Raw genomic sequence first — 41,758 nt, forward strand, 5'->3', positions numbered from 1 at the left:
TTACATTCCGAACCCGGAAGCTAAGCCCTCCAGCGCCGATGGTACTGCACTCGGGAGGGTGTGGGAGAGTAGGACACCGCCGGACAAACATTCCATTCAGGGCCACCCCCAACACGGGGGTGGCCCTGAATGCATTCCCGGCGCAGACCCGCTGGGCGTCCGCCCGGCGCAGCCGGTCGACTGTGACGGCAACTCCAGGCGCCCGTCCGGCAAGGCAGCAACCGCCCCGAAGTTGCTGCCACATCCGCAAGGGGCGGCATCGCCGCGACGGCGTACGTGGGGAAAGCCCGGCGTCAGCGGGTCTGCATGCCCTCGCGCATCTGGCGGAACAGCGGCCCGGCGGCGTCCACGCCGCGGTCCGGAAACATGGCCATCACGGCGCTGCCGTGGTCGGCCCAGCCGCAGACCGCGAAGTCGCCGCCGTCGCCGCTGGTGGTGCCGCACTTCATCACCCCGCCGAGCCGTCCGGCGTCGACCTTGCGCAACCCGGTCACCCGGCCGGGCTCGTCCGCCATCAGGCGGAAGAGGCTGTCCAGGTCACGCTCCGGCTGCCAGAGCAGGGTGGTGCCGCCGAAGACGAGCACCGAGCGCCGCTGGTCGGCCGGGTCGCGGTAGACCGAGCCGAAGCTGCGGTCCAGCTCGATGTCGGCGGCGAACCCGCTGCGCAGGTAGTCGGCGGTGCTGCGGGCCGGCTCGCTGTCGTCCCGCTGGAGCCCGGCCAGCTGCGCCGGCGTCTCCACCCGGGTGTCCTTCTGCTGGAAGACCCGCCAGCCGGCGACGCCCGACGCCACCACCCCGGCGACGACGACGGCCGCGGCGACGCCCAGGGCCACCCGGCGACCCCGCGAGCGGGGGCGATCGGTCGCCTCGTCCGGGTCGTGGTTGCTCAGCCGGATCGGCTCGTCGGTCAGGTCGACCGGCTCGGGACCCCCGTCGACCGGACGCTCGGTGAGATGCGCGTCGGACATGTTCGCCACCGTACGCGAACAACCGATGGCGCACGTCGGGTCCGCCGAAGCGCTCCGTAGACTTTGAGCGTGACCGAGAGACTGGATGCCCGACGCCCCGACGCCCCGACCCTCGCCGGCCAGTACCAGCCCGGCGAGGTAGAGCAGCGACGGTACGAGCAGTGGGTAGCCGCCGGCCACTTCCGGGCGTCGGCGCAGAGCGACAAGCCCCCCTTCACCATCGTCATCCCGCCGCCGAACGTCACCGGCTCCCTGCACATGGGGCACGCGTTCGAGCACACCCTGATGGACGCACTGACCCGGCGTAAGAAGATGCAGGGCTTCGAGGCGCTCTGGCTGCCCGGCATGGACCACGCCGGCATCGCCACCCAGAACCTGGTCGAGCGGCAGCTCGCCGGCGAGGGGCTGTCCCGGCACGACCTGGGCCGGGAGAAGTTCGTCGAGCGGGTCTGGCAGTGGAAGGCCGAGTCCGGCGGGGCGATCCTCGGCCAGATGCGCCGCCTCGGGGACGCGGTCGACTGGGATCGCGAGCGTTTCACCATGGACGAGGGCCTGTCCCGGGCCGTGCAGACGATGTTCAAGAAGCTCTTCGACGACGGGCTGATCTACCGGGCGAACCGCATCATCAACTGGTGCCCGCGCTGCCTGACCGCGCTGTCGGACATCGAGGTGGAGCACACCGAGGACGACGGCGAGCTGGTCTCCATCCGGTACAGCGACGACGTGGTGGTGGCCACCACCCGGGCCGAGACCATGCTCGGCGACACCGCCGTGGCCGTGCACCCGGACGACGAGCGGTACCGGCACCTGATCGGCACGGAGGTGGCGGTGCCGCTCACCGACCGGCGGATCCCGATCGTCGGGGACGCGCACGTCGACCCGAGCTTCGGCACCGGCATGGTCAAGGTGACCCCGGCGCACGATGCGAACGACTTCGAGATCGGGCAGCGGCACGACCTGCCGTCGCTCACGATCATGGACGAGCGCGGCGTGATCACCGCGCCGGGCCCGTTCGAGGGCCTGGACCGGTACGAGGCCCGCCCGGCGATCGTGGCCGCGCTGCGCGAGCAGGGCCGGATCGTGGCCGAGAAGCGGCCGTACAAGCACTCGGTCGGGCACTGCTCGCGGTGCAAGACCACGGTCGAGCCCCGGCTGTCGTTGCAGTGGTTCGTCAACACCGGCCCGCTGGCCAAGGCTGCCGGTGACGCGGTGCGCGACGGCCGGGTGAAGATCGAGCCGGCGGAGCTGGCCAAGCGGTACTTCGCCTGGGTCGACAACATGCACGACTGGTGCATCTCCCGGCAGCTCTGGTGGGGCCACCGCATCCCCGTCTGGTACGGCCCGGACGGCGAGATCGTCTGCGTCGGACCTGATGAGGAACCGCCGAGCAGCTCCGGTGACGGCCAGGGCTGGCGGCAGGACGAGGACGTGCTGGACACCTGGTTCTCCAGCGGTCTCTGGCCGTTCTCCACCCTGGGCTGGCCGGAGCGGACCCCCGACCTGGCGAAGTTCTACCCGACCAGCGTCCTGGTGACCGGCTACGACATCCTGTTCTTCTGGGTCGCCCGGATGATGATGTTCGGCCTGTACGCGATGGACGGCGTGCAGCCGTTCGACGTGGTCGCCCTGCACGGCATGGTCCGCGACGAGCACGGCAAGAAAATGTCGAAGTCGTTCGGCAACGTGGTCGACCCGCTGGACTGGATCGACCGGTTCGGCGCCGACGCCACCCGGTTCACGCTGGCCCGCGGCGCCAACCCCGGTCAGGACGTGCCGGTCAGCGAGGAGTGGTGCCAGGGCTCCCGCAACTTCTGCAACAAGCTCTGGAACGCGACCCGGTTCGCGCTGCTCAACGGCGCGCACACCGACGGCCCGCTGCCGGAGGCGGCCGAGCTGTCGACCGTCGACCGGTGGATCCTGTCCCGGCTGGCACACGTCACCGCCGAGGTGGACGAGCAGTTCGAGGCGTACGAGTTCGCGAAGGTCTGCGACCTGCTGTACCACTTCGCCTGGGACGACGTCTGCGACTGGTACGTGGAGCTGAGCAAGCCGGTGCTGGCCGAGGGCGGCCCGGCCGCCGACGCCACCCGGCGGGTGCTCGGTCACGTGCTGGACCAGCTGCTGCGGCTGCTGCACCCGGTGATCCCGTTCGTCACCGACGAGCTGTGGACGGCGTTGACCGGGGGCGAGACGGCCATGACAGCGGCCTGGCCGGTCGCCGACCGTACCCTCGTCGACGACGCCGCGGAGGGCGAGGTCGGCACCCTCGCGCGGGTGGTCACCGAGATCCGGCGGTTCCGGTCCGACCAGGGGCTGCGGCCCACCCAGCGGGTGGCCGCCCGGCTGGACGGCCTGGCCGTGGCCGGCATCGCCGCACACGAGCCGCTGATCCGTTCGCTGGCCCGCCTCGACGCCGCTGGCGACGACTTCCAGGCCGGCGCCACCCTCGCCATGCCGGGCGAGGTCAGCGTCGCGCTGGACACCCGGGGCACCATCGACGTGGCCGCCGAACGGGCCCGGCTCACCAAGGACCGGGCGGCCGCCGAGAAGGAGGCCGCGCAGGCGCGGGCGAAGCTGGACAACCCGGCGTTCGTCGGCAAGGCCCCGGAGCACGTGGTTGCCAAGATCCGCGAACGGCTGGCGGTGGCCGAGGCGGACCTGGTCCGGATCGACGCCGCCCTGGGGGCGCTCGCATCGTGACCGACCGTACCGAATTCACCGAGGTGGAGGCCGCGCTCAACGCGCGCGGCTTCACCCGGATGCGCTTCGAGCTGGAGAAGATCGAGTCCCTGCTCGACCTGCTCGGCAGCCCGCAACGGGCGTACCCGTCGATCCACCTGACCGGGACCAACGGCAAGACCTCCACGGCCCGGATGATCGACTCGCTGTTGCGGGCGTTCGGGCTGCACACCGGCCGCTACACCAGCCCGCACCTGGAGACCGTCCGGGAGCGGATCAGCCTGGACGGCGACCCGGTGAGCGAGGAGCGGTTCGTGGCCACGTACCGGGAGATCGCGCCGCTGGCCGAGCTGGTCGACCAGCGCTCCGCCGAGCCGCTGACCTACTTCGACCTGACCACCGCGCTGGCGTTCGCCACGTTCGCCGACGCGCCGGTGGACGTGGCCGTGGTCGAGGTCGGTCTCGGTGGGGCGGAGGACGCCACCAACGTGATCCAGGCCGGGGTGGCGGTGCTCACCCCGATCGGGCTCGACCACACCGAGTGGCTCGGCGACACGCTCGAGGACATCGCGCTGCACAAGGCGGGCATCATCCACAAGGGGGCCACCGTGATCGCGGCGGCCCAGGAGGAGGAGGCCGCCCGGCCGATCGTGGAACGCTGCGCCGAGGTGGGCGCCACCATCGCCCGGGAGGGCGCCGAGTTCGGCGTGCTGCGCCGGGCGGTGGCCGTCGGCGGCCAGGTGCTCACCATCCAGGGCCTCGGCGGGGTGTACGAGGAGATCTTCGTACCGCTGCACGGCGCCCACCAGGCGCAGAACGCGGCCGTGGCGCTCGCCGCGGTGGAGGCGTTCCTCGGCGCGGGCGCGAAGCGTCAGCTCGACATCGAAGCCGTCCGGGAGGGCTTCTCGGCGACCAGTTCGCCGGGCCGGCTGGAGAAGGTACGGAGCGCGCCGACCGTCCTGCTCGACGGCGCGCACAACCCGCACGGGATGGCCGCCACGGTGACCGCCCTGCAGGAGGAGTTCGCGTTCAGCAAGCTGGTCGGCGTGCTCGCCGTGCTCGGCGACAAGGACGCCGCCAGCCTGCTGGAGTTGCTGGAACCGGTGCTGGACTCGCTGGTGGTCACCCGCAACACCTCGCCCCGGGCGATGCCCGTCGACGAGTTGGCCGCGCTGGCCCGGGAGGTCTTCGGGGCGGAGCGGGTGCAGATCGCCGAGGAGATGCCGGACGCCATCGAGGCCGCCGTCTCGGAGGCCGAGTCGGAGGTGCCGGGCGAGCTGGCCGGGGTCGGCGTACTGATCACCGGATCGGTGGTGACCGTGGCCGACGCCCGCCGGCTGCTCAAGCGATGACCGACCCGGGAGCCGGACGTCCCGGCGCCGGGAACCGCCCGGCCGACGGCCCGGCCGGCGGTTCGGCGCCGGGGACCGGCGATCCGGGCGGGGCGCGGCGGTCGGGGCTGCGCGACCCGGACCGGGCCGTACGCGGCCTCGGTGCGGGCACGCTCGCGCTGGAGGCGCTGGTGCTGCTGCTCGCCATCCAGCCGATCCGGGTGGTCGGCGGGGACCTGGGCGGCCCGGCCATCGCGGCGATCGTGGCGCTGGCCGTGGTGTGCGTGCTGCTGGCCGGCCAGATGAAGCGGCGGTGGGCGTGGCCGGCCGGCACCGCCGTGCAGGGCGTGCTGATGCTCTGCGGGCTGCTGCACTGGTCGCTGCTCGTGCTCGGGGTCATCTTCGCGCTGGTGTGGGGGTACGCCCTGCACGTGCGCCGGGTGATCCTCGGCTGAGCGTCTCGGTAACAGGTCAGGCGTCGGCGGTGAGGGCGCGCCACTCGGTCAGGGCGACGCCGTGGCCGTCCGGGTCGCGGAACGCCGCCGCCCATGCCTCCATCTTCGCGCCCCGGTTGACCACCCGCGGCGCGTACGTGAAGCGCACGCCGGCGTCGCGCAGCCGCTCGTACGCGCCCTGGATGTCGGCGACGTCCAGGTTGACGTGGACCAGCCGGCGGCTGATCGGCGCCGCGCCGCTGACCTGGCGCAGCACCAGCCGGGTGGGGCCGGAGACCAGCACGGCGTTGCCGGCCCCCCGGTCGAACTCCGCGAAGCCCAGCACGTCCCGATAGAACTCCACGGACCGGTCCAGCTCGGCCACGAGCAGGGTGATGCCGACCCCGTTGATCGGGGCAGCCGCCTCCACCGGCTCGCCGGCCGGGTCGTACCCGCCGAAGACCGCCTCGTCGAACTCCTCCGGGTCGGGCGTCGGCGGCCCGGCCGCCGGCTCGTCCAGCGGGACGTCGATCGGGTCGACCGGCACCGTGTCGAACCCCTCCTCGGCGGGCGGGCGCGGCGACGGGGCCCGTTTGGGCAGCGGGCCGGCGGGCGGCGGCTCGACGAGGAAGCCCTCCAGCACCACGGGTCCGCCCGGACGCTGGTGCACCACCACCGGCTCGCGCTCCTCGGGCCGCAGGGTGACCTCCTCCACCAGCGGGTCCGGGGCCGGCGGGTAGTCGTCGCGGAAGTCGTCCTCCGGCCCACGGCCGGCCCACGGCGGGGCCTCCTGCGTGATCAGCACCTCGTCCACCGGCTCGGTGGCCACGAAGTCGGCGGGAAGGTCTGCCGCGGCGGTGCTCTCGGCGTGGGTGGGCACCTCGTCCCAGAGGACCCGGACGTGGCGCGGGTCGTCCAGGGCCACCCGGATCGGCAGCGCCTGGCCGAGCGAGGGCCACTTCGCCACCGGCACCCGCGGCTCGATGATCTTCTTGGACCGGGGTGGCAGGCCGGGGGCGTCGATCACCAGTTGGAGCTCGCACCGGCCGAAGGCGTACTGGGTGGGCGGCTCGGAGGCACTGTGCACATGCCCGACGCCGACCACCCACGTCCGCCCGCCGCCCCGCACCGTGGCCAGCGCGATGGCCAGCACCAGCAGGGCCGCCCCGAGCGCGACGATCGCCCAGCTGGTCATCCCCAGCCCGAACAGCACCACGAAGGTCGCCACGGTGCCCAGCACCGCGCCGATCAGCTTGCGTACCGGCGCGATGGACCGGCTCCCGCCATTCGCCACAGTGGACCTCCCTGGGGTCAAGGCCAGGCTAGGCCGGAGCGGCAACGCTAGGGAAGGCGCAGCCGCCGCGCCGACGCCGGGGCCGGGTCGCTACGCTGACGGTACCCAGCCAGACCGGCTTCCGCGCACAGGAGGAACCCAGCGTGTCCAGCAGCAGCCCGGATGAGCGAACCCTCGTACTGATCAAGCCGGACGCGGTCCGCCGCGGCCTGGTGGGGGAGATCCTCGCCCGGTTCGAGCGCAAGGGCCTGCGGATCGACGCCTTGGAGGTCCGGACGCTGACCGGCGAGTTCGCCGACGAGCACTACGCGGAGCACGTCGAGAAGCCGTTCTATCCGCCGCTGAAGGCGTTCATGACGGGCGGCCCGCTGGTGGCCCTGGTGCTCGCCGGTGACGAGGTCATTGAGGTCGTCCGCGGCATGATCGGCAGCACCGACGGGCGCAAGGCCGCCGCCGGCACCATCCGGGGCGACCTGTCCCTGTCGAACCGGGAAAACCTGGTGCACGCCTCCGACTCGCTGGACAGCGCCAAGCGGGAGATCGCCCTCTGGTTCCCCGAGCTGGGCTGACTTCTTCCCCGACGGCCCCGGTTTCCCCGCGTGGGACCGGGGCCGTCGGTGTGCTCAGCCGCCGACCCGGGTCAGCTTGTCGGGGTTGCCGACCAGGTAGAGGTCGGTGATCCGGCCACCGGTGGCGGCGACACCGAGGGTGTAGCGGGCACCGGTCGGCCAGCTCAGCAGCAGTGCGGGCGCGCCGTTGAGTTCAACGGGCGTGGCCCGTACCCCGGGGCGGCGGCGGCCGTAGATCCCGGCGAAGAAGCGGGCGATCCGGTCCGCGCCGTGCACCGGCTTGCGGGCCGCGCGGATCCGTCCGCCGCCGTCGGACCAGGCGGTGGCGTCGGCCGCGACCAGGTCGGTCAGCCGGGCCAGGTCACCGTCGCGCGCGGCGGCGAGAAAGGCGTCGAGCAGCCGTCGCTGCTCGGCCGGACCCGCGGTGAAGCGCCGCCGCTCCGCGCCGAGCCGGGCCGCCGCGCGGTGGTGCAGCTGGCGGCAGTCCGCCGCCGACCGGTCCAGGATGTCGCCGATCTCCGCGTACGGCAGGGCGAAGGCGGTGTGCAGCACGTACACCGCCCGTTCCGGCGGGGTGAGCCGTTCCAGCAGGTGCAGCAGGGCGGTGGAGACCGTCTCCCGCAGCTCGGCGGTCTCCAGCGGCCCGAACGGCGACGGGTCGGTGGGCACCGGCTCGGGCAGCCACGGGCCGACGTACGTCTCCCGGGTGGCCTGCCGGGCGCGCAGCCGGTCCAGCGCCAGCCGGGTCACCACCCGGGACAGGTAGCGACGCGGCTCGGCGACCGCCCCCCGGTCGACGTCGAGCCACCGCAGGTACGCCTCCTGGAGCACGTCCTCGGCGTCGTGCAGGCTGCCCAGCAGCCGGTACGCCAACCCGAGCAGCATCGGCCGGTGCGCGGTGAGCGCACCGGCCGCCTCCGCCGCCTCGGCGGTGGTCACACCTCGAGGGGTGGCTCGGTCCGGCTGCTGATCACGATCCGGTTCCACACGTTGATTGTGGCGATCGCGACCACGAGGTCGGCGAGCTCCTTCTCCGACCAGACCTTCGCCGCGGCGTCCCACACCTCGTCGGACACGCCGTGCTCGCCCAGCCGGGTGACCGCGTCGGTCAGGGCCAGCGCGGTCCGCTCCCGCTCGTCGAAGAACGGGGCCTCCCGCCAGGCCGCCACGGCGAAGAGCCGCCGGCTGTCCTCCCCGGCGCCCAGCGCCTCCCGGCTGTGCATGTCCACGCAGAACGCGCAGCCGTTGAGCATCGACGCCCGCAGCTTCACCAGTTCCAGCACGGTGTGGTCCAGGTTGCCCCGGATGTAGGTCTCCAGCCCGCGCACCGCGGCGTACGCCTCCGGCGCCACCGCTGCCAGGTTGATCCGGCTCATCGCCGCCTCCTCGTGTCGTGGGTACGCCCGAACGACGGATCCCGGCCGGGCCGGTGTGACGGCGCGGGCTGTGACGGTGGTCATGCCCCGACCCGCCGATCGGCTGTCAGGAGGGGTCCCGGAGGGCTCCCTTCCTTTCCCGAATGCGATAAGAAGGGCCCCCGCCTTACCTCCCCGGATACTCGGAGGCGGGCGGGGTGGGGGTCGAGTACGCTGGACGGCACACAGGCGACGACCCGGCCATCACCGGCGAGCCTCCGGAAGAACGGCCGGGTGACCGGCTCAGTAGAACCGGACGGGACTGGCCCGTCACAGCCGGCCAACGAGCGGGCGGTCGCACCTTGACCGCCAAGCGGGGTGGTACCGCGGGCCTGCCCGGGGCGCCGGTCACGGCGTACCGGTCACGGCTCGTCCTCGCAGACCACAGGACAGTGAGCTGCTGAGGAGAGCGACCCGCGATGGCCTATCCGTTGCACGACCCGACCGCCGCCGGCGTCCCGGCGAGCCCGGACCTGCCCGCGGTCGAGCGGCGGGTGCTGGAGCACTGGACGGCCGACAAGACCTTCGAGGCCAGCGTCGAGGCCAGGCCGACCTCCGGTCGGCAACCGGAGAGCACGGACTCCGCCGATGGCGACGCCGGCAACGAGTACGTCTTCTACGACGGCCCGCCGTTCGCCAACGGCCTGCCGCACTACGGCCACCTGTTCACCGGGTACGTCAAGGATGTGGTGCCGCGCTACCAGACCATGCGCGGCAGGCACGTCGAGCGGCGGTTCGGCTGGGACTGTCACGGGCTGCCGGCCGAGGTGGTGGCCGAGAAGCAGCTCGGCATCACCAGCAAGGCGGAGATCCTCGACCTGGGCGTGGCCCGGTTCAACGAGGCCTGCCGCAGCAGTGTGCTGGAGTTCACCCAGGACTGGGAGCGGTACGTCACCCGGCAGGCCCGCTGGGTCGACTTCGCCAACGACTACAAGACGCTCGACCTGGACTACATGGAAAGCGTCATGTGGGCCTTCAAGACCCTGCACGACAAGGGCCTGGTCTACGAGGGCTTCCGGGTGCTGGCGTACTGCTGGCGGTGCGAGACCCCGCTGTCGAACACCGAGACCCGGATGGACGACGTCTACCGGGACCGGCACGACCCGACGCTGACGGTGTGGTTCGAGCTGACCGGCGACGAGTCCGCGCCGGAACTGGTCCGCGGGCCGGTCAAGCTGGGCGTCTGGACCACCACGCCGTGGACGCTGCCGTCGAACCTGGCGCTCGCCGTCGGCCCGGACATCGAGTACGCGGTGCTGGAGCGCGACGGCCGACGCCACGTGGTCGGCGCGGCCCGGCTCGGGGCGTACGCCAAGGAGCTGGAGGGGTACGAGCAGGTCGGCACGGTGTACGGCCGGGACCTGGTCGGGCGCCGGTACACGCCGCTGTTCGACTTCCTGGTCGAGCAGGCCGGGGAGAACGCCTACCAGGTGCTCGGCGCGGAGTTCGTCACCACCGAGGACGGCACCGGGATCGTCCACCTGGCCCCGGCGTTCGGTGAGGACGACCAGAACGTCTGCAACGCGGCCGGCATCCCGACCATCGTCACCGTGGACGACCACACCCGGTTCACCGCGCTGGTCCCGCCGTACGCCGGTGAGCAGGTCTTCGACGTCAACAAGCCGGTGATCCGGGAGCTGAAGGAGCGGGGGGTGGTGCTCAAGCAGGACACCTACACCCACTCGTACCCGCACTGCTGGCGCTGCGACACCCCGCTGGTCTACAAGGCGGTGTCGTCGTGGTTCGTCGCGGTGACGCAGTTCAAGGACCGGATGGTCGAGCTGAACCAGCAGATCAACTGGACCCCGGGGCACATCAAGGACGGCTCGTTCGGCAAGTGGCTGGCCAACGCCCGGGACTGGTCGATCAGCCGGAACCGGTTCTGGGGCTCGCCGATCCCGGTGTGGCGCTCCGACGACCCGACCTACCCCCGGGTCGACGTGTACGGCTCGCTGGAGCAGATCGAGCGGGACTTCGGCGTACGCCTGACCGACCTGCACCGGCCGGCGGTGGACGACCTGGTCCGTCCCAACCCGGACGACCCGACGGGGCGCTCGATGATGCGCCGGGTGCCGGAGGTGCTGGACTGCTGGTTCGAGTCCGGCTCGATGCCGTTCGCCCAGGTGCACTACCCGTTCGAGAACCGCGACTGGTTCGAGCACCACTACCCGGGTGACTTCATCGTCGAGTACATCGGGCAGACGCGCGGCTGGTTCTACACCATGCACGTGCTGGCCACCGCGCTGTTCGACCGGCCGGCGTTCCGCAACTGCCTCAGCCACGGCATCCTGCTCGGCTCGGACGGGCGCAAGATGTCCAAGAGCCTGCGCAACTACCCGGACGTGTACCACGTCTTCGACTCGTACGGCTCGGACGCGATGCGCTGGATGCTGATGTCCTCGCCGGTGCTGCGCGGCGGGGACATGGCGGTCAGCGAGGCGGGCATCCGGGACGCGGTGCGGCAGGTGCTGCTGCCGCTGTGGAACGTCTGGTACTTCTTCTCGCTCTACGCCAACGCCGACGGGTACACCGCCCGGCGGCGGGTCGACAGCACCCACCTGCTCGACCGGTACGTGCTGGCGAAGACGAACGAGCTGGTGGCGACGGTCGGCGCGCAGATGGACGCGTACGACATCTCCGGTGCGTGCGGGTCCGTCCGGTCCTACCTGGACGCGCTGACCAACTGGTACGTGCGTCGCTCGCGGGACCGGTTCTGGGCCGGCGACGCGGAGGCGTTCGACACGCTGTGGACGGTGCTGGAGACGCTCTGCCGGGTGGTGGCGCCGCTGGCGCCGCTGACCGCGGAGGAGATCTGGCGCGGCCTCACCGGCGAGCGGTCGGTGCACCTGACCGACTGGCCGTCGGCGGACGAGTTCCCGGCCGACCACGACCTGGTCGCCGCGATGGACAACGTGCGGGCGGTCGCCTCGGCGACGCTGTCGCTGCGCAAGGCGAAGGGGCTGCGGGTCCGGCTGCCGCTGGCCGGGCTGACCGTGGCCTCGCCGGCCGCCGCCCAGCTGCGTCCCTTCGCCGACCTGGTCGCCGACGAGGTCAACGTGAAGGCGGTGGAGTTCACCGACGAGGTGGCGAACTACTGCCAGCAGGTGCTGACCGTGGTGCCCCGGGCGCTCGGCCCGCGGGTCGGCAAGGCGGTGCAGCAGGTGATCAAGGCGGTCAAGGCGGGGGAGTGGGAGCTGCGCGACGGCGCCCCGGTCGCCGCCGGGGTCACCCTCGCCGAGGGCGAGTACGAGCTGCGCCTGGTCGCCGCCGACGCCGAGCACTCCGCGCCGCTGCCCGGCGGCGAGGGCGTGGTCGTGCTGGACACCCGGGTCACCCCGGAGTTGGCCGCCGAGGGGCTGGCCCGGGACGTGGTCCGGGTGGTGCAGCAGGCCCGCCGCGACGCCGACCTGGACGTCTCGGACCGGATCGCGGTCACCGTGGCCGCCCCGACCGAGGTGCGGGACGCGGTCAGCGGCTTCTCGTCCTTCGTGGCCCGGGAGGTGCTCGCCGACTCGGTCGAGTTCGCCGACGAGGTGGCGGGCTTCACCGGCGAGGTGGGCGAGGGCGAGCGGGTGACGGTCGCCGTCCGCCGGGTATGAGATGTGAGGAGGGGCCCCCTGTTAACGCATTCGATACAGGAGGGGGGCTCCTCCCAACCGCCACGCACCGGGCCGGCGGGCCACCGCGTCCGTGCGGTGTGAGGGCGTCCGCTACCGTGACACCGCCTGTTTCGCGTACGACCGCCGGAGGACAAGTGCCCCTGCTCTACACCATCGGCAAGCTCACCGTGGCGCCCGCGCTCCGGCTGGCCTTCCGTCCGCACGTGGAGGGGTTGGAGCACATCCCGGCGACCGGCGGCGCCATCTTCGCCAGCAACCACCTCTCGGTCGCCGACGAGCTGCTGCTCGGCACCGTGGTCCCCCGGCACCTGGCCTTCTGGGCGAAGTCGGAGTACTTCTCGGGCACCGGGCTCAAGGGCGGCTTCTCGAAGTTCGTGCTCACCGGGTTGGGGGCGATCCCGGTCGAACGCGGGGGAGGCCGGGCGGCGCTGTCCGCGTTCGACGCGGCCATCCCGGTGCTCAAGGCCGGCGACCTGGTGGCCGTCTACCCGGAGGGCACCCGCTCCCCGGACGGGCGCCTCTACCGGGGACGGACCGGGGCGGCCCGGCTGGCGGTGGCCGCCGGTGTGCCGATCATCCCGGTCGGGGTGACCGGCACCGACAAGGCTCAGCCGATCGGCACGCGGGTGCCCCGGCCGGGCAAGGCCAAGATCAGCATCAGGTTCGGCAAGCCGCTGGACTTCACCGGCCGGCCCGACGACCGCACGTCGCTGCGGGAGATGACCGACGAGATGATGGCCGAGATCCAGAAGATCACCGGGCAGGAGTACGTGCCCCGCTACGCCCCGAAGCGCGGCGAGGAGCCGGCGGCCTGAGCCGTCACGGCGGGTCGTTGCCTGCCGGTGGAAGACACGCCGGCGGAAGACCGCCTTCGACTCGATCAGCAGGACCGGCTGCTTCCGGTCGTCGAGGAAGTGCGGCCCCAACTGATCGGCGAAGAGCCACCGCCGGGCCATGCCCCGATTGTCGCCCTTGCACCCGTTCTGGGCCGGCGAAGGGCGAACATCGGCGGGCTCGGGCCGGGCGTCAGGAGCCGTCGGGCGTCACGATCTGCCCGCGCATCCGGTCCAGCAGGGCCGCGCTGTCGTTTAGCGACAGCCGGGTGAACACGCCGGTGGCCAGGCTGCCGTGGTCCACCGAGGTGCAGACCACCACCGCCGCGCCGTCGTCCCGGCCCACCGCGCAGCGCTCGTGCCGGCCGCGCACGCCGGTGTCCACCGGCACCGCGGCGGCGAGCGCGTACCGCTCGGTGAGGCGGGTCATTTCGTCGTCCGCGTCCGACTCCGGGCTGAGCCGGATGCCGGTGCCACCGAACACCGTCACCCGCTTGCCCTCCGGCGTGCTGTAGACGCCGGCGAAGGTGTCCTCGGTCAGCAGGCTGGACCGGCGTACCTCGGCCTCCAGCTCGCGGACCGCGGCCCGGCTGGCCGGATCGTCCCGCAACCGCAGGCCGGCCACCTGGTCGGGCAGGGCCGCGCTGGCCGGGTACTGGGTGGAGAGCGGCTGCGCCCACCACAGCGGCAGCCCGCAGCAGCAGGCCACGCTGAGCAGCAGAATCCAGGGCCAGCGCCGCCGGCGGCGGACCGGCACCGGGACGTACCCCTTGGGGGCCTGCCAGCCCGGTGGCGGGGTGACCGGCTGCGGGGCGGCCCGGCGGCGCTGCTTGGGCGGCCGGGGCGACGCGGGCGGTGGCGGCGCCGGCCGGGGCGGCGACACCGGGGCCGCCGGCGGAAAGCCGCCGGACGGCGGCGCGGGCGCCAGGTGGGCGTGCGCGGGCGCCACGTGCGGTGGCGCGGGCGCCGGGTGCGCGGGCGCCGGGGCGACCGGGTGCGCGGGGTACGGGGGAGTGTGCGGCTGGGGGTGGGCGAGCGTCGGCGGCAGCGCTGGGAAGTCGGTCGACGGCAGCTCCCAGCCGCCGGTGTCGGCACCGGCCCACGGGTCCACCGGTACCTGGGTCTCGGGGGAGGCCGCCGGCGGGGCCGGGGTCGGTTCGGCCGACTCACCCCAGCCGCGCTTGCGCGGCGGCGGCGGTGGCACGACCGCGGAACCGCTCCACCGGGGCGGCTGCGGATGCGTCTCCACCCGGGTGGGCTCCGGCCCGCCGGGCGCGGCGGCCGTCGCGTCGGCCCGGTCGGCCCGGGTGGGCTCCGGCCCGCCGGGCGCGGCGGCCGTCGCGTCGGCCCGGTCGGCCCGGGTCGGCTCCGGCTCGCCGGCCGGCGTTCCCGGGCCGGCCGGGGACCCGGGGGCGGGGTCCGGGGACCCGGGGGCGGGCTCCGGGGACACGGGGGCGTCGGCCGGGGGTACGGGGGTGGTGGGCGGCTCGTCGGTGACCGCCGGATCCGGGTTCCCGCCCGTGGCCGGGGCACCCTGGTCGGCCGGCCGGTCTGCTCCCGGCTGCGGCTCCGGCATCGCGGCAATCTCCTCTCGCGCCAGCCTGCGAGGTTAGTACCGGCCCGCCACTGCCGCCGAATCCGCTGGTCCGCGCGGGCAGTCCCGGTGAGCCGGTGAACGGTCGGCCGGCGGGTGCGGCAATGCGGTGCGCCGTGATGGGCGGCGGAACAGCGCGTACCCTTGGCCACCATGAGTGCCCCGTCCACGACGCCACGCCCCGCCGCGGCCAACTCCGTGTGGCCCCGGCTGGAGCCGCTGCTGCCCCAGGTGACCAAGCCCATCCAGTACGTCGGCGGTGAGCTGGGCGCGGTGGTCAAGGACTGGGACGCGGCGACCGTCCGGTGGGCGCTGATGTATCCCGACGCGTACGAGGTGGGCCTGCCCAACCAGGGCGTGCAGATCCTCTACGAGGTCCTCAACGAGCTGCCGGACGTGCTGGCCGAGCGGACGTACGCGGTCTGGCCGGACCTGGAGAAGCTGATGCGCGCGCACGGCGTGCCACAGTTCACCGTCGACGCGCACCGCTCGGTGCGTGACTTCGACGTGTTTGGCGTCTCCTTCTCCACCGAGCTGGGCTACACCAACCTGCTCACCGCGATCGACCTGGCCGGCATCCCGCTGCTGGCGGCCGACCGCACCGACGCCGACCCGGTGATCGTGGCCGGCGGGCACGCCGCGTTCAACCCGGAGCCGATCGCCGACTTCGTCGACGCCGCCGTACTGGGCGACGGCGAGGAGGCCGTGCTGGAGATCACGCAGATCGTCCGGGAGTGGAAGGCGGAGGGCTCGCCCGGCGGCCGGGACGAACTGCTGCTGCGGCTGGCCCGCACCGAGAGCGTCTACGTGCCGCGCTTCTACGACGTGGACTACCTGCCCGACGGCCGGATCCAGCGGGTCGTGCCGAACCGCCCGGACGTGCCGTTCCGGGTGCACAAGCGCACGACGATGGACCTGGACGCCTGGCCGTACCCGAAGAAGCCCCTGGTCCCGCTGGCCGAGACGGTGCACGAGCGGTACGCGGTGGAGATCTTCCGGGGCTGCACCCGGGGCTGCCGGTTCTGCCAGGCCGGCATGATCACCCGCCCCGTGCGGGAGCGCTCGATCACCACGGTGGGGCAGATGGTGCAGCAGGGGCTGGAGTTCTCCGGCTTCCACGAGGTGGGCCTGCTGTCGCTGTCGTCGGCCGACCACTCCGAGATCGGCGACATGTGCTCCGGCCTGGCCCAGCAGTACGAGGGCACCAACGTCTCGCTGTCGCTGCCGTCGACCCGGGTGGACGCGTTCAACATCGACCTGGCGCAGGAGTTGTCCCGCAACGGCCGGCGTACCGGTCTGACCTTCGCCCCGGAGGGCGGGTCGGAGCGGATCCGCAAGGTCATCAACAAGATGGTGTCGAAGGAAGACCTGATCCGGACCGTCGTCACCGCATACACCAACGGCTGGCGGCAGGTGAAGCTCTACTTCATGTGCGGCCTGCCCACCGAGACCGACGAGGACGTCCTCGAGATCGCCGACATGGCGCACGAGGTGATCCGGGCCGGTCGGGCCGCCACCGGTTCCAAGGACGTCCGCTGCACCGTCTCCATCGGTGGCTTCGTGCCGAAGCCGCACACCCCGTTCCAGTGGGCGTCGATGGCGCGGCCGGAGGTCATCGACGGCCGGCTCAAGCTGCTCAAGCAGGCCATCAACGCCGACCGTTCACTGGGCCGGGCGATCGGCTTCCGCTACCACGACGGCGAGCCGTCGCTGATCGAGGGCCTGCTGTCCCGCGGTGATCGCCGGGTCGGCGCGGTGATCCGCCGGGTCTGGGAGAACGGCGGCCGGTTCGACGGCTGGAGCGAGCACTTCTCGTACCAGCGCTGGGTGGACGCCGCCGCCGAGGTGCTGCCCTCCTTCGGGGTGGACCTCGACTGGTACACCACCCGCGAGCGCGAGGAGTTGGAGGTCCTGCCCTGGGACCACCTCGACTCGGGCCTGGACAAGGACTGGCTCTGGCAGGACTGGCAGGACTCACTGTCGGAGTACGAGCAGGACGACTGCCGGTGGACCCCGTGCTTCGACTGCGGCGTCTGCCCGTCGATGGACACCGAGATCCAGATCGGCCCGACCGGCCGGAAGTTGCTGCCGCTGACCCCGGTCAACGGCATGAAGGTGCCCACCGGCGCCCAGCAGTAACGGCGGGTACGGGGCGCCGGCGACCGACGGTCGCCGGCGCCCCGTCGACTCCGCGCCCTCGGGGCCCCACCGCCCGGACGGCGGTCGCTACAGTGCCTCCACGGTGGACCGCCCCGGCGGTCCGGCACACGGGGGAGAACTGGACATGGTGACAGGACGGCGGAGAGCCGCCGGGCACGACGGCGGGCGGGCGACGTCGGGCCGGCTCCGGCGGGCCGGGGCCGCGCTGGCCGCGCTGGTCGCGGTACTGGCCGTGGCCGAGCCGGCCGGGGCGACGCCGGGCGGCCGGGACGAGCAGTGGTACCTCGACGAGTTGCGCATCGAGCGGGTGCACCAGCTCTCGACCGGCCGGGGCGTGGTCGTCGGCGTGGTGGACACCGGCGTCGACGCCACCCACCCGGACCTCGCCGGCCGGATCCTGCCCGGGGGCCGGAGCGACGGGTTCTCGGGTGACGGGCGGGCCGACGAGGGCGGGCACGGCACCCACATGGCCGCCATCATCGTGGGCCGCGGCAAGCGGCCCGGCGGGGTGGTGGGCGTCGCCCCGGACGCCCGCGTCCTGCCGATCCGGCACAGCAAGGGCACCAGGAAGAACGACATCAGCCATCGCGCGTCGGCCGCCGGCATCCGGATGGCGGTCGACCGCGGCGCCACGGTCGTCAACCTGTCGTACGGCGGGGCGGGGGCGGCCGGCGCGGAGGAGGAGAGCGCGATCCGGTACGCGCTCGCCCAGGACGTGGTGGTGGTCGCCGCCGCCGGGAACACGAGCCGGGGTGACGTCAGCGTCAACAGTCCGGCCAACATCCCCGGCGTGATCGCGGTGACCGGGACGACCCGGGGCGGGCGCTTCTGGTCGGGCTCGGTGCAGGGGCCGGAGGCGGTGGTGGCAGCCCCCGGCGACGCCATCTACACCGCCGGGCGGGACCACGGCTACGGCTGGGGCGACGGCACCTCCGACGCCAGCGCGATCGTCTCCGGCGTGGCGGCGCTGATCCGCGCCCGGCATCCCGAGCTGGACGCGCCGAACGTGATCAACCGGATCATCCGTACCGCCCGGGACGCCGGCCCGGAGGGCCGGGACCCGCAGTACGGCTTCGGCCTGATCGACCCGGTCGCGGCGCTGACCGCGGACGTGCCCACGGTCACCGCCAACCCGCTGCTCGACGCGGTCGAGGGCAGCGCCGCCCCGAGCGCCGCCGAGGACGACGACGGCGACTTCGACGTCACCATGTACGGCGACCGGGGCGGCCCCACCGACCAGCAGGTCATGATCATCGGCATCGGCCTCGCCGTGGTGCTGGTGATCCTGCTGGGGCTGGCGATCTTCCTGCTCTGGAACCGGCGCCGGGCCCGCCGCGAGGCGACCCGGGAGGTGCTCGACGAGTTGATCGACCGGACCGGCGTCCCGGCCGGTCACCTGCCGCCGCCGGGCTACGGTCCGCCGCCGGGGCACGGTCCGCCGCCGGGCTACGGACCGCCGGCGGGCTACCCGCCGCCGGGCTACCCGCCCGGCCCGGCGTACGGGCCGCCGCCCGGCGTCGTGCCCTCCCAGGCCGGCCCGCCGGCCGTCTTCCCGCCCCCGCCCGGATACGGTCCGCCGCCGGGCTACCCGCCCGTCCCGGCCCACGCCCCGCCACCCGGCGTCGCGCCGCCTCCGGCCGGTCCGCCGGTGCCGTCCCAGGCCGGCCCGCCGGTGTCGCTGTCGCCCGGCCCGGTGCCGCCCGGTCGGCCACCGGTGCCACCGGGCCACCCGCCAGCGGGGTGGGCGCCGGCCGGCCAGCGGCCCGTGGACCGCGACGGGCCCTGACCGCCACGGCCGGCCGGTCGCCACCCGGGGTGGGGGACCGACCTCGCCGCCCGGCGCGTGCCCGCCGCCAAGCGGCGAACCGGTCGCGGTGGCAGCCGGAGCTGTCTGCGACCCTCCGGGGGGCGCTCCGGGCCGCCCCGGCTGGCCGCCCCGGTGGACGCTGCGTCAGGATGGGGCGGACACGCAGCCAGCACCCGAGGAGCTCACGATCGCCAGAAAGCCTCAACCCGAGGGCGGGCAGGCCCCGGTCGTCCAGCGCGTCCGGATCCGGTACGCCAAGCGCGGGCCGTTGCGGTTCACCTCACACCGGGACTTCGCCCGGGCCTTCGAGCGCGCGCTACGCCGGGCCGGCGTGCCGATGGCCTTCTCCCAGGGCTTCACCCCGCACCCCAAGATCTCCTACGCCTCGGCCGCCCCCACCGGAGTGGCCAGCGAGGCGGAGTACCTCGAGATCGGCCTGCGTGCGGAGGTCGACCCGGGCGAGCTGCGGGCCGCCCTGGACGCCGCGCTGTCGCCGGGCCTGGACGTGCTGGACGCGGTGGTCGCCACCGGCGGCAGTCTCGCCGACCGGATCGAGGCCTCACGCTGGCGCATCGAGCTGCCCGAGGTCGACCCGGCCGTGCTGGAACGGGCGGTTTCCGCCTTTCTGGCCGCCGACGAGGTACGCGTCGAGCGGATGACCAAGCAGGGCCGGCGCGCGTTCGACGCGCGAGCCGCCGTGACGAGCATCGATGTGATGCCTGCCGTGGGCCCGCCTTCCGGGGCCCCGGCGGTGTCATGTGCGATACTCGAAATGGTCGTGCGGCAGGTCACCCCGTCCGTACGGCCCGATGACGTCCTATCCGGCCTCCGTGCGGTGGCCGACCTGGAGCCGCCGGTACCACCCAGGGTGATCCGGCTGGCACAGGGCACGGTGACCGCGCATGGGGCGATCGTGGATCCGTTGGAAGCGGACCGCGACGGGGCAGCCATCGGATGAGGGCTGGCCGACGGCCAGCGCTCTAGGCAGGCAGACTTCGACGGTCGCGCACGCGCCCGGCGGAAACACCTTTGCGGCAACCCTGCGTGGCAGCGCTCACCCGCGCCCGGGGCGGCCAGAACTGGAGAACGTCCATGCTCGAGAACGAGCCCGAGGGCGGCGAACGGACCGGCGCACAGCCGGTCGGCGAGTTCGCCGAAGGCACCACCGAGAACAGCGCCCCGGCCGCGCCGCGCCGACGGGCCACCCGACGCCGGGCCGCGCCGCTGAACCAGCCGGAGCAGACCGAGGCGCCGGCCGAGGCGCCCGGCACCGCCGCGTCCGCGACCGACGAGTCGCACCAGGCCGAGGTCGTCGCCCCGGTCGCCGGTGAGCTGGAGACTCCGCCCAAGACCACCCGGCGCCGCCGGAAGGCCACCCCGGCCAAGGCGGCCGAGGAGCCGGTCGTCGCCACCGGCGTCGAGGAGGGCTCCGCCGAGCTCGTACCGCCGGTCAAGGTGACCCGGACGCGCCGCAAGAAGGCCACGGCCCCGGCCGCCGCCGAGCCGGCCGCCGCCGAGCCGGGTGAGGCCGAGCCGGGTGAGGCGACGCCCGTCGTGGAGTCCGTCACCGAGGCGCCCGCCGAGGCCGCGACCACGGAGCCCGAGCCGACCGACCAGGCGGTGGCCGAACCCGCCGACGAGGAGGCGGTCGAGCCCGCCGACGGGACCACGCCCGCGGTCGAGGGTCTGACCGGTGAGGTCGCCGCCGCGGCCGAGGCACCCACCGGGGAGGTGGCCCCCGGGGCCGCCGTCCCGGGCGCCGCCGAGCCGGCCGCCGAGCCGGCGCCGCGTACCCGGCGCCGCCGCGCCGCGCTCACCGCGCCCACCGTGCTCTTCATGGCCCCGCAGCCGGACGAGATCCAGGTCGTCAGCCTGCCGGCCGCTGAGCCGGCCGCCGAGGAGCCCGCCGAGCCGACCCGGCGGCGCCGTCGGGGCCGCCGGGAGACCGACCAGGTGGAGGCGGTCGAGCCGACCGAGGAGGTCGAGGAGATCGAGGAGCCCACCGCCGCGGCCGAGCAGGTCGACGAGGTGGAGACCGAGGACGAGGACGAGGACGAAGCCAGCGCCCGCCGCCGCCGGCGCCGGGGCCGGCGTGGTCGTGGCCGAGGCAAGGGCGGGGCCGACGAGGCCGACGACGAGGCCGAGGAGGGCGTCCGCGCCGAGGCCGAGGAGGACGCCGAGGCGGAGGAGACCGACGAGGGCGACGAGGGCGAGGGCGACGGGATGACCCGCCGCCGCCGTCGGCGCCGCCGCCGGGGCGCGGGTGACGTCGAGGCGGGCGCCGACGACGGCGTACCCACCGTGGTCAAGATCCGCGAGCCGCGCAAGGTCGCCGACGAGGTGCAGGGGGTCTCCGGCTCGACCCGGCTGGAGGCCAAGCGCCAGCGCCGCCGGGACGGCCGCGAGCAGCGACGGACCCGGCCGCCGATCCTCAGCGAGTCGGAGTTCCTGGCCCGCCGGGAGGCGGTGGACCGGGTGATGGCCGTACGGCAGCGCGGCGACCGGACCCAGATCGCCGTCCTGGAGGACGGTGTGCTGGTGGAGCACTACGTGACCCGCAACTCGTCGGCCACCATGGCGGGCAACGTCTACCTGGGCAAGGTGCAGAACGTGCTGCCCAGCATGGAGGCGGCCTTCGTCGACATCGGCCGCGGCCGCAACGCCGTGCTGTACGCGGGCGAGGTGAACTGGGACACCACCGGCCTGGAGGGCCGGGCGCGCTCGATCGAGCAGGCGCTGAAGTCCGGCGACTCGGTGCTGGTGCAGGTCACCAAGGACCCGATCGGGCACAAGGGCGCCCGGCTGACCAGCCACGTCGCCCTCTCCGGGCGGCACCTGGTCTACGTGCCGAACGGCAACGCCTCCGGCATCAGCCGCAAGCTGCCGGACACCGAGCGCAAGCGGCTGCGGGACATCCTCAAGAAGCTGGTGCCGGACGGCGCCGGGGTGATCGTCCGGACCGCCGCCGAGGGGGCGAGCGAGGACGAGCTGGCCCGCGACGTCAAGCGCCTCCAGGCCCAGTGGGAGGACATCCAGGCCAAGGCGACCGAGGGCGGTGCCCCGGTGCTGCTGTACGCCGAGCCCGACCTGGTCATCCGGGTGGTCCGGGACCTCTTCAACGAGGATTTCCGGGAACTGGTGATCGAGGGCGACGAGGCGTACTCGGTGGTCGACTCGTACCTGTCGCACGTCTCGCCGGACCTGGTCGAGCGGCTGCGCCGGCACGTCGGCACCACCGACGTCTTCGCCGAGTACCGGATCGACGAGCAGATCCTCAAGGGGCTGGACCGTAAGGTCTTCCTGCCGTCCGGCGGCTCGCTGGTGATCGACCGTACCGAGGCGATGACCGTCATCGACGTCAACACCGGCAAGTACACCGGCTCCGGCGGCAACCTGGAGGAGACGGTCACCCGCAACAATCTGGAGGCGGCCGAGGAGATCGTCCGGCAGCTGCGGTTGCGCGACCTCGGCGGCATCGTGGTGATCGACTTCATCGACATGGTGCTGGAGTCGAACCGGGAACTGGTGCTGCGCCGGCTCACCGAGTGCCTCGGCCGGGACCGGACCAAGCACCAGGTCACCGAGATCACCTCGCTCGGCCTGGTGCAGATGACCCGCAAGCGGATCGGCGCCGGCCTGCTGGAGGCGTTCAGCGAGACCTGCGAGTGCTGCAAGGGTCGCGGCGTGATCATCCACACCGAGCCGGTGCCGGAGAAGAAGTCCGGTGGCGCGGGGGAGAAGGTCAAGGCGGTGGCCACGGCCGCCCCCGCCATCGAGCCCGCCGCCGGCTCGTCCCGCCGTCGGGGCCGCAAGGCGGCGACCGCGGACCGAGGCGCGGAGCCGGCCGCCGCCGAGCCGGCCGCCGAGGCCGGCGCGGAGCAGCCGGAGCGCACCGTGGTGGAGACCACCGACGCCACCGGCGAGGACTACTACGACACCATGGGCTACGACCTGTCCCGGTACGCGGCGGATACGCCGGCCGCGCCGGCGGTCGTGGACAGCCAGCAGGGCGAGTCGGCCCGGCTGGCCGGGGCGGACGACCCGGACGCGCTCGGCGACGCCGAGGACGAGGCCGCCGAGTCTGCCGGCGGGCGTCGCCGGTCCCGCCGGGGCGGGGCGCGGCGGCGTACCCGGCCCTGAGTGGCGGTTCACGCGGGGACGGGGGTCCCTCCCGATCGGGAGGGACCCCCGCCCGGCGTTCGCGCGGGGCGCTGCCGTGGAGTGTGCCGAGGGCAGCACTCCTCGGGCGCTGGCCAGGGCGCCCGCCGTCGGGGCGGTGGGCCGGTTTGGGTGCCGGGGCACCGATGGCGTACGCTGTCTTGCGGTGCACTTTTGTGTGCCGAGTTCCCGCGTGCCCGCGCCGCCGGCGTCACGGCCCGGCGTCACGGCCCAGGGTCGTGTCCCGATCCGGCGTCATGGCACGGCGTCACGGCCCGGTGTCACCGTTCCGGTGTCACCGCCGCCCGGCGAGCCGCCGTGGGAACGACCGGCCGGTAACGGTCGGAAAAAGACGCTAGCAGCCTCAACGACAGGGAGTCCGCCTCCGATGTACGCGATCGTCAAGACCGGCGGCAAGCAGTACAAGGTCGCCGAGGGCGACGTGATCGAGGTCGAGAAGCTCACCGGTGCTCCCGGTGACGCGGTGAAGCTCACCGCGGTGCTCCTCGTCGACGGTGACGACCTGGTGACCGACGCGGCGAAGCTCGCCAAGGTCTCGGTGGCCGGCGAGATCGCCGCGCACACCAAGGGCCCGAAGATCCGGATCCACAAGTTCAAGAACAAGACCGGCTACCACAAGCGCCAGGGTCACCGCCAGCCGCTGACCCAGGTGAAGGTGACCGGCATCTCCAACAGCGGGAAGTAGGTCGTCCTCCAATGGCTCACAAAAAGGGTGCGTCCAGCTCGCGTAACGGCCGTGACTCCGCGGCCCAGCGGCTCGGCGTGAAGCGCTTCGGTGGTCAGGTCGTCAGCGCGGGTGAGATCCTCATCCGTCAGCGTGGCACCAAGTTCCACCCCGGTGACCTGGTTGGCCGCGGCGGCGACGACACGCTCTTCGCCCTGGCTGCCGGTGCGGTCCAGTTCGGCACCAAGCGCGGTCGCAAGACCGTCAGCATCGTGCCGCAGCAGTAGTTCTCCGGCGCAGGCGGGCCGCGGACCTCGGGTCCCGGCCCGCTTCGTCTTTTCGCGTGCGGGGCGGACCCCGCTGGAAGGATTGACGTCGTGACGACGTTCGTTGACCGGGTCGTCCTGCACATGCAGGCCGGCGACGGCGGGCACGGCTGTGTCTCCATCCACCGGGAGAAGTTCAAGCCCTTCGGCGGGCCCGACGGCGGCAACGGCGGGCACGGCGGCACTGTCTCGCTGGTGGTCGACCCGCAGGTGACCACGCTGCTGGATTTCCACTTCCGCCCGCACCTCAAGGCCGACAACGGCAAGGGGGGCGCCGGCTCGAACCGGGACGGGGCCAACGGCCGCGACCTGGTGATCAAGGTGCCGAACGGCACCGTCGTGCAGACCCTCGACGGTGAGGTGTTGGCCGACCTGGTCGGCGCGGGTACCACGTTCGAGGCGGCCCGGGGTGGTCGCGGCGGCCGGGGCAACGCCTCGCTGGCCAACGCCCGCCGCAAGGCCCCCGGCTTCGCCGAGCTCGGCGAGCCCGGCGACAAGCTCGACGTGGTGCTGGAGCTCAAGAGCGTCGCCGACGTCGGCCTGGTCGGCTTCCCGTCGGCCGGCAAGTCGTCGCTGATCTCCGTGATCTCCGCCGCCAAGCCGAAGATCGCCGACTACCCGTTCACCACCCTGGTGCCCAACCTGGGCGTGGTGCGGGTGGACAACCACACCTTCACCGTGGCCGATGTGCCGGGCCTGATCCCCGGCGCGGCCGCCGGCAAGGGCCTCGGGCTGGAGTTCCTCCGCCACGTCGAGCGTTGCGCCGTGCTGGTGCACGTGGTCGACACCGCGACGTTGGAGCCGGGCCGGGACCCGCTGGCCGACATCGACACCATCGAGGCCGAGCTGGCCCAGTACGGCGGGCTGGCCGACCGGCCCCGGCTGGTCGCGCTGAACAAGGTCGACGTGCCGGACGGGCAGGACCTCGCCGACATCGTCCGGCCGGACCTGGAGGAGCGCGGCTTCCGGGTGTTCGACGTCTCCGCCGCCACCCGGGAGGGGCTCAAGGAGCTCACCTTCGCAATGGCCGAGCTGGTCGAGCAGTCCCGCAGTGCCGCGCCGCCGGCCGAGCCGACCCGGGTCGTGATCCGGCCGAAGGCGGTCGACGACGCCGGCTTCACCATCGAGGCGGAGGCGGACGGCTCGTACACGGTCCGCGGCACTCGCCCGGAGCGCTGGGTACGGCAGACGAACTTCGACAACGACGAGGCGGTCGGCTACCTCGCCGACCGGCTGGCCCGCCTCGGCGTCGAGGAGAAGCTGGCCAAGGCCGGCGCCCAGCCCGGCGACCTGGTGCGGATCGGCGAGCGCGAGTTCGACTGGCAGCCGACGCTCTACGCCGGCGTGGACTTCGTCCCGGGCAACCGGGGCACCGACGTGCGGCTGGAGGAGAAGTCGACCCGACCGTCGGCCACCGAGCGGCTGGCGGCCCGCAAGGCCCGTCGCCAGCGCCCGGCCGACGAGATCGAGGCCGCGGCGGCACCGGAGGCGGACGACGACGAGGACTGAGGCTGGTCCCGTCCGGGCGCGGTCCCGGTCCCGGTCCCGGTCCCGGTCCCGGTCCGGGGGCGGACGAGCGCGATACCTGAGAGGTATTTTTATGACTCTCGGGTATCACGCCCGCGATCGCACGTTGCCCGCCGACGCACGCAGGTGGGCCCCTGATCGCGTTGTGGTAGCAAGCGGGAAACCTGGGCGTAACGGACGGAGCCTAGCGTGGCCGGCATGCTGATCGAGGCCCGTCCCGCCACCGATCCGGAGCTCGCCGCCCTGGTCGTCGCCCAGCAGCGCGAACTGCGCGAGGCCGACGGCGGCCTCGACGGTCAGGTGACCGTCCCCCACGACGACATCCACTACCTGGTGGTGATCGACGGCGGGCGGGTGGTGGCCTGCGGTGGGATCCAGGCGCTGGACCCCGACACCGGGGAGCTGAAGCGGATGTACGTCCGCCCGGCGTACCGGGGACGGGGCATCGCCCGGCAGTTGCTCGCCGCGCTGGAGGAGTTGGCCTTCCAGCGGGGGCACACCGTGGTCTGTCTGGAGACCGGCACGTATCTGCCGGCCGCGATCCGGCTCTACACCTCCTGCGGGTACGAGCCGATCCCGGTGTACGGCGAGTACGTCGGCAACCCGTACAGCGTCTGTTTCGCCAAGCGGCTGCCGGTGGCCGTCTGACGGCGGCGGGCAGGGCGCGCGCTCAGGCGCCGGTCTCGGCATGCGCGGTGGTGACGGGCTTGGACTCCGGGCTGCCGTGCTGGCGCAGCACGATGCTCAGCAGGATCAGCACGCCCACCGCGAGGAACTCGCTCTGCCAGTTCTGCATGGACTGGAACCAGAAGTCGCTGGTGCCCAGGAACTGCCCGGCGCTGATCGGGGCGGCCCCGCTCTGCAACGCCTGCTCCTCGTTGTACGCGCGCACGCCGCCGAGCAGGTGACCGAGGAACGAGCCGGCGAAGATCAGCAGCAGCGCGATCGACAGGCTGTGACGGTAGACGGCCAGCGGCAGCCCGCCGAAGCGGGCCGGCCAGGGGGAGTCCGGGGTGGCCCGGCGCGCGTCGTCCTCGGGGCGGTCGCCCTGGTCCTCGGGCTTGGACTCGGCCGAGCCCTTCTGCACCAGGTACGCGGTGAGCAGCACGTAGCCGCCCATCTGGAGGAACTCCGACTCCCAGTTCTCGAAGACCGCCTCCGCGAAGTGCCCCGTCCCCAGGTACGCCCACCAGCTCAGCGGCGCGGCACCGTACTCGGCCAACTCCTCGTTGTGGGTCTGCCAGCCGAACACGCTCTGTAACACCAGGAAGACCAGGAACGCACCGAGCATGGCAACCGTGAGCCCATTCTGCCGCAACCATCGTGGCATCGCTGACCCCCTCGTCCGGCGGGGAACCCCTCGGTAACCCGTCGTCGTGACGTTGCCCCAGGCGAGAATCCCGCAAACGCCGCGTCGGCGTGTCGGCTCGTCGCTCACCCGACCGGCTGATCGAGCAGCTCAGGGGCGGTCGGCGGGGGTATCCGGCCGGCCGCCGGTGCCCGCGCTGTTGGAGAGCAGCAGGCCCAGCGCGAGCATGCCGAAGCCGAGGAAGAGATGCAGCCAGTTCCCGGGGCCGTCGACCGGCATCCAGTTCAGCCCCTCGTGCCCCTCGGTGGCGAAGCCGTACAGCCAGACCCCGAGGTAGAGCGCACCGCCGATGGCCAGGAAGCCACGTGCCCCGGCGACCGTGCGAGCCAGGCCCAGCCCGACCAGGCCGGTGACCACGTGCACCAGGTTGTGCAGCACCGAGATCTGGAACAGGCCGAGCAGCTTGGCCCCCGAGTGGTGGCCGGCGAAGGCCAGGTCCCCGTAGTGCGTGGTGACGCCCGGGACGAAGCCCAGCACGCCGATCAGGACGAAGAGCGCCGCCACCGCCGCGGCGACCGACTGGACCCGGGGCCGGTTGCCGGCCGTGGCGCGTCCGCGCACGTCACGTGCCATCCGAGGTCACCTCCGCGAGCGCCGCCGACCCCCGCAGTCGGACACTCCTCACATTCTGTGACCGAAGGGAAGCGGAAGGTGGAGAAACGGTGAATCAGGCATGGACCCGACGACGGGGGGTAGGTCAACGGTGACGCCGACGCGAGTTCGGCGCGATCCCCCCGAGGACTACCGCGACGATCATCCGAGCGGAAGGGACATCATGACTTACGATCTCACGCCTACCACGTCCACGTACGAGTCGACGAACGGTGGCGTCCGGGACCAGGCCCGCCAGGTCGGCGCGGACGCGGCGAACGCGGGCGGCCAGGTCGCCGGCACCGCCAAGGAACAGGGTAAGGAGGTGGTGAGCGAGGCCACCCGACAGGCCCGCAACCTGTACGGCGAGGCCCGCAACCAGCTCACCGCCCAGAGCAGCCAGCAGCAACAGCGCGCCGCCGGCGGCCTGCGGTCGCTGGCCGAGGAGATGCGCACCATGGCGCAGAACGGCGGCGGCTCCGGCCCGGTCACCGAACTGGCCCACCAGGCCGCGGACCGGGTGCACGGCGTGGCCGGTTGGCTGGAGCAGCGCGAGCCGGGCGACCTGCTCAACGAGGTGAAGAGCTACGCCCGCCGCAACCCGGGCACGTTCCTGGTCGGTGCGGCGCTGCTCGGCGTGGTCGCCGGCCGGCTCACCCGCAACATCAGCGCCCTGGGTGACGGCCCGACCGGCACCGGATCGGCATACGACCCGGACCGTACCGCCGTGATCCCCACCCCGCCGGCCCCGCGGGCCGTGCCGGACGCGGTGCCGCCGGGCGGCTACCTCGACCCGCAGCCGGGCAGCTACGCCGACCCGAACACCGGTTACGCCGACCCGACGCCGGGTGGCTACACCGACCCGACCCGGGGCGGGTACGCCGAGCCCACCGGGATCGGCCAGCCGCTGCCGCCGGTGAGCCAGACCGACCCGCTGCCGGGCGTGCCGTCCAGCGGCACCACCCGTCCGTGACCGACCGGAGCGTCCGAAGGGAGACCGTGGCATGAGCATGCCGACGCAGGGTTCCGGACCGGGCTCCGGACACGCGGGCGCCACGCCCGGCGTTGACGGGTACCCGGGCGCCCCGCCCACCGCCGACGAGGTGCGCAGCAGTTCCATCGGTGACCTGATGCGTCAGGTGACCAGCGACCTGTCCACGCTGATGCGGCAGGAGGTGGAACTGGCCAAGGCCGAGATCCGCCAGGAGGGGAAGAAGGCGGGCAAGGCCGCCGGCCTCTACGGCGGCGCCGGCTTCGGCGGTTACATGGTGGCGCTCTTCGTCTCCATCGCGCTGTGGCAGTTCCTGGACAACGTGCTGGATTCGGGCCTGGCGGCCCTGATTGTGGCCGTCATCTGGGCCGTGCTGGCCGCCGTCCTCTATTCGCAGGCCAAGAAGAACGCCCAGCACGTGCGGGGCCTGAAGCAGACCAACGACAGCGTGCAGCGCATTCCCGACGCGCTGAAGCCGCACCCGGAGGGAGTCACCCGATGAGCACCGATCCCGACCAGATCCGCCGGGAGATCGAGGCCACCCGCAACAACCTCAGCTCCGACGTGGACGCGCTGGCGTACAAGGTCAGCCCCGGCCGCATCGTCGACGACCGCAAGCAGCGGGCGCGCAACGCGCTGCAGAATGTGAGGGACAAGGTAATGGGCACCGCTTCCGACCTCGGCCACGCCGGTAGCCACGCCGGCCACTCGGTGGGCGACCACGCCTCGTCGGCGGCCCACACGGTCAGCGACAAGGCGCACTCCGCCGCGTGGACGGTGAGCGACGCCGCGCACCGGGCCCCGCACAAGGTGCGGGAGAAGTCCGAGGGCAACCCGCTGGCCGCCGGCGTGATCGCCTTCGGGGTGGGCATGCTCGCCTCGTCGCTGCTGCCCGCCACCCGGCGCGAGCAGCAGGTGGCGAGCCAGGTCAAGGAACGCGCCGCCGAGCACAGCGACACCGTCAAGCAGAAGCTGGGCGAGGTCGCCGGCGAGGTGCGGGACGAGCTGCGCGAGCCGGCCCAGCAGGCGACCGAGTCGGTCAAGGCGACCGCGCAGGACGCCGTGCACGCGGTGAAGGACGACACCCGCAGCGCCGCGCACGACGTGCGGGACTCCGCCCAGCAGTCGCGCGACCAGGTGCGTTACTGACCGGGCAACCCGTAGGCCCGCGGCTCGCGGCCACGGCCCGGCCGTACGCCGGGGGTGTGGCCGCGAGCTGTCGTTTGCGGGGCGTCGGCCGGATTGCGGGCGATCATGGCGGTTTGTCGTTTCGGTGGGCCCTGGCCGGGTAGCGCCTCTGCGGGAGGGTGGTCCGTCCCGGACCACCGCGGAGGAGACGTGATGAGCAGCAACGGAACGAGGTGGGCGCTGACCGGCGCCGCCACGGTGACGGCGCTGGGCGTCGGTCGGGTGCTCGTCCGGCGGCGACGCCGGCACCAGCCCGACCGGGCGGACGGCTGGTACGTCGTCCACCGGGGGATCACCGTGGACCGGCCGGTGGACGCGGTGATCGGCTTCTGGGCGGACCGGGAACGGCTGGACCGGGCGCTGGGCGAGTGGGCGACCCTGGAGCAGCTCGACGACGACCGGTGGCGTTGCGTGGCCCGCGACCCGGCCGGCGGCGACACCGAGTGGCGCGCCGAGATCACCGTCGACGGGCCGCGCCGGCTGAGCTGGCGGGTCACCGACGGGCCGGCGGCCCAGCAGGGGCAGGTCGAGCTGATGGCGGCCCCGCAGGGCCGGGGCACCGAAATCCGCGTGGAGCTGCGCTGGCGCTCCGGCCCGGTCCGCCGGATGCTGGGCCTGACCACCGGCAGCGACCCCGACCTGGGGCTGCGCGACGCGTTGCGCCGGATCAAGTCGCTGATCGAGTGCGGCGAGATGCTCGACACCCGCCGGGACCCGTCGGGGCGGTCGACGGCACAGGAGAAGGCGACCGACAAGGTACGCGAGAAGCTGATGGCGGGCGGCCGGGCATGAGGGCGCTGTGCTGGGAGGGCGTCGGCAAGCTGGCCGTACGCGACGTGCCGGAGCCCACGATCCGCGCCAACCGGGACATCATCGTCAAGGTGCGAGCCAGCAGCGTCTGCGGCTCCGACCTGCACCTGATCAACGGCTACCTGCCGGCGATGCGCGAGGGCGACATCCTCGGCCACGAGTTCATGGGCGAGGTGGTGGAGACCGGGCCCGGGGTCGAACGGCTCACCGTCGGCGACCGCGTGGTGGTCGGCTCGGTGGTGGCCTGCGGCGGCTGTTGGTACTGCCGCACCGAGCAGTACTCACTCTGCGACAACTCCAACCCCCAGCCGGTGCTGGCGGAGAAGCTCTGGGGGCACTCGCCGGCCGGCATCCTCGGCTACTCCCACGCCGCCGGCGGCTACTCCGGCAGTCACGCGGAATACATCCGGGTGCCGTTCGGCGACGTCGGCGCGTTCCCGGTCCCGGACGGGGTGCCGGACGACGCGGTGGTGTTCGCCTCCGACGCCATGCCGACGGGCTGGATGGCCGCCGACTTCTGCGCGCTCAAGGGCGGCGAGGTGGTCGCGGTCTGGGGCGCCGGCGGGGTCGGGCAGATGGCTGCCCGGTCGGCGCAGATCCTGGGTGCGGAACGGGTCATCATGATCGACCGGCTGCCCGAGCGGCTCGGCACCGCCGCCGACCGGCTCGGCGTCGAGACGATCAACTACGCGGAGACCGACGTGCTGGAGGCGCTGCGCGAGCTGACCGCCGGCCGGGGCCCGGACGCCTGCATCGAGGCGGTCGGCATGGAGTCGCACGACGTCGGCCCGATCTACGCGTACGACCGGACCAAGCAGGCGGCCCGGATGCAGACCGACCGGCCCACCTCCGTCCGGCAGGCGATCATGGCCTGCCGCAAGGGCGGCACGGTCAGCATCGTCGGTGTGTACGGCGGCCTGGTCGACAAGTTCCCGCTCGGCGCGGCGATGAACAAGGCGCTGGTGCTGCGGATGGGGCAGATGCACGCCCAGCGCTACATCCCGATGCTGCTGGACCGGATCGCGACCGGCGAGGTCGATCCGGGCTACCTGGCCACCCACCCGATGTCGCTGGAGCAGGGCGCCCGCGGCTACGAGATCTTCGAGAAGAAGCAGGACGGCTGCCTGCGGACCGTCCTGCACCCGCAGCCGGCCTGACCGACACGGTTGGTTCGACCAGCGTGAGCGGGGTACAGCTTCCCGCATGTCTGCTTGGACTGAACAAGCGCGGTCCCGGGCCGTGACCGCCACCAGGGCGTTCGGCGGCAGCGTCGGTGCCCTGGTGGTGGCCGGCACGGTCGCCCTGCTGGCCCGGCAACCCTGGCTCTTCCCCAGCCTCGGGCCCGCGATCATGCTGCACATCGAGAAGCCCGACCAGCCGGAGTCGTCGCCGCGCAACAGCGTCGTCGGCCACCTGGTCGCGCTGCTCACCGGGTACGCCCTGCTGGTCGTCACCGGCCTCGCCGGCCATCCGTCGGCCCTTCAGGAGGGTTTCTCCGTACCGCGGATCATCGCCGCCGCCGGCTCCCTCGCCGTCACCGCCGCCCTGCTGGCGCTACTGAACGCGTCGCATCCGCCGGCCGGTGCCACCACCCTGCTGGTGAGCCTGGGACTCCTGAAGACCCCTGCCCAGTTGGTCATCGCGTTCGCCGCGGTGCTGCTGGTGACCGCGCTTGACCTGCTCTTCAATCGGGCCACCGGACGGCAGATGCCGCTGTGGCGCGCGCCGTCCCGGAAGGAGGACAGCAATGGTGGACCGGATCGCCGACCCGTGGGGGCCGCGGACACCGTACGGGCCGGGTGAGCCGTGGCCCGTGCGGGTGGACACCTTCCTCGCCGACGGGCACACCGAGGCGGACGTGCGGCGCTGGGTGCCGAGCGCGTCGATCCTGCACTCCAACGGCGACGCGATGGACATCGCCGTGGTCGACGACCGGATCGTCGGCGTACGGGGCCGGGCGGGCGACCGGATCAACCACGGCCGGGTCGACCCCAAGGACCTGTACGGCTGGCAGGCCAACCACAGCCCGGACCGGCTGCGCCGCCCGCTGGTCCGCGACGGTGACCGGCTGGTGGAGACCGACTGGGACACCGCGATGGGCCGGCTGGTGGCCCGGTCGAAGGAGCTGCTGGACGGCCCGGGCGGCTGGGGGCACTTCGGCTTCTACACCAGCGGCCAGCTCTTCCTGGAGGAGTACTACGCCCTCGGCGTGATCGGCAAGGCCGGCATCGGCACCCCGCACATGGACGGCAACACCCGGCTCTGCACCGCCACCGCCACCGCCGCACTGAAGGCGTCGTTCGGCACCGATGGGCAGCCCGGGTCGTACACCGATGTGGATCACTGCGACGCGATCGCGCTCTGGGGGCACAACGTCGCGGAGACCCAGACCGTGTTGTGGATGCGGATGCTGGACCGGCGGCGCGGGCCCAACCCGCCGGCCATGCTGGCGGTCGACCCGCGCGCCACCCCGGTGGCCCGGGAGGCGGACGTGCACCTGGCGCTGCGCAACGGCACCAACGTGGCGCTGCTCAACGGCCTGCTCCGCGAGCTGATCCACCGCGGCTGGTACGACGAGGCGTACGTCCGGGCGCACACCATCGGCTTCGACAAGCTGTGCCGGGTGGTCGAGGAGTACCCCGTGGCGAAGGTCGCGGAGATCTGCGACCTGCGGGCCGCCGACGTGGAGCGCGCGGCCGAGCTGCTGGGGCACTCGCGGCGGCTGCTCTCCACCGTGCTCCAGGGCTTCTACCAGTCCAACCAGGCCACCGCGGCGGCCTGCCAGGTGAACAACCTGCACCTGATCCGGGGCATGCTCGGCCGGCCTGGCGCCGGGCTCTACCAGATGAACGGCCAGCCCACCGCGCAGAACAACCGCGAGTGCGGCGCCGACGGCGACCTGCCCGGCCTGCGCAACTGGGAGAACACCGAACACGTCGCGGAGCTGGCCCGGCTCTGGAACGTCGAGGTGGACACCATCCCGCACTGGGCCCCGCCCACCCACGCCATGCAGATCTTCCGGTACGCCGAGCAGGGCTCGATCAAGCTGCTCTGGATCTCGGCCACCAACCCGGCGGTCTCCCTGCCCGACCTGGCCCGGATCCGGCGCATCCTGGCCAGGCCGGAACTCTTCGTGGTGGTGCAGGACCTCTTCCTCACCGAGACCGCGCAGCTCGCCGACGTGGTGCTGCCGGCGGCGACCTGGGGCGAGAAGACCGGCACCTTCACCAGCGTGGACCGCACCGTGCACATCTCCGACAAGGCGGTCGAGCCACCCGGTGAGGCCCGCGCGGACCTGGACATCTTCCTCGACTACGCGCGGCGGATGGACTTCCGGGACAAGGACGGCAATCCGCTGATCCCCTGGACCGGCCCGGAGGAGGTGTTCCGGGCCTGGCAGGAGTGTTCGCGCGGCCGGCCCTGCGACTACACCGGCATCAGCTACGAGCGGCTGCGCGCCGGGGGCATCCAGTGGCCGTGCGACGACGAGCATCCCGACGGCACCGAACGGCTCTATCCCGACGGGGTGTTCAACACCGACCCGGGCTACTGCGAGAGCTACGGCCACGACCTGGCCACCGGCGCGGAGCTGCTGCCGGAGGAGTACCGGGCCAAGCAGCCCGGCGGGCGGGCGTTCCTGCACGCGGTGGCGTACCAGCCGTCGCCGGAGGTGCCCAGCGACGAGTACCCGCTGCTGCTCACCACCGGGCGGACCGTCTACCAGTTCCACACCCGGACCAAGACCGGCCGGGCCACCCAGCTGGTGCACGCGGCGCCCGAGTCGTGGGTGGAGCTGAACCCGGCCGACGCCGACCGCCTCGGGGTCGCCGAGGGGGACCTGGTCCGGGTCGAGTCGCCCCGCGGCGCGGTCCGCGGTCGGGTCCGCGTCTGCGGGGTACGCCCCGGCGTCGTCTTCGTCCCCTTCCACTACGGCTACTGGGACGCCGACGACGGGGCCGGGCCGGCGCAGGGCCGGCACGACCGGGCGGCCAACGAGCTGACCATCACCGCCTGGGATCCGGTCTCCAAGCAGCCGATCTTCAAGGTGGCGGCGGTCCGGGTGGTCAAGGAGGCCGACTCGGGCGGCCGGCCGTCGCCCGCGCCCACCGTGGGCGGCTGTGCCCCGCCCGAGGGCACCGGCATCCCGGCCACCGTCGGCGGCCCGGCCGCCGAGGCGTCGTCGAGGAGGCAGTGAGATGCACCTGGCGCACTATCTGGGGCTGCTGCACCGGGCCCAGGCCCGGCTCGGCGACGCGTTCGCCGAGGTGGGCGCGGCGCACCGGGAGGAGCCGGACGTCTTCCACAGCTGCGAACGGCTGGCCGCCCAGTGCCGGGGGCACGCGGAGCGGCTGGCCCCGTTCGCGCGGCGGTACGCCGAGGACGCCCCGGCCGAGCCGGACCGGCTGCACTCGGAGCTCTTCTCCGGCACCCGGACCGGCCCGATCGGGCTGCTCCGCGACCTCCAGGACCTCTACCTGATGGCCGCCGAGTGCGACATCTCCTGGACGATCGTCGGGCAGGCCGCGTACGGCGCCCGGGACGAGGAACTGCTCGCGGTGGTGAAGAGCTGCGAGCAGGAGACCGCCATGCAGCTGAAGTGGCTGCGTACCCGGATGAAGCAGGCCGGCCCGCAGGCGCTCATCGTCGCGGAGTGACCGGGCGGGCCGGTCGCCCGGTCAGGGGCGCAGGTCGGTGGTCGCCCGCCCGGTCTCCGGATCGAAGGGGTACGAGACGTGCTGGTGCACCATCCGCCAGTCACCGTCCACCCGCCGGAACACCCGGGTGCCGCGGGACCAGTGCTCGGCCGGGCCGCCCGGCTCGCCGACCAGCACCCGGTTGAGCCCCCAGGCGACGGCGAGGTCCCCGGCGGTGAGCACGGTGATCGGCGCCATCAGGCCGGCCAGGTCGCCGGCCGCGGTGGCGTCGTACCACCGCCGGTGCAGGTCCCGCACCTCCCGCTCGGCGTCCGCGACGCCCGAGGTGTCGGCGAACGAGTGGTGTTCGTGGCTGACCAGCCAGCGCCCCTCCTCCTTGCGCAGCCCGAGCGTCAGCCGCAGCCGCTGCTCCGGGTCACGGGCCAGGTCGGCCGGGGTGCCGCAGCGCAGCAGCGCGTGGGCGAACGCGACGCTGCCGCCGACCGTGGCCGCCAGCTCGGTGATCTCGAACCGGGCGCCCCGCGCCTGCCAGCGCAGGAACGGCGGCCAGCTGTCGCGGTACACGTCGAGGCCGCGGACGTCCGCCGGCACGTCGAACATGAGGATGTCGTCGGCGTGGTCGGCCAGTACGCCGGCCAGGTCGCCACGGTGCACCGCCGCCGCCCAGTCCTCGATCAACCGCCTGATCCGTGCCTCGTCCGCGGCGGTGCCGCCGTCGTGCCCGTCGGCCCGGCGCGTCCCGGTCGCCGCCGGTCGGGTGGTTCCTATCTGCCTCCCGTGGATCGGTCGTCGTCTCCACCGGTTACAACCCGCGGGCAGGAGTGAACTCATCGTCCCGGCCCGGATCGCCGCCCGGGGTGGGTGCCGACAGCGCCGCCGGCAGGCCGAACGCGGTCAGGTCGGCGGTCAGGAACGAGACCACCTCGGCGACCCGGGCGCCCCGCAGGGCCACCACGTCCAGCCCCGAGGGCAGCCAGGCCCCGGCCTCCTCCGCCCATCGGTAGGTGCCGAACGCCAGCTGGCCGTTGGCCGTCGCCGGGAGCAGACGCCACCGCCAGCGCAGCGGCCCGTCGAGCAGGAACGCCCGGATGTCCGCCGGACCCGCGTACCAGGTGGGCAGCGGGGGCATCGAGTAGCGCGCGTCCTCGGTCAGCATCGCCACCACCGCGTCGACGTCCCCGGTCTCCCAGGCGGTGGCGTAGCGCCGGGCCAGCTCGCGTACCGCCCGGTCGCCCAGCCGGGCCCGCGTCGCGCGCTGGCTCTCCCCGGGCAGCGTGGCGTCGACCGCGCGGCGGGCCCGTTGCAGCGCGCTGTTGACCGCCGCCACGCTGGTGCCCAGCAATTCGGCGGTCTCCCGGGCGGAGAAACCGAGGACCTCCCGTAGCAGCAGCACCGCCCGGTGCGGCCCGGACAGGTGCTGGACCGCGGCGACGAACGCCAGCTCCACGGACTCCCGGGCCAGCAGCCGCGCCTCCGGGCCGGCCGGAGGAAGCCGGTCGTCGGGGTACAGCTCCAGCCAGGTGGCCTCGGCCGTCGGGGCCTCGGGACTCAGGTCGGCCGGCAACTCCCGGCGGGCCCGCCGTTCGATCAGGGTGAGGCACCGGTTGGTGGCGATCCGGTACAGCCAGGGGCGGATCGATCCCCGGTCCTCGTACGCCGCCAGGCTCCGCCAGGCCCGCAGCAGGGTCTCCTGGACGGCGTCGTCGGCGTCGTGGACCGAGCCGAGCAGGCGGTAGCAGTGCGCGTGCAGTTCGACGCGGAGCGGGCCGACCAGCGCCGCGAAGGCGTCCTGGTCACCGGCGCGGGCCGCGGCGATCGTCCGGGCGGGGTCCGCCAGCACGGCGTACCGGGACTGGTCCATGGCCCGACCATCTCATCCCGCACCGACACGCCGGCGCCCGTCGGCGTCGCGTCAGCCGGTGCGGCGCACGTCGGAGATCAGGAACCCGCTCGGCGGGCGGGCGGGCATCCGGCGCAGCGACACCGCCAGGTCCTGCGGCGGCACGTCGTACCGCAGCGCGGTGGTCAGCAGGGTGACCGCGCGTTTCATCAGCTCGATCGTGCTCCACTCGCCGGCGCAGCGGTGCCCACCCAGATGCTCGCCGCCGCCCTGCGGCACGAACGCGTACGGGTCCACCGGCCAGCCGGCGAAGCGTTCCGGGCGGAACCGTTCCGGCTCCGGCCACAGCTTCGGGTGGTGGTTGGTGCCGTACAGGTCGAGCAGCACCCGGCGGCCCTGCGGGAAGTGGTGGCCCTGCCAGTCGAAGCTGCGCCGCACCCGGGCGGCGGTCACCGGGAAGAACGGGTAGTAGCGGCGGACCTCCTGCACGAACTGCTCGGTGGCGTCCTCGCCGGATCGGACGTGGTCCCGGCAGTGCGGGTGATCGTGCAGGGCCAGCGCGGCGAAGACCACCAGCCGGTCGACGGCGACCGTGGGCCGCAGCACGTTGAGCAGCTCCACCGCGGCGACCCGGCGCGGCAACGGCCGGCCGCCACCGTCGCGGTGCTCGGCGATCACCCGCAGCGCGCCGCCCGCCGGCGCCGGCAACGCGCCCCGGCGGACCCGCTCCACCAGGTCACCCGCCCAGTGTTCGCCCCGGCGCCGGGCCAGCCGGCCGCGCCAGTGCCGGGGGCCGAGCGCGACCGGCGCGTCGATCATGGCGTGCAGGTCGCCGGTGCGCCGGGCCACCTCCCGCTCGGCCAGCGGCACTCCCGCCCAGGCGCAGACCGCCCGGGTCAGCATCCGGCCGACCTCGTCGAAGAGCACCACCGGCCCGGACCGCTCCCAGGCCGGGATCCGGGCCCGCCACTCGTCCTCGAAGAGCTGACCCAGGTGCCGGACCGCGCTCGGCGTCATCAGCGACATGAACATCGCCTTGCGGTCGGCGTGCGGTGGCCCGTCCAGCCCCTGCATCCCGCCGACCCCGGTCAGCGTCCGCTGCCCCCGCTTCGGCATCGCGCCGGCGCGCTGGAACCGTTCGGTGTCGTAGAAGAGCATCGCCGCCGGCCGGCCGCGCAGGCAGATGGTCGGTTCCAGCAGCAGCCGGGTGGTGAAGATGTCACTGCCGTACCGCTCGCACCGGGTGCTGATGAACCGGTAGCCCTCGCGGAGATAGGCCAGGGTGCTGTCCGGGCTGCGGTCGGCAGGGGTGCTCATCGGTTCTCCTGACGGGCGGCCGGCCTGTTCGGGCCCGCCGCGGGCTGTCTACCCAGGTCACGGGACCTGAATCCGGGCGGTCGCAGGCGGCGGAGCCGGGGAGGGGCCAGCGCGACGAAACTTTCGCTGGCCCCTCCCGGGACGCCGCCGAGCTGGTTGCATCGGTGCCGGGCCGGTCGTGCAGCGCGACCGCGTCGACCACGGGGAGGACCGATGCGGGAGAAGACGCCGCCGTACTGGCGGGCGCGGCGGGTGGTGGCGGCGCTGGGGTCCGCCCCGCGGGCCGGGGGCGGCCGGGCGGACCCGCCGCTGGTCGGGCCACCCCGGCGTACGCCCCGGCCGCGCCGGCACTTCACCGCCCACCTGGGTTTCGAGGCGGACAGCCCGGAGCAGGCGCGCGAGCTGGCCGTGGCGTACGCGGAGGCGCTGAGCCTGCTCCGCCCGGAGCTGGCGCTCGGCGCGGCCGCCTGGTCGCCGGCCGACGCCTGGCACCGCGCCGAGCGGCTGTTCTGCGGCGCGGTCGGGCCGGACGGCGAGCGCTGTGCCGACGTGGCCGGTCACCCGGGCTTCCACCACGCCGCCGGCCCGGGCGGGCTGGGCTGGGGGGAGGGGGACGGGTGAGCCCACCCGCGGTGGCCTCAGTCCAGGTCGAACTCGCCGTCCTGGGCGCCGGCCACGAACGCGTCCCACTCGGCCTGGGTGAAGACCAGCACCGGGCCGTCCGGCTCGGCGGAGTTGCGCATGCCGATCAGGTCGTCGACGAAGGCCACCTCGACCGCGCTGTCGGAGGTGTCACCGTCGGCGCGCTGCCAGACCGCCCGGGACCTGTCGAAATCGCCCTTGGGGTGCTGACCCATCGTCGTTCCTCCATCACCGCACGTCGTGAGGGAACGCCTCCGTTCCCCATCGGGCAGGATAAGCGGATGCCGAGCCTGAACCATGTAGAGGCGAGCGCGCGTGGCGCGTCGATCACCGTCGAGTCCTATCAGGTGGACCTGGACCTGACCGATCCCGGTGACCGCTTCCGGTCGGCCAGCGTCATCCGGTTCCGCGCCACCCCCGGCGCCGAGACCTTCGTCGACGTCAAGCCGGTGACCCTGCGGTCGGCCCGGCTCAACGGCCGGGAGCTGGACCCGGCCGGCCTCACGGACGGCCGGCTGCCGCTGACCGGGCTGGCCGCCGACAACACGTTGACCGTCGACGCCGAGATGGGGTATTCGAACACGGGGGAGGGGCTGCACCGGTTCGTCGACCCCGCCGACGGCGAGACCTACCTCTACGCGATGTCCTTCCTCGACGAGGCGCCGCGCATCTTCGCCGCGTTCGACCAGCCCGACCTGAAGGCGCCGGTCACCCTGTCGGTCACCGCGCCGCCGCACTGGCTGGTGGCCGCCAACGGCGAGGTCGCCGCCACCCCGCGACCCGGTCGCTGGGAGTTCGCGCCCACCCAGCCGCTGGCCACCTACTTCGTCTCGCTGATCGCCGGCCCGTGGCACGTCCGGCGGGACACCCACGACGGCATCCCGCTGGGGCTCTGGTGCCGCCGCTCCCTCGCCGAGCACCTCGACGCCGACCTGGACGAGATCTTCACGATCACCAAGCAGTGCCTCGACCGCTTCCACCGGCTCTTCGTCGAGCGCTACCCGTTCGGCAAGTACGACCAGGCGTTCGTGCCGGAGTTCAACGCCGCGGCGATGGAGAACCCGGGCCTGGTCACCCTCCGCGACGACTACCTCTTCCGGTCCGCCGTGACCGACACCCAGCGGGAGCTGCGGGCCACCACCATCGCCCACGAAATGGCCCACCAGTGGTTCGGTGACCTGGTCACCATGAGCTGGTGGGACGACCTGTGGTTGAACGAGTCGTTCGCGGAATACCTGGGCACCCGGGTCACCGCCGAGGCGACCCGGTTCGCCCGGGCGTGGACCACCTTCGCGATGCGCCGCAAGGCCTGGGGGTACGCCGCCGACCAGCGCCCCTCCACCCACCCGGTCGCCCCACAGGAGGTGGCCGACGCGGCGCAGGCGCTGCTGAACTTCGACGGCATCTCGTACGCCAAGGGCGCCAGCGCGCTGCGGCAGCTGGTCGCCTGGCTCGGCGACGACGCCTTCCTGGCCGGGCTCAACGCGCACTTCGCCGCGCACCGGTTCGGCAACGCCACGCTGGCCGACCTGCTGGACAGCCTCGGAAAGGCCAGCGGACGCGACCTCACCGACTGGGCCGAGCGGTGGCTGCGCCGCCCCCAGGTCAACACCCTGCGGACCGAGGCGGTCGTCGACGCCGGGGGTCGCTGGGCCGAGGTGGCGGTCCGGCAGACGGCGGTCGAGGCGTACCCGGTGCTGCGCCCGCACCGCATCGGCGTGGGCCGGTACGCCCCCGACGGCACCGCGCACCGCTTCGAGGTGGACCTCGACCCGGACGCCGACGGTGGCCGGACCGTCCTCGCCGAGCTGGCCGGCGTCCCGGCCGACGCGCTGCTGCTGCCCAACGACGGCGACCTGACCTTCGCCAAGGTGCGCCTCGACCCCGCGTCGGCGGCGTTGGTGCCCACGCTGCTGCCCAGCCTGGCCGACCCGCTGGCCCGCGCGCTGCTCTGGCGGGAGGCGTTGGACGCGGCGACCGACGGGGAGCGGCCGGTGCCCGGCCTGGTCGACCTGATCGCGACGGCCCTGCCCGCCGAGACCGAGGTGATCATCGCCGAGGACGTGCTCACCCTGAGCCGTTCGCTGGTCGACCGCTATCTCGACGCGCCCACCCGGCAGGCCGCCCTGGCCCGGCTCGCCGACGCCTGCGCCAGGCTGCTGGCCAGCGCGCCGGCCGGCGGCTCGTTGCAGCTCGCCGGGGCCCGGGGCCTGATCGGCGCGAGCACCGACGCGGGGCTGCTGGCCGGCTGGCTGGCCGGCGACGGGGTGCCGGCGGGGCTGGCCGTGGACACCGAGCTGCGCTGGGCGGTGCTGCGCCGGCTGGTGGTGCTCGGCGCCGCGGGCGAGCCGGAGGTCGCCGCCGAGCTGGCCCGGGACAACAGCGCCGCCGGTGCGGAACGGGCCGCGTACTGCCGGGCGGCGCTGCCCGACGCCGGGGCGAAGCGGGCCGCCTGGGAGATCGTCACCCGCACCACCGAGCTGTCCAACCGGCTGGTCGAGGCGGCGGCGGAGGGGTTCTGGCAGCCCGAGCAGGCCGAGCTGACCGGGCCGTACGTCGAGCGGTACTTCGCCGAGATGCCGGGCGCGGCGCGGCTGCGTACCGCCTGGGTGGCCGAGCGGGTCGCGGCCCTGGCCTTCCCCCGCTACGCCGTGGCGCAGCCCACCCGGGAGGCGGCCGCGGCGCTGCTGGCCCGCGACGACCTGACCGCGGGGCTGCGCCGGGCGGTCACCGACGCGGACGACGACCTGCGTCGCGCGCTGGTGGCCCGCACGGCGATGGCCGCCACAGTGGCGGCCTGACCCCGGCCGGGGCGGGCGCGACGGCGGCGGCCCGTGCCCGCCGAGCCCCGCCGTGCGGCCTAGACGAGTAGTTCCGAAATCGGTCAGTGGTCGTAGGCGATCAGGGATCGGGTGACGGGTGCGCCGGTTTTGTTGTTGTGCCAGATGGCGGCGG

35 protein-coding genes are annotated in these 41,758 nt (G+C 73.5%); 24 read left to right on the top strand and 11 right to left on the bottom strand.

The window, feature by feature from the left end; translation table 11 throughout:
- Nucleotides 1-293 precede the first annotated feature (293 nt).
- Nucleotides 294-968, bottom strand: coding sequence for a hypothetical protein (locus AB0H57_RS27610; protein ID WP_357511367.1), 675 nt, complete (start codon nucleotides 966-968; stop codon nucleotides 294-296).
- 69 nt (nucleotides 969-1,037) lie between these two features.
- On the opposite strand from AB0H57_RS27610, the gene AB0H57_RS27615 reads away from it, so the two are divergent.
- Genes AB0H57_RS27615 through AB0H57_RS27625 form a run of 3 tightly spaced genes read left to right on the top strand, consistent with a single transcriptional unit; the run spans nucleotide 1,038 to nucleotide 5,433 of the window.
- Complete coding sequence (locus tag AB0H57_RS27615) at nucleotides 1,038-3,668, top strand: valine--tRNA ligase (RefSeq protein ID WP_357511369.1); 2,631 nt, start codon at nucleotides 1,038-1,040, stop codon at nucleotides 3,666-3,668.
- Nucleotides 3,665-4,999 carry a folylpolyglutamate synthase/dihydrofolate synthase family protein gene (locus AB0H57_RS27620; protein WP_357511371.1) on the top strand — a complete coding sequence of 445 codons (1,335 nt, stop codon included), beginning with the start codon at nucleotides 3,665-3,667 and terminating at the stop codon, nucleotides 4,997-4,999. Before AB0H57_RS27615 ends, AB0H57_RS27620 begins: the two co-directional genes overlap by 4 nt.
- On the top strand, nucleotides 4,996-5,433 hold the full coding sequence (locus tag AB0H57_RS27625) for a DUF4233 domain-containing protein (protein WP_357511373.1): 438 nt from the start codon (nucleotides 4,996-4,998) through the stop codon (nucleotides 5,431-5,433). The genes AB0H57_RS27620 and AB0H57_RS27625 overlap by 4 nt, the downstream gene beginning before the upstream one ends.
- A 16-nt stretch (nucleotides 5,434-5,449) precedes the next feature.
- Here AB0H57_RS27625 and AB0H57_RS27630 read toward each other — a convergent pair whose 3' ends face one another.
- Complete coding sequence (locus AB0H57_RS27630; protein ID WP_357511375.1) at nucleotides 5,450-6,706, bottom strand: VOC family protein; 1,257 nt, start codon at nucleotides 6,704-6,706, stop codon at nucleotides 5,450-5,452.
- A gap of 143 nt (nucleotides 6,707-6,849) precedes the next feature.
- On the opposite strand from AB0H57_RS27630, the gene ndk reads away from it, so the two are divergent.
- Nucleotides 6,850-7,275 carry a nucleoside-diphosphate kinase gene (ndk, locus tag AB0H57_RS27635; protein ID WP_357511377.1) on the top strand — a complete coding sequence of 142 codons (426 nt, stop codon included), beginning with the start codon at nucleotides 6,850-6,852 and terminating at the stop codon, nucleotides 7,273-7,275.
- A gap of 54 nt (nucleotides 7,276-7,329) precedes the next feature.
- Here the strand turns inward: ndk and sigJ are convergent, their stop codons facing one another.
- Both sigJ and AB0H57_RS27645 read right to left on the bottom strand, forming a co-directional pair.
- Entirely contained in the window at nucleotides 7,330-8,214 is an 885-nt protein-coding gene (gene sigJ, locus AB0H57_RS27640) for an RNA polymerase sigma factor SigJ (RefSeq protein WP_357511379.1), read from the bottom strand.
- On the bottom strand, nucleotides 8,211-8,651 hold the full coding sequence (locus AB0H57_RS27645; RefSeq protein ID WP_357511381.1) for a carboxymuconolactone decarboxylase family protein: 441 nt from the start codon (nucleotides 8,649-8,651) through the stop codon (nucleotides 8,211-8,213). The genes sigJ and AB0H57_RS27645 overlap by 4 nt, the downstream gene beginning before the upstream one ends.
- Nucleotides 8,652-9,109: 458 nt before the next feature.
- Here AB0H57_RS27645 and ileS point away from each other — a divergent pair, with 458 nt between their 5' ends.
- Together ileS and AB0H57_RS27655 are read left to right on the top strand one after the other, a co-directional pair.
- Complete coding sequence (ileS, locus tag AB0H57_RS27650; RefSeq protein ID WP_357511383.1) at nucleotides 9,110-12,289, top strand: isoleucine--tRNA ligase; 3,180 nt, start codon at nucleotides 9,110-9,112, stop codon at nucleotides 12,287-12,289.
- Between the two features lie 155 nt (nucleotides 12,290-12,444).
- On the top strand, nucleotides 12,445-13,125 hold the full coding sequence (locus AB0H57_RS27655; protein ID WP_357511385.1) for a lysophospholipid acyltransferase family protein: 681 nt from the start codon (nucleotides 12,445-12,447) through the stop codon (nucleotides 13,123-13,125).
- Nucleotides 13,126-13,336: 211 nt separating this feature from the next.
- Here AB0H57_RS27655 and AB0H57_RS27660 read toward each other — a convergent pair whose 3' ends face one another.
- Nucleotides 13,337-14,719 (bottom strand): hypothetical protein, encoded by a 1,383-nt coding sequence (locus tag AB0H57_RS27660; protein WP_357511387.1) that lies wholly within the window; start codon nucleotides 14,717-14,719, stop codon nucleotides 13,337-13,339.
- A gap of 171 nt (nucleotides 14,720-14,890) precedes the next feature.
- Between AB0H57_RS27660 and AB0H57_RS27665 the strand changes: the two genes are divergently transcribed.
- The 8 genes from AB0H57_RS27665 (at nucleotide 14,891) to AB0H57_RS27700 (ending at nucleotide 26,048) form a co-directional block, all read left to right on the top strand.
- Nucleotides 14,891-16,876, top strand: coding sequence for a TIGR03960 family B12-binding radical SAM protein (locus tag AB0H57_RS27665; protein ID WP_357511389.1), 1,986 nt, complete (start codon nucleotides 14,891-14,893; stop codon nucleotides 16,874-16,876).
- Between the two features lie 145 nt (nucleotides 16,877-17,021).
- Nucleotides 17,022-18,683: a type VII secretion-associated serine protease mycosin gene (gene mycP, locus AB0H57_RS27670; RefSeq protein WP_357511391.1), complete on the top strand. Its 1,662-nt coding sequence runs from the start codon at nucleotides 17,022-17,024 to the stop codon at nucleotides 18,681-18,683.
- 265 nt (nucleotides 18,684-18,948) lie between these two features.
- On the top strand, nucleotides 18,949-19,662 hold the full coding sequence (locus tag AB0H57_RS27675) for a TIGR03936 family radical SAM-associated protein (RefSeq protein ID WP_357511428.1): 714 nt from the start codon (nucleotides 18,949-18,951) through the stop codon (nucleotides 19,660-19,662).
- 134 nt (nucleotides 19,663-19,796) lie between these two features.
- Nucleotides 19,797-22,844 carry an Rne/Rng family ribonuclease gene (locus AB0H57_RS27680; protein ID WP_357511392.1) on the top strand — a complete coding sequence of 1,016 codons (3,048 nt, stop codon included), beginning with the start codon at nucleotides 19,797-19,799 and terminating at the stop codon, nucleotides 22,842-22,844.
- 406 nt (nucleotides 22,845-23,250) lie between these two features.
- Nucleotides 23,251-23,568, top strand: coding sequence for a 50S ribosomal protein L21 (gene rplU / locus AB0H57_RS27685; protein WP_357511394.1), 318 nt, complete (start codon nucleotides 23,251-23,253; stop codon nucleotides 23,566-23,568).
- 11 nt (nucleotides 23,569-23,579) lie between these two features.
- Nucleotides 23,580-23,834 (top strand): 50S ribosomal protein L27, encoded by a 255-nt coding sequence (gene rpmA / locus AB0H57_RS27690; protein ID WP_088975624.1) that lies wholly within the window; start codon nucleotides 23,580-23,582, stop codon nucleotides 23,832-23,834.
- Between the two features lie 90 nt (nucleotides 23,835-23,924).
- On the top strand, nucleotides 23,925-25,382 hold the full coding sequence (gene obgE, locus AB0H57_RS27695) for a GTPase ObgE (protein ID WP_357511396.1): 1,458 nt from the start codon (nucleotides 23,925-23,927) through the stop codon (nucleotides 25,380-25,382).
- A 216-nt stretch (nucleotides 25,383-25,598) separates the two neighbouring features.
- Nucleotides 25,599-26,048, top strand: a complete 450-nt coding sequence (locus tag AB0H57_RS27700; protein ID WP_357511430.1) for a GNAT family N-acetyltransferase — start codon at nucleotides 25,599-25,601, stop codon at nucleotides 26,046-26,048.
- Nucleotides 26,049-26,070: 22 nt separating this feature from the next.
- Here AB0H57_RS27700 and AB0H57_RS27705 read toward each other — a convergent pair whose 3' ends face one another.
- Together AB0H57_RS27705 and AB0H57_RS27710 are read right to left on the bottom strand one after the other, a co-directional pair.
- Nucleotides 26,071-26,730: a DUF6766 family protein gene (locus AB0H57_RS27705; RefSeq protein WP_357511398.1), complete on the bottom strand. Its 660-nt coding sequence runs from the start codon at nucleotides 26,728-26,730 to the stop codon at nucleotides 26,071-26,073.
- Nucleotides 26,731-26,859: 129 nt separating this feature from the next.
- Nucleotides 26,860-27,342 carry a DUF4383 domain-containing protein gene (locus AB0H57_RS27710; RefSeq protein WP_357511400.1) on the bottom strand — a complete coding sequence of 161 codons (483 nt, stop codon included), beginning with the start codon at nucleotides 27,340-27,342 and terminating at the stop codon, nucleotides 26,860-26,862.
- Between the two features lie 202 nt (nucleotides 27,343-27,544).
- Between AB0H57_RS27710 and AB0H57_RS27715 the strand changes: the two genes are divergently transcribed.
- The 8 genes from AB0H57_RS27715 to AB0H57_RS27750 all read left to right on the top strand — a co-directional run bounded on the left by AB0H57_RS27715 (nucleotide 27,545) and on the right by AB0H57_RS27750 (nucleotide 35,004).
- On the top strand, nucleotides 27,545-28,333 hold the full coding sequence (locus tag AB0H57_RS27715; protein ID WP_357511402.1) for a hypothetical protein: 789 nt from the start codon (nucleotides 27,545-27,547) through the stop codon (nucleotides 28,331-28,333).
- Between the two features lie 31 nt (nucleotides 28,334-28,364).
- Nucleotides 28,365-28,853 (top strand): phage holin family protein, encoded by a 489-nt coding sequence (locus AB0H57_RS27720; protein WP_357511404.1) that lies wholly within the window; start codon nucleotides 28,365-28,367, stop codon nucleotides 28,851-28,853.
- The gene (locus AB0H57_RS27725) at nucleotides 28,850-29,500 is read left to right on the top strand and encodes a DUF3618 domain-containing protein (protein ID WP_357511406.1); all 651 of its coding nucleotides are present in this window, start codon (nucleotides 28,850-28,852) and stop codon (nucleotides 29,498-29,500) included. The genes AB0H57_RS27720 and AB0H57_RS27725 overlap by 4 nt, the downstream gene beginning before the upstream one ends.
- 192 nt (nucleotides 29,501-29,692) lie before the next feature.
- Nucleotides 29,693-30,331, top strand: coding sequence for an SRPBCC family protein (locus AB0H57_RS27730; protein ID WP_357511408.1), 639 nt, complete (start codon nucleotides 29,693-29,695; stop codon nucleotides 30,329-30,331).
- Entirely contained in the window at nucleotides 30,328-31,506 is a 1,179-nt protein-coding gene (locus AB0H57_RS27735) for a zinc-dependent alcohol dehydrogenase (protein WP_357511410.1), read from the top strand. The genes AB0H57_RS27730 and AB0H57_RS27735 overlap by 4 nt, the downstream gene beginning before the upstream one ends.
- A gap of 82 nt (nucleotides 31,507-31,588) precedes the next feature.
- Nucleotides 31,589-32,152: an HPP family protein gene (locus AB0H57_RS27740; protein ID WP_357511412.1), complete on the top strand. Its 564-nt coding sequence runs from the start codon at nucleotides 31,589-31,591 to the stop codon at nucleotides 32,150-32,152.
- The gene (locus AB0H57_RS27745; protein ID WP_357511414.1) at nucleotides 32,097-34,544 is read left to right on the top strand and encodes a molybdopterin-dependent oxidoreductase; all 2,448 of its coding nucleotides are present in this window, start codon (nucleotides 32,097-32,099) and stop codon (nucleotides 34,542-34,544) included. Before AB0H57_RS27740 ends, AB0H57_RS27745 begins: the two co-directional genes overlap by 56 nt.
- Before the next feature lies 1 nt (nucleotide 34,545).
- Nucleotides 34,546-35,004: a hypothetical protein gene (locus tag AB0H57_RS27750; protein ID WP_357511416.1), complete on the top strand. Its 459-nt coding sequence runs from the start codon at nucleotides 34,546-34,548 to the stop codon at nucleotides 35,002-35,004.
- Nucleotides 35,005-35,025: 21 nt separating this feature from the next.
- Here AB0H57_RS27750 and AB0H57_RS27755 read toward each other — a convergent pair whose 3' ends face one another.
- The 3 genes from AB0H57_RS27755 to AB0H57_RS27765 all read right to left on the bottom strand — a co-directional run bounded on the left by AB0H57_RS27755 (nucleotide 35,026) and on the right by AB0H57_RS27765 (nucleotide 38,161).
- On the bottom strand, nucleotides 35,026-35,691 hold the full coding sequence (locus AB0H57_RS27755; protein WP_357511432.1) for a nuclear transport factor 2 family protein: 666 nt from the start codon (nucleotides 35,689-35,691) through the stop codon (nucleotides 35,026-35,028).
- Nucleotides 35,692-35,806: 115 nt separating this feature from the next.
- A complete protein-coding gene (locus AB0H57_RS27760; protein WP_357511418.1) occupies nucleotides 35,807-36,865 on the bottom strand; it encodes a sigma-70 family RNA polymerase sigma factor in 1,059 nt (352 codons plus the stop codon).
- 51 nt (nucleotides 36,866-36,916) lie between these two features.
- Nucleotides 36,917-38,161, bottom strand: coding sequence for a cytochrome P450 (locus AB0H57_RS27765; protein ID WP_357511420.1), 1,245 nt, complete (start codon nucleotides 38,159-38,161; stop codon nucleotides 36,917-36,919).
- Nucleotides 38,162-38,374: 213 nt separating this feature from the next.
- On the opposite strand from AB0H57_RS27765, the gene AB0H57_RS27770 reads away from it, so the two are divergent.
- Entirely contained in the window at nucleotides 38,375-38,782 is a 408-nt protein-coding gene (locus AB0H57_RS27770) for a hypothetical protein (RefSeq protein ID WP_357511422.1), read from the top strand.
- A gap of 17 nt (nucleotides 38,783-38,799) precedes the next feature.
- On the opposite strand, the gene AB0H57_RS27775 is transcribed toward AB0H57_RS27770, so the two are convergent.
- Entirely contained in the window at nucleotides 38,800-39,018 is a 219-nt protein-coding gene (locus AB0H57_RS27775) for a DUF397 domain-containing protein (protein ID WP_357511424.1), read from the bottom strand.
- A 66-nt stretch (nucleotides 39,019-39,084) separates the two neighbouring features.
- Between AB0H57_RS27775 and pepN the strand changes: the two genes are divergently transcribed.
- Nucleotides 39,085-41,604 (top strand): aminopeptidase N, encoded by a 2,520-nt coding sequence (gene pepN / locus AB0H57_RS27780; RefSeq protein ID WP_357511426.1) that lies wholly within the window; start codon nucleotides 39,085-39,087, stop codon nucleotides 41,602-41,604.
- The last annotated feature ends 154 nt before the right edge of the window (nucleotides 41,605-41,758 follow it).

The organism is Micromonospora sp. NPDC050686 (assembly GCF_040654475.1).
Taxonomy (GTDB): domain Bacteria; phylum Actinomycetota; class Actinomycetes; order Mycobacteriales; family Micromonosporaceae; genus Micromonospora.

What these genes read in the sequence shown, in the direction of transcription:
- AB0H57_RS27610 (WP_357511367.1), bottom strand. Translation starts at nt 968, where the DNA reads ATGTCCGACGCGCATCTCACCGAGCGTCCGGTCGACGGGGGTCCCGAG.
- AB0H57_RS27625 (WP_357511373.1), top strand. Translation starts at nt 4,996, where the DNA reads ATGACCGACCCGGGAGCCGGACGTCCCGGCGCCGGGAACCGCCCGGCC.
- AB0H57_RS27645 (WP_357511381.1), bottom strand. Translation starts at nt 8,651, where the DNA reads ATGAGCCGGATCAACCTGGCAGCGGTGGCGCCGGAGGCGTACGCCGCG.
- ileS (WP_357511383.1), top strand. Translation starts at nt 9,110, where the DNA reads ATGGCCTATCCGTTGCACGACCCGACCGCCGCCGGCGTCCCGGCGAGC.
- AB0H57_RS27660 (WP_357511387.1), bottom strand. Translation starts at nt 14,719, where the DNA reads ATGCCGGAGCCGCAGCCGGGAGCAGACCGGCCGGCCGACCAGGGTGCC.
- AB0H57_RS27665 (WP_357511389.1), top strand. Translation starts at nt 14,891, where the DNA reads ATGAGTGCCCCGTCCACGACGCCACGCCCCGCCGCGGCCAACTCCGTG.
- mycP (WP_357511391.1), top strand. Translation starts at nt 17,022, where the DNA reads ATGGTGACAGGACGGCGGAGAGCCGCCGGGCACGACGGCGGGCGGGCG.
- AB0H57_RS27680 (WP_357511392.1), top strand. Translation starts at nt 19,797, where the DNA reads ATGCTCGAGAACGAGCCCGAGGGCGGCGAACGGACCGGCGCACAGCCG.
- rplU (WP_357511394.1), top strand. Translation starts at nt 23,251, where the DNA reads ATGTACGCGATCGTCAAGACCGGCGGCAAGCAGTACAAGGTCGCCGAG.
- rpmA (WP_088975624.1), top strand. Translation starts at nt 23,580, where the DNA reads ATGGCTCACAAAAAGGGTGCGTCCAGCTCGCGTAACGGCCGTGACTCC.
- AB0H57_RS27700 (WP_357511430.1), top strand. Translation starts at nt 25,599, where the DNA reads ATGCTGATCGAGGCCCGTCCCGCCACCGATCCGGAGCTCGCCGCCCTG.
- AB0H57_RS27705 (WP_357511398.1), bottom strand. Translation starts at nt 26,730, where the DNA reads ATGCCACGATGGTTGCGGCAGAATGGGCTCACGGTTGCCATGCTCGGT.
- AB0H57_RS27710 (WP_357511400.1), bottom strand. Translation starts at nt 27,342, where the DNA reads ATGGCACGTGACGTGCGCGGACGCGCCACGGCCGGCAACCGGCCCCGG.
- AB0H57_RS27715 (WP_357511402.1), top strand. Translation starts at nt 27,545, where the DNA reads ATGACTTACGATCTCACGCCTACCACGTCCACGTACGAGTCGACGAAC.
- AB0H57_RS27720 (WP_357511404.1), top strand. Translation starts at nt 28,365, where the DNA reads ATGAGCATGCCGACGCAGGGTTCCGGACCGGGCTCCGGACACGCGGGC.
- AB0H57_RS27725 (WP_357511406.1), top strand. Translation starts at nt 28,850, where the DNA reads ATGAGCACCGATCCCGACCAGATCCGCCGGGAGATCGAGGCCACCCGC.
- AB0H57_RS27730 (WP_357511408.1), top strand. Translation starts at nt 29,693, where the DNA reads ATGAGCAGCAACGGAACGAGGTGGGCGCTGACCGGCGCCGCCACGGTG.
- AB0H57_RS27735 (WP_357511410.1), top strand. Translation starts at nt 30,328, where the DNA reads ATGAGGGCGCTGTGCTGGGAGGGCGTCGGCAAGCTGGCCGTACGCGAC.
- AB0H57_RS27745 (WP_357511414.1), top strand. Translation starts at nt 32,097, where the DNA reads ATGGTGGACCGGATCGCCGACCCGTGGGGGCCGCGGACACCGTACGGG.
- AB0H57_RS27750 (WP_357511416.1), top strand. Translation starts at nt 34,546, where the DNA reads ATGCACCTGGCGCACTATCTGGGGCTGCTGCACCGGGCCCAGGCCCGG.
- AB0H57_RS27760 (WP_357511418.1), bottom strand. Translation starts at nt 36,865, where the DNA reads ATGGACCAGTCCCGGTACGCCGTGCTGGCGGACCCCGCCCGGACGATC.
- AB0H57_RS27765 (WP_357511420.1), bottom strand. Translation starts at nt 38,161, where the DNA reads ATGAGCACCCCTGCCGACCGCAGCCCGGACAGCACCCTGGCCTATCTC.
- AB0H57_RS27770 (WP_357511422.1), top strand. Translation starts at nt 38,375, where the DNA reads ATGCGGGAGAAGACGCCGCCGTACTGGCGGGCGCGGCGGGTGGTGGCG.
- AB0H57_RS27775 (WP_357511424.1), bottom strand. Translation starts at nt 39,018, where the DNA reads ATGGGTCAGCACCCCAAGGGCGATTTCGACAGGTCCCGGGCGGTCTGG.
- pepN (WP_357511426.1), top strand. Translation starts at nt 39,085, where the DNA reads ATGCCGAGCCTGAACCATGTAGAGGCGAGCGCGCGTGGCGCGTCGATC.